Source organism: Wenjunlia vitaminophila DSM 41686 (assembly GCF_000380165.1).
GTDB classification, from domain to species: Bacteria; Actinomycetota; Actinomycetes; order Streptomycetales; family Streptomycetaceae; genus Wenjunlia; species Wenjunlia vitaminophila.
This window is the reverse complement of record NZ_KB904657.1, coordinates 1-57,671: the sequence shown is the minus strand read 5'-3', so window position 1 is coordinate 57,671 and position 57,671 is coordinate 1. Positions and strand designations below refer to the sequence as shown.

The following is a 57,671-nucleotide window of genomic DNA, read 5'->3' as shown; positions in this document are numbered from 1 at the left end:
CGGAGCCGTGGTGTCCATCCTCGGCATCCTGCTGCTGGTCTATCCGCTGACCGAGGGCCGCAACCGCGGCTGGCCGTTGTGGATCTTCCTGCTCATGGGGTCCGCGGTCGTGGTGCTCGGTCTGTTCGTCCTCTACGAGAGCCACCGCACCAGGACGGTGGGCTCACCGTTGGTGGCCCTCAGCCTGTTCCGCAACCGCGCCTTCTCCGCCGGTATGACGGTGTGGATGCTGTTCTGGTTGGCGGCCGGTGGCTTCTTCCTGGTCTGGACGCTGTACATGCAGATGGGCCTCGGCTGGTCGGCCCTGCGTGCCGGTCTGACCAGCACCGCGTTCGCGGTGGGCGGGGCCACCGGTTCCGGCCTCGCGGTGCAGGTGTTCACCCCGAGGTTCGGCCGCAAGGTGCTGATGGGGGGCGCCGCGCTGAACGGCGCCGGGTTCGCCGCGTACCTGTGGGCCGCCGACCACTACGGCCCCGACATCAGTTCCTGGCAGATGGCGCTGCCGCTGGTGGTCACCGGGTTCGGCTTCGGCCTGGTCGTGGCCCCGATGATCGACGCCATCCTCACCGGGGTTCCCGGCCGTGACGCCGGCTCCGCCTCCGGCACCCTCGGGATGGTCCAGCAGGTGGGCATGGCGCTCGGCGTCGCTCTGGTCGGCGTCTTCTTCTTCAACCAGATCGACCACGACTCCGACCGGGGGGTGGACAAGGTCGTCCCGGCCCTCCAGCAGCAGCTCACCGCCGCCGGCGTCCCGGATGACCAGCGGGGCGACATCCTCGCGGGCTTCCGTACCTGCGTGCGGGAACGTTCGGCCTCCCACGACCCCACCGAGGTACCGGAGAGCTGCCTGGCCAGCGCCGAGGGCGGCCCGGCGCGGCTCGGCGAGCTCCTGGAGAAGGCCGGGGAGGAGGCCAACGCCCACAACTTCTCCCGGAGCTTCAGCCTCACTCTGTGGTGGGGCGTGGGTATCCAGGTCTTGGTGTTCCTCGGCATGTTCGCTCTGCCCCGCCACGTCAGGACCGGCCTTGAGGCCGTGCCCGCCGAAGCGGAGGAGGAGCACTCCCCCCAGCTCACCCCGTAGGGCCTGTCCGACGGGCAGCGACCCCAGGACACGGCAGGGCACCGGCCCCGGTGGCGCCCCAGCGGCGCGGGACCGGTGCCCTGCCTCGTGGCCGGGTCACGGGTCGAGCAGGACGAGGTCGATCCGGTTCAGCCGGCTGGGGGAGGCGATGACGTCGATCTCGCTGATCCTTTCACCACGGAGCACGAAGTCCATGGCCAGCAGGAGCCGCCCGTCGCGGACCAGCGCCAGACCGACGGAGCCGTTGATCAGGGCGGGCCTGGCGTAACGGGCCCGCTGGGAGTAGAGGCTGGCCTGCTTGGCGACCGCCATCGCGCCCCGCACCTCGCGGGCGCTGTCGGTGTGCGCCGCGTTGCGGTCGGAGCGCAGGACCACGTCCGGGTCCAGGACGGCGACCAGGCCGTCGAAGTCCCCGTCCCGCGTCGCGCTGAGGAAGGCGTCCACGATCCGGCGTTGCTGGGTGGGCCCGGACTCGGACGCGGTGGACGCCCCCTGCACCCGGCGCCGGGCACGGCTGGCGAGCTGCCGGGCCGCGGTCGGGGTGCGCCCCACGATGGGGGCGATCTCGTCGAACGGGACCGCGAACATGTCGTGCAGCACGAAGGCGAGGCGCTCCGGCGGCGCCAGCGTCTCCAACACCACGAGCAGGGCGAGGCCCACCGAGTCGGCGAGCAGCGCCTCATGCTCGGGCCCGGTGGGTTCCTCGGTGCCGAGGATCGGGTCCTGCACCCCCACCACCAGTGACTCTTCCCGTCGTGACCTGCGGGAACGCAGCATGTCCAGGGACACCCTGGCCACCACCGTGGTCAACCAGCCGCTCAGGTTCTCGATCGTGTCAGGGTGGGAGCGGCTGAGCCGGAGCCAGGACTCCTGGACGGCGTCGTCCGCCTCGCTCAGCGAACCGAGCATCCGGTAGGCCACCGCTCGCAGATGGGGCCGGTTCTCCTCGAACCGGTCTGCCAGCCACTCGACTTCGTCCACGGTCACATCCCTGTTCTCGCATGTGGTCGTAGCAATGACGTACGAGCGCCCTCCCGTGTGACGGGGGCGTCCCGGGTGGCGTGCTCGTCTCGGGGCACTCCGGTGGAGGTTCGTTCGAGCCTCACTCGAACTCAACTCCCCTGTGAACCAATGAGGTTCATGGTGGTCCCAATGGTTGACAGTGAGCACGCGCGTCACCTCTAATGCCGTTACCGGAAGTGGATTCCGCTTCCGATTGCCGGCTAGGAGGTGCGCGTTGACTCTGGCGGAGAAGTCAGTTGACGATCAGTTGCTGAGGTTCCCCATGGTCGACCTGGACGACATCGCCGCGTCCATGGTCTGGCTCGAGTCACACCCGGTGACGAGCGTGCGGATCGACCACCTGGTCCTCACGGACTCGCCGCGGCTCAGCGGCGAGGACGCCGACCACGTCCGGATGCTCGCCGAGGCTCCGGGCACCCTGCCGCCGATCACCGTCCACCGGCCGACCATGCGCGTGATCGACGGGACCCACCGGGTCAGGGCCGCGCTGCTCAACGGGCGGACCGTCATCGAGGCGCGGGTGCTCGACTGCGACGAGGGAGCGGCCTTCGTCCTGGCGGTCAAGGCGAACGTCACCCACGGCCTCCCCCTGTCCCGCACCGACCGGGCCGCGGCGGCGGCGCGGATCATCGCCACCCACCCGCAATGGTCGGACCGCGCCGTGGCCGCCGCCACCGCGCTGTCGGACAAGACCGTCTCGAAGATCCGTGCCCGCTCGGCGACCGAGGCTGACCAGGTGCGGGCCCGCATCGGTCGTGACGGGCGACTGCGTCCGCTGGACACGGGCCACCGCCGGCAGCAGGCCGCGGCGATGTTCCAGGAGCGCCCCGACGCCGGTCTGCGCGAGGTCGCCCGGGCCACCGGGCTGTCCCCGGCGACGGTGCGGGACGTCCGCCAGCGCATCGAGCGCGGCGAGGACCCGGTGCCGGGCAGGTACCGGGTGCCCGGTGCCCACCAGGTTCCCCGGGCCACCGTGGCCGCGCGCTCCGCCGCCACCGCCGGCTGCGCCACGGTGAACCAGGGCGACGTCCTCGTGGACCGGCACAAGCTGCTCGCCAAGCTGAGCGAGGACCCCTCACTGCGGCTCAACGAGGCGGGGCGGCGCACCTTCCGCTGGCTGCACCGCTACGCCGTGGACGACGAGGGCCTGGAGAGCCTCGGCAGAGGGCTTCCCGGCCACTGGGTGCCCGAGGTCGCCGACCTGGCCCGCAGTTGCGCCGCGGCCTGGAACACCCTTGCCGAGCAGCTCCAACAGCGCACGGGCGAGTGAACGCGGCACCTGGGGCGGCGGCCCCTCGGCGCGGAGCCTTCCGTGCCGGGTGCCGACCGGAGCGTTCGACTGCGGGAGCTCCGCGGTTGCACGGCCCCACCGCGGCACCGACCCCGGGGGGCGACGGACGCGTTCCCGCCGTCAGCGGCCCGGTCAACCTATCGTTCGAAAACCAGGGGTTGGCGCTGTTCAACGCGCTCCCCGAACACCAACAGCAGGAAGTTGTTCGCCATTGAGGTGCCGCTCTAGAGTCACCCGGGCGAACCAACACCTGGGGTGAGTTGGTGTTCCCGCCCGACCGCTGAAGTACGCGTGGTGCGCTTTACACGTTGCGGCGGTCGCACGCGCGGAGAAGTCCCTTATCGCTGTGCAACCGCCACGGAGGAAACGCATGTCCGCATCGTCCAGCCCGAAGATGCCGCCCGTTCGTCTCGTCCGCGCCCTGGAAGGCGTACGCGCGCGTCTTCTGAAGCTGCACCGGCGGATGGTGCCGGGCCCGATGGCGCTGCTCGAACTCACCCAGAGCTCCATGATCACACAGGCCATCTACGTCGCCGCCGACCTGAAGGTGGCCGACGCCCTGCACTCCGGGCCGCAGACCGCGGAGGAACTGGCCAAGAAGGTCGACGCCGATCCGGACGCGCTGCACCGCCTGATGCGCCTGCTCGCCAGTTACGACATCTTCGCCGAGCAGAACGACGGGCGTTTCACCATGACGTCCATGGGCGACGCCCTGCGCAGCGACTCGCCCAATTCGATGCGTCCCATAGCACTGCTGATGGGCCACCCCACGCATTGGGAAGAATGGGGCCACTTCGCCTACTCGGTGCGCAGCGGTCAGCCGACCATTCCCAAGACGCGGGGCATGGGCGCGTACGAGTACCTCGAGAAGAACCCGGAGTACGCGGAGATCTTCATGGGCGGCATGGGCAACCTGTCCAACCTGGAGACACTGCCCATCCTCGCCGCCTACGACTTCTCCCGCTACCAGACCGTGGTGGACGTGTACGGGGGACGCGGCGCCCTGCTCGCCGGTGCCCTGCAGCGTTCCCCGCAGTCACGCGGCATCCTCTTCGACGGGCGCGCGGGCGAGCTCGGCGCCAAGGAGTTCCTCCAGGAGTCCGGCGTCGCCGACCGGTGCGAGATCGAGGGTGGGGACCTCTTCGGGCCCTACGTCAAGGGCGGTGACGCCTACATCCTCAAGCACATCGTGCACGACTGGCCCGAGCCGCAGGTCATCGAGATCCTCAAGAACGTCCGCGAGGCGATCAACCCGGACGGCCGACTGCTGCTGATGGAGTTCGTGGCTCCGGAGAAGGGGAACCGGCAGCACCCGGCGAAGCTGATCGACCTGTGGTTGATGCTGCTGGTCGGCGGCAAGGAGCGTTCGGCCTCCCAGTACAGCGAGGTCTTCGCCAAGACCGGGTTCAGGCTTGAGCGCGTGGTGCAGACCGCGTCCCCGGTGTGCATCGTCGAGGCGAGCCCCTGCTGAACCGGCGGCGAGCACCGTCCGCCCGTGCCGCCGCTCCCTGACGGGCGCGGCGGCACGGGCGCGCTCACCGCGTCTCCTTCGAGGATGCCCCGTCCTTTTGGGCGGGGAGGATTAAAACACCAGGTTGCCGTCGGTGCGGACCGTGTCCCCGTCCTGGGGCATCGCGGTGCGCTGGGTGCCGTCCTCGACGCACGAGCTGTACAGGACGTCGGCGCAGGCGTCGGGCTCCAGGTGCAGCCGGCCGCCGGTGAACCGGCTGGAGGTGGCCGCCACGTGGTTGGTGCCGTGGGCGATCCGCAGGTGGGCGGTGGCAGCGTCGGTGTCGCTGGTGACGCCGGAGAGCTGCCAGGTGATCCGGCCGGGGCCGTCCGAGCGGCTCAGCAGCGCTCCCGAGCCGTTGGTCCCGGAGAGCCGGACCCCACCGGTGAGGTGGACCCGCTGGTCCCGCACCGCGGTGAGCTGGATACCGGTGTCCCGCAGCGCGCCCGACTCCACCACCAGGTCGGTCGAGCCCACGGACAGCGGGGCGGCGGAGCCGTTGGCGCCCTCCAGGGTGCAGTCGGTGAACCGCACGGGACCCGAGCCGCGCAGGACCACGCCGTCGAGTCCGGTGAGGACACAGCGCTCGAAGTGGACCGGCGCGGTGACCGGCGTCTGGACCAGGACGGTCCCCGCGGGGAGGGCGAAGGAGCAGTCGCTGATCACGGTCGGCCGGCGGGAGCGCGCGGAGCGCTGGGCCACCGCGAAGAACTTCGCGGTGCAGCCGCGGACCTGCGCCCCGTCGGCGTTGACGGTCAGGGTGCCGGCCTGGTCGAAGGTGGGCCGGGCGATCACCGTGACGTCCTCGAGGGTCAGGTCAGTGATCTTGGTGTTGGCGGTGAACCAGGAGCAGACGTGTCTGCGGACGGTGATCCGCTTGGCCGAGATCCCCCACTGCGCCCCGGAGTTGGCGATGTCCATCAGCCCGGAGTTGCCGTCGAAGAGCAGGTCGTGTTCGTACTGGCCGTGGGTGGTGAAGGGGTTGCCACCGGCGTCGTCGCCGTCGCCGTGACAGTTGACGACGGTGCAGTAGGCCGAGGCCGTCAGGTCGTTGAGGTGACGGACGTTGCTGGTCACGCAGTCCGAGACCCGACCGTACAGGCAGTAGATCTGTTGGGTGAGGTAGCCGGCGCCGCCGTAGAACACGGTCGGGGGGTTCTTCAGCGAGCACCGCTCGGTGCTGAAGCGGGTGCACCAGCGCCGCATGATGACGGGCCAGAAGGTCCCGGTGGCGTGGATGTCCCGCACGTCGCAGTCCACGGCGTACTCGTAGGACACCGGGTGCGATCCGGTGTACTCGTCGTCGCCCGCACCGAGGAAGCGCATGTCGCGCACGTGCGCACGGCGCACCGGCTCCACCCGGGTCCAGGTCAGTGTCCGCCCCTGGGCCAGCTCCCAGCCGTTGAGATAGCCGATCCGGACGTGGGTGCCGTCCACGATCTCGGTGATCTCCACCAGCTTCTGGAGTTCGCGTTCGTCCCTGCCGCCGCCCTTGACCGGGTCCACCTGGACCGTCCACCACTGGCCGACCCGGAACGCGGAGGAGTCCGGCACCGGGAAGGTGTCGGTGAGTTCGATCACCGTGGCGGGCAGGGCGTAGCTGACCGAGGTGTCGGTGACGGTCCCGCGGAAGGCGAGCACCGCCCCGAACGGGTTGTCATGGGTGTTCTTCTCGATGCCCGTGGAGTGGACGGTGTGTCCCCCGAAGTCGAGTTCGATCCCGGACCGGTCGAACACGTGGCGGCGGGTGAAGAGCAGGTCGGTGTGGGCCTCGACGCGGTGCACCGCGGGGTCCTCCACCATCGCGTCGAGGGCGTCGTCCGCCGGCCGCTCCGCGTCGAAGTGTCCGAACCGACGGAAGTCCTGCACCCCGTCGTGCATCTGTATCCAGCGGCCCTGAGCCGTGGCCTGGGCCGGCGCCAGCACGGTTCCCCCGTTGGGGGCGGCGGTGGAGGACGCGTCCCAGCGCACGACCATGCCGCCACCGTCACCGGGCCGGTGGTACCCGTTCACCAGTGCCGTGTCCCCGTCGAGGTTCTGGCGCGGGGACCGGGCGAGCAACTCCTTGACGGTGTCGTACGCCGGGGGGTTCTGGCTGGGCGAGCCAGCCGCCGCGGCGGGGGAGGCGGCGACCACGGCGCCCGCCGCGGTCAGTCCGGCCAGGCCGGAGGCGCGCAGCATCCGGCGCCGGGTGGTCGTGTCGGGGCGGTCCACAGGGCACTCCTGAAGGGCTGAAGGGATGCGAAGCGCCCCTTTTGAGAACGCTGTTCTGTATTGCAGAACGGTGGTGGGATCGTAGGAGTGTGCGAATGGCGTGGTCAACCCCTTGGTGTGGGTGTGCTGGTCCCGTAGTGCGTCAAGGCTGTTCGGCACAGCCGAACAGCCTTGATCTGGCTGACCACCGTGCCCCGGCAGGCATGAACGGAACGAGACGGCCCAGCGCCGCGTCCCCGCGGGCGGGCTGGGGAGCCGGCGGGCCGTTCGCGCGTGGGAACGCGGGCGGTGACTGGCTCCGCCCGGCGGCCACGGCTGGACACCTCACGTGCCCAGTCCGGTGAACGCATCGCTTTGGCGGAGTGGTCGGCGGAGATTGATGTGCGGTGGCCCCGCAGGAGTTCGTGGGTACCGTTCTGAGTGATTAAAAGAACGGAGCTAGCACGTCTGACTGTTCCGTCGAGCGCACTGGTCACCGGATTGCGGATCACCGGAAGGCCCCAGGGGCGCGGGTCCGTGGGCCAGGAGCCCGTGGTGTGCGGCGTACAGGCCCGCCTGGAACCGCGAGGTCGCGTTGAGCTGCTGCATCAGTGTGGCGACCCGACGCCGGTAGGTGCGGGTGGAGCAGCCGAGTTGACGTGCCGCGGTGTCGTCGGTGACCCCGGTGGCCATCAGTTGCAGGATGCGCAGGGTGGCCCGGTCCCGTCGGATGGCGTGCACCCCGGTGGTGTCCAGCGGGTCGGTGACCGCACCAGGTGCCGTGCCGCACCCGTCGGCGCCCGAGACGCCGTCCCCGCCCGGGGGACCGACGCGGGACCCGCTCGCCCCGGACGTGTCGCCAACGGCGTTCCGGTCGTCGTCCGACCCGTCCGGGTGGCCGCACCCCGGGTCCCGTCGGCGGGGCACCGGCACGCAGACGGTGGCCTGGTGCCACAGCGCCGTGAACAGCGCCTGCAGGGTCTGGGTTACCCGGACGTCCTGGATGACCAGCAACCGGGAGACGCCCGCTCCGTTGCGCACGGAGGTCACCGCCACCGTGCCGTCGATGACGGTCAACGGGGGCAGGGGGTGGGGCGACACCCGCAGGCGGGTGCTGCGTCCCGCGAGCTGGCCGATGTCCTGGTGGGCGGGGTCGTCCCCGGCGCCGGCCGGGAGCAGCAGGCACACGGGTCCCGGGTTGGCCAACAGGGCGGTGTGCAGCGCCCGCACACCGGGGTGCTCGTGGGAGGCCAGGGGCCAGGCGGTGAGCTGGGCGGTGAGGGGTCCGGAGCGGGCGTGGTCGATCAGCCGGGCGATCAGCGTCCCCGGGTCCCGGGCCGCGGGTGAGCGCGCCGGGTGCCGCCGCTCACCTTCGGCCGCGGCGGCGGTCAGCCGTCGGGCGCGGTGGAGCAGGGCCTCGACGTCCCCGACGGGATCGGCGGTGCCGGGGAGCTCGGTGAGGGGTGCGCTCCTCAAGACGGTGCTCCTTTGCGGGTGGTGAGCGGCCGGGACCGGTCCCCGACGCGAATGCCCGGGTCTGCCTCCACGCTAGGTGGTGGGCGGCCTCGGCGGGTGCGCGGACGTGCATGGGATCTGGCTGATTCGCGCACGCCTCGCTGTGGCGTTCCCGCAGGTCAGCGCATTGGTATCGGCATATGCGATAGGTATTTCCGATGGCGTCTGACAATCGGGCGTCGGTCTGCTCTAATGAGCGGCTCCCCTGGGCCGACAGCCGGTGGATGCCCTGGTCATGAGGCTCGTGACCCTTGTTGGCATACCAGCCAGTAGGTATATTTCTGGGCGACGTTCGGTGGTATGCGGGGGTTCCGGGTCGGACGTCTCGGGACGGGGTTGACGCCTGGCGGGCGCGGTGGCGCGTCATGGCTTCGCTGGTCCACGGCTGGGTGCGCGGGGAGCGGCGACTGTTCGGGGGCGGTGCGTCGGCGCCGCCGGGGAGGGGGCGTCCGCGGTGTCCGCTTCGGCCGGTGGACAGGAGGCGCGATGGAGATCCAACACCTGGCGGCGTTCCGTGAGGTGGCGAGAGAGCTGAGTTTCACGCGCGCGGCAAAGAACCTGCACTACGCCCAGTCCACCATCACCGCCCAGGTCAAGAGCCTGGAACTGGCCCTGGGGACGCGCCTCTTCCACCGGGAGGGCCGGACCGTGTCGTTGACCGACGCGGGTGTGCGGATGCTGCCGTACGCGGAGGAGATCCTGGGGTTGGTCGAGGCGGCCCGCAGTGACGTCCCCGGCCGCGTGCGGCCCCGTGATCAGGCCGCCGCGTCCGCCCCGCTGGTCCCGGAGGTGCGCAGCAGTGGCGCCAACAGGCTCCAGACCGCGTCCACCCGGCTGGACAGGCCGTCGCAGCCCCCCGAGTCGGTGAGGTAGTACGTCCCGAACGGCACCGCCACCAGCAGGTCGGCGACGCTCTCGCTGGGCAGGTCGGGGTAGAGGTCGCCGTCCCGCTGGGCCTGGCGGACCAGGGTGACCGTGGTGTCCTTCAACCGGCGGAGGAACTCCGGCTGCCGCTCGCCCGACTGGGCCCGTTCCACCACCAGCCGTACCGCGCCGCGAATCCGGATGTCCTGCTCGACCCGTTCGGTGAAGCCGTGCAGCAGTGCGTGCAGGCGGTCGAGCGCGCGCCCCGGCGCTCCGGCGGCGTCCGGCGGGGCCTCCAGGATCTGGTCGAGTTCCGCGATCAGACGGGCCGCGATCTCCTCCTTGGAGGAGAAGTGTCCGTACAACGCCCCCTTGGTCAGACCGAGGCGGTTCGCCACTCCCTGGAGGTTGGTCCTGCCGAACCCGTACCGGGAGAAATCGGTGGCGGCGGCATCGAGTACCAGGTCGTAGGTGCACCGGGCTCTCATCTGTGTGGGCATCCGTTTTCTCTCCATTCGTCGTGGATGTAGCGCATCCTCCGAAGCTAGCCTGGTATCGGGCGGCTGAGGGCGGCTCCGGATGCGATTCAGCCGTGCGGGGGTTGGTACGCGGCCGGTGAACCGGCGCCCATCGGTCGCCCGACGGCTCCTTCGGTGCGGAGGAACTCACCCCACGGGCGCCGGGGTGCGGACGATCGCCACGGCCCCCGGCGAGGTCGCCGTGGCGTGCACGGCGGCACGGCGGAACTCCCCGGGGGTGACGCCGTAGCGCTCGCGGAACAGCCGGGTGAACGTGGAGGCGCCGCGCAGTCCCGAGCGCTCGCCGATCGCGGCGATCGTCAGATGGGCCAGGCGCGGGTCGAGCAGGTCCGTGCGGCAACGGGCCAGCCGCTCGTCCCGGATCCAGCTCGCCGGGCTCAGCCCCTGCTCGTGGAAGACCTTGTGCAGGTAACGCAACGAGACGTGGTGCCGGCGGGCCATCCCGGCCGGTCCGAGGTCCGGATCGGAGAGGTTGAGCCGGGCGTCGGACTGGATCCGCAGCAGCAACGAGCGCCGCAGCTCCGCGGCCTCCGCCGCGGTGTCCCGGCACAGGCGCCTGACGAGCAGCGCGCCCACCAGGTCGGTGATGCCCGAGCCCAACTGCTCGGCGGTGGCGGGTGCCAACTGGGCGATGGACCGGTCGATCCCGGCCAGCAGGTGGAAGAGCGGGGCCGCGGCTGCCTCGGTGCCGGACCAGGTGGCCGCGGTGAGGCCCGTCGTGTCCTCGGGGTTGAGGCCGACGAGCGCGTGCGGCACTAGGAGGGCGACCACGTGCGCCCGGCAGGGCACCACCACGTGGTGCGGCCGGCTGGTGTCCAGCGCGACGAGGGTGCGCGGGGTGACGAGCGCGTTCTGCCCGTCCTGCTCGACCCGGAGGGCTCCACTGACCGGACGGGCGAGGACCAGCGGACCTCCCGGAAGCCGACCGCCCAGTGCGTCCGGCCCTGACTCCGCGACGGCCACCGCCAACCGGCCCAGTTCGGCTCGGAAGAGCACCCCGGGCAGCGGCTCGCGGCGGTCCCGCGGACGGTGTGGCCTGACGCCGGCCGCCGTGCCGCCCGCTCTTCGGATGGTGACCCCGGCTGGTGGGCCGGCCGGGGCGGACCCGGCGCCCGGTCGGGGGGCGACGATGATCCGTGGTGCCCGCAACTGCGCCAACGGCTGCCGGCAGCGCGTACTGTCCATGGCTTCTCCCAGAAGTCAGGGCCTGGCGCGACAGGAGGGCGCGGGACTCGCCAGGCGCTTCACGGTTGCTCACGGAGGGCGACGCCGGCGGGAGCGGGCGCCGCGGGCAGGCGGAGCGGGTGGCGGGTGCTGTCCTGGCCGCGCGAGGAGCTGACCGGATCGGTCGGATCAGTACACCCGGGTGCGACCCGAGGGAGGGTCGGTCCCGTCTCCACGTCCGGTCCTCGGGGTGCCGGTCCCCGGGTCCCGGCCGCCGGGCCCCGGCCCCGAGCGGGGGTACCGGTCCCGACACAGCCGACCCACTGCGGGTCGGGTCTCGCAAGAACATCGTTCTACAACAACATACCTATGGTTATACCTACTTAACCGTACCGTTGGGAAGCGGGGCGACGTCGCCGCGGCCATCGGGTCCGCGCGATCCCCGGCCGGGCCTCCGAGCCGCCGTCGCTGACTCCCCCTCAGCCCGCGCGGGCGGCCGCCAGCTCCTCGGCGGTCGGTGGCACCGCCCCCACCCGGGAGCAGGTGACGGACGCGGCGGTGACACACCGGGAGAGCACGGCGGTGAGCTCGTCCGGCGTCGCCGGGAACGGGCGTCCGCCGCCCCCGCAGCGATCGGCGAGCGCGTCCAACAGGGCGGCCTGGAAGGCGTCGCCGGCGCCGACCGTGTCCACCACCGTGGTCCTCCGGGCCGGTACCCGGACCTCGGTCCCCTCGGTCACCGCCAGGGCCCCGGCGGCACCGAGGGTGACCACGACCAGGCGCGGCCCCGCGGCGAGCAGCGTCCGGGCCGCGACCACCGGGTCGGCGTGCCCGAACAGCCAGGCCAGGTCCTCGTCGCTGGCCTTGACCACGTCCGTCGCCGCGGCGAGCCGCAGGCAGGCGTCCCGGTAGGCGTCCCGGTCCGGCAGCACCGCGGGCCGCACGTTGAGGTCCGCCACCACCGCCACCTCCGGACGGTCCCGCGTCCTTCGGCACAGCCGCAGCACCGCGGACGCGCCCGGCTCCACCACCACCGCGAGCGATCCCGTGTGCAGCACCGCGGTGTCGTCGGGCACGGTGAGCTCCTCGGGTGCCCAGGCGGTGAGGAAGTCGTAGCTCGCCGACCCGTGGCCGTCCAGGTAGGCGAGCGCCAGCATGGAACGCCCCGAGGAGTCCGGGGCCCGTCGCACGTCCACCCCGGTTGACTCCAGGTGGGCGCGGACCAGCTCTCCCGGCGGGTCGTCGGCCCAGGTCGTGACCAGCGTGACCGGCCGCCCCAGCCGGTGCAGCCCCACCGCCACGTTCGCCGGGCTGCCGCCGGGGACCGGGGTGACCCGGTGCCCGGCCGTCTCCCACAGCAGATCCACCAGCGCCTCGCCGACGACGGTCACCCGGTTGCCCACCGTGCCCTCCTCCCGCTCCACGTCGCCACCAGCATCCCACCCACCCACCGGTGCGGGCCGTCCCGGCGGGCGTGCGCGGTGCCGGTGCCGCTCCGGTGCCCACCCCACCAACGCCCCCGACGTCCCGTGGTGGGCAACGACCCGCCGCGGTCCTGACGTCACCCGCCCGCTCGTCCGGTCCCTTTCGGTACTCCTCCGGCGGTCTCGGGAGTTCCGCGGTTCACGCCGTCCAGGACGCGGAACGACCAGTGGCTCTCCTTGACCGGAAAGACCTCGCCCTGACGTGGTCGGCGACATGAGTCAACAGGACCTCACGCGGCGGCGCCACGTCGATCTGGCGCGCGTGTCGAGCGCGTGCTGTCGCTGCCCTGGCTGAACGCCAGGCTGCCGGCCGCAGCTCGTCGTACAACTTCTGACCTGCGTCTTGTGCACCCCGGCATACCCGGTGAGCGCTCCCTGACCGGTATCCGGCAAGGGTGAGCTGATTCCCCGTCAGTGCGGCGCGGGCCACATCACCACAGGTCGGCCGGTTGCTGCGCCGTCCGGGGGCCGGGTGTCCGGCGGAAGCCTCGCGGAATCGCCCGCGGCCGGGTCCCGGAGCACCCGGACGGCCCCACCCCGCGCGAACACCTCCGGGGTCCGGGCACCCCCCCGGGTCCGTGACGACCACCCCGCCGCCCGCCACCACCACGGCGACCGCGCGGTCGCCGTAGCGGGAGGTGGGGCGGGAGGCGGGGCGGCGGGGCGGCGGCCCGGGGGGTGCCCGGCCGGTCAGCCCACGGTGAAGCCGTCGAACGTGGCGATCCCGCGGGTACCGGTCCAGCCGTTGGCCGCCGTCATGAAGGCGCCGACGTCCTGCGCGGTGGCCGCGCCACCGGGGGTGGCCGTGCCCACGGTGGTCCAGGTGGTGCCGTCGGAGCTGCACTCACCGGTGTAGGTCCCGCCGGAACGGGTCAGCCGCAGGTACACCGGGGCGGCGAACGAGCCCTTCATGGCGATGGTGTCGAAGCGGCCGTCGCCGCCCGCGTCCCAGGACAGCACACAGCCGTTGCCCGGGGTCACCGCCAGGTTGACGTACCCCGTCGAGCCGTTGACGGCGAGCTCGTTGCGGACGATCAGCCCGGCCCGCGCCCAGCCGCCGGTGTTGTCCTGGGAGGCCACCCGCACCGTCGCGGTCGAACCGTCGGTGAACGCGCCCGCCCGGTAGACGGTGCCGAACTCGTTGGTGCCCCCCCACAGGTCGGCGCCGGCACCCTCGATGGCCAGCACCGACCCGGACTGGCCGAAGACGGCGCCGTTGAAGGAGGCGGTCAGGTACGGCTCGCCCACCGGCATCCCCGCCATCACCCGGACCGAGGCCACGGCCACCCCGGTGGACGTCCCGGTCCGGTAGGACGCCTTCACGGGGAGTCGCAGCACCACGTCCGGGACGCCCCCGGTGAGGGTCACCCGGAAGGTCGCGGTGAACGTCTCGCCGGAAGCCACCGAGTCGGCCCCCGAGGGACCCACCGGCTCCACCGCCAGGCCCTCGGGCGCCTCCACCGACAACACCAACCCCGTCGCGGGGGAGAAGCCGTTGCGGTTGGTGAACGTCACGGTGACCGTCACCGGACGGCCGTCGCTCACCGCCGCGGTGTCCGTGGACGCCGTCAACGACGTCTGGTGCGGGTCGGCGGCCAGCGTGGCCATCACCCGGCGGGCCAGCCGGTGGATGTCGCCGGTGGGGGTGGTGCGGTACGTGTCGTGCTGGTGCGCCCAGCGGTCGTCCACGGCGAACCAGTCGATCGCGGCCGGGGCGCGCCCCTCGGCCAGGGCCGCGGACAGCTCGTCGAAGTACTTCCTCCACCGGTCCCGGTACAGGCCGCCCACCAGGCCGCACCACTCCCGGTTCGCGTACTCGTGCAGCCCCTCCTCGCTGCTCTGCCGGTCGCCCCAGGTGGTGAGCAGGGAGCGCGCGTCGTACTCCAACAGGTCCTGCTCGGCGGCGGTGGCCCCCCACGACCGCGCCTCGGCGAGCCAACGGCCCAGCAGGTGCTGGTCGTTGGTGGCCAGCACCCTGTCCATCAGCTCCATCCAGCCCAGCCAGACCCCGGTGAGCTCGGTGAAGCGCGCACGGTCGCCCAGCTCGTACGCCGACTTGATCTGCGGCAGCAGCCACCGGCTGCGGTTGGACAGCACCTGGCGGGTGACGTCGAGCAGGTCGTAACGGTAGGCCGAGCTGTCGCGCAGCTCGGGGGCGACGTCCAGCAGGGCCGGCAGCGCCCGGTCGAAGGCCGTGGTGTCGTAACGCTCGCCCGCGGGCCCCCAGGCGGCGGCCTTGTTGGTGGTCAGGCTGGGCCGGGCGCAGAACAGCCCGTCGGGCGCCTCGCTCCAGGAGTCCGAGCGGGTCATGTTGTAGGCGGTGTCGCGGATCACCTTCCAGGCGGCCAGCGCCTTGGCGTCCGGGGCGCCGTAGCGGCTCGTCGCGTACTGCGCGAACCACTCGTCCAGGTCGATGGTGCCGGGTGTCCACGCGAGGTCGGTGAGCAGCGCCATGGCGGCGGGGTTGTTGTCCGCGCCCTCCGGCATCACGGCGATGCCGGACAGCGCGCTGCCGTCCTTGTCCCGCCACCTGGGGTACCACTCCACCCAGTCGGGGGCGTTGGCACCGAGCGCGGTGTGGCCGCCGAAGTTCCAGATGGAGCCGTAGGCGTAGGGGGTGCCCTGCCAGTCGCTCTCCCGGTCGGTCACGCTGGTGTACCGGTCGGAGAGACCGTCCACGACCAGCATGGCGCTGGTGTCGACGGCGTCGAGGATCTGCCGGCTGGGGTTGGACTGCCACCCCAGGATGGCCCAGACGGCGCCGGGGTGGGCGGTGCGCAGCGCGGACTCCACCGCCCTGGCCGCGTCGCCGACCGGGACGTCCCCCGGCCGGCCGCCCTCGTGCAGCAGGTCCATCTTGTACATGGTGCTGCTGCCGTAGCGCTCCTGCTGGTGCCGGTAGAACGACGCGGCGACCGCGGCGAAGGCCGGTGTCCGGGGATCGAGCCAGTCGGGCCGCTTGAAGCCGCCCCACCCGCCCTGCGGCACCACCGCGGCGCCGGGGTTGCGGGCCGGGAAGTCGTCCGGGACCGTGCCGTAGTAGCCGGGCAGCACCGGGGTCATCCCCAGCTCCCGCACCCGGTTGATGATCTTCCGGGCGAGCGCCGCGCGCCGGTCGAGGAGCTGCCTGGAGACCGGACCCGCGAAGCCCGACATGTTCTGCAGCAGCCACCACGGCTGGTGCGCGGGCCCCGGTATCCACGCCCTGAGCTCGGCGTCGGAGTAGCCGAACTCCCGGAACGTGTCGTAGTAGACGGCGTCGGAACCGATGTAGACCAGCACCTCGTTGATGCCGTGCAGGGCGAGGACGTCGAGCTCCCGCTCCCACGCCGGCCAGTCGCGGTAGGGGCCGGTGTAGCCCTCGTTGGTGTCGTTGAAGGCGAAGCGGTGCGGGACGTTGGCCCGGCCGGTGATCTCGGTGCCGACGGCGGGAAGCTGGCGGGGCAGGTCGAGCTGCTCACCGTTCCAGGAGATGTCGGCCCTGGCCACCCGGGTCAGGTAGGTGTTGACACCGGTCAGCAGGACCGCGGGGCTGGTGCCCTCGACGGTGATCCGTCCGGTGCCGCCGGTGACCCGGAACCGCTCGCCGTCGCGCCCGGAGACGGCCCGCAGCGTGAACTGCCGGTGGTGGCCGGGCAGCAGGCGCCGCAACGCGTCAGCGGCCGGGCCGGTGTCGAACCCGTGCCCGCCCTGCTCGGCGGCCCGGGCCGTGCCCGCGCCTCCCACGGGGGACAGCAGCAGCGCACCGCCCAGCGCGGCCGCCGCGGTGAGCGCCTGCCGGCGGCTGAAGCCCTGCTGGTCCCCCGGTGAACGCCGCCGTGCTCCCGACCCGGAGGGTTCCGGGTCCTGGTTGGGCGTTCTGGTCATCATTCCTCCACGGTGAAAAGGTCGATGGGTGCCACGGCGGTGTGCCGGGGCGGCGCCGTTGGCGCACGGGTGACCGGTGCCGTCGGGCGCGTCCCGACGGCACCGGTCGGCTGCGTCATCCGTCCGACGACGTCAGCTCCTTGACGACGGCGGCCCGTGCGGCCTCCAGGTCGGTGACGTTCTTGGTCCGGCCGTCGAGGTCACGGGTCGCGGTGGTCAGGGCCGCGGTGAGCGCCTCGCTGTCGGCACCGCCGTTCCTGGCGCGGAGCTGGGAGACGAGCTCGAAGTCCTCGATGCCCTCCTTGAGCTGCTCCCAGCGGATGCTGGACATCGGCCCGTCCTCACCCGGGTAGACCAGGTACTCGTCGCCCTGCGTGAAGATGTGCACCGGCTGGGCGAAGGGATCACTGGTCCAACTGTTGTAGGACCAGCGCAGGAACCCGTCCAGCTTCCGCTGCGCCGAGATCCAGGGCAGCATCCGCGCTTCGACGGCGGGGGAGTAGGAGAAGGTGTTGGGGTGCGCGGGCAGCCCGTACACGTAGAACGTGGTGGTCTTGCCGGCCCTGCGCCGCTCCTCGACCTTCTCCGGGGTCAGCCGGTCGATGCCGCCCCAGTCCACCGACAGGTTGCCGGCGACCTCCTCGGTGGCGATCGACCCGGCGACGGAGATGCGGTCGTCGAAGGCCGGGGCGACCTCGTGGACGAAGTCCCGGACCACCCTCATCGTGTCGATGGGCCGCTCGTCGAAGGACAGCCAGGTGTTCTCCAGCCAGCCCCGGTCCCGCAGGTGCTGCTCGAAGGCCGGCAGGAACGTCCCCCATGCCTGCCGCCACCGCTCCCCGCCGAGGTCGACGTTCTCGTAGACGACCTTGCCGGTGCGGGTGTCGGTGTAGGTCAGGTGCTCCCGGTCCTGGAACGCGAGCATGGAGAACGCGCCGATGTCCGGTCCGAGCCCGGCGCGCTGCGCGGTCCTGACGTAGGTGTCCCAGCGGGTGAAGTCGAACGCGAACTTCTTCCCGTCCCAGGTCCAGCCGACCATGCTGGAGTACGGCGTGGCGGTCTGCGACTCGCGGGTGCCCAACGACCACTGGTGGTGCCAGGGGTTGTCCACGATGGTGGTGTTGATGACCTTCTGGCCGCGGCTGGCCAGGTCGCGGTCGTAGGTCTCGATGAGCTTCCAGTGCTTGCCGGACCACGGCGCCACCCCGTGGGACTCGGCGATGGTCTCCGGCTGGGCCCACACGTCGAGGAAGAAGTCGTAGTCGGCGGGGTCCGGCACGACCGCGTCGGCGACGGTGATGGTCAGCGGGTAGGTGGTCTGGGTCCTGCCGTCGGCGCGGATCCTGACGTTGCCCGTGTAGGTGCCCGGCTTCGCGTCCCGGGGGATGTGGAAGGTGAACCACAGCGGTTGGGCGGCGTAGGCGGGCACGTTGACGGAGGAGCCCTCCGCGAGGGCGTCGCCGACGACGTCCGGGTTGCGGTCCCCGGAGACCTCCCTCGCGGAGCTGACCTGGTCGATGGTGGCGGACCAGTCGATCTCGCCCTTGGAGCGCTGCACCGGTGTGTACCTGACGAACCGTACCTGGGTGTCGTCACCGGACAGGCGGGCGCCGCCTGGCCCGGTGAGGTCGCCCACGACCGCGTGCACATCGCTCAGGGGCCGCCCGGAGGCGATGGCGATCTGGGCGGAGACCTGCTCGTTCCGGACCGCGGAGAGCGTGAGTTCCCTGGTGTCCCTCCCCTCGATGGCGGTCATGGGGTAGCGGGGCACCCGGACCTCCGCCGAGGAGCCGAAGGAGGCGGTGGGAACCCAGGTGATGGTGTCCCTGGTGCCCATGGCGTCGGCGACCTTGACGGTCAGCCAGGTGGTGGTGGTCTTGGTGTTCGGGTCGGTGCCGCCGGGGCTGGTGCTGGTGTCGCCCGCGAGGGCCACCGTGCTACCGGCCAGGACGACACCGGCCACGAAGCCGGCGATGAGTGAGGAAGTACGTGCCATTGGACTGAGTGTTTCCTCGGGTGGTGGGTCAGGGGGTGACGGAGAAGCCCTTGAAGATGGCCTCGGTGCGCGCGCCCGGGTAGTTGAGGTTGACGGCGCTGGCGACCATGCCCGCGTCGCCGACGCCCGTGGCCGAGGGCACCTGGGCGACCCCGACCTGCTTCCAGGTGCTGCCGTCCTCGCTGGCGTAGGCGGTGTAGGTGGTGCCGTCCCGGGTCAGCTTCAGGTGGGCGGGGTGGTAACTGGCGCCGCCACCGGCCCAGGTGTCTAGCCTGCCGTCGCCGTCACTGTCGGTCAGGAACTCCAGGCCCCAGCTCCGGGACATCACCAGGATCGCGTAGCCGCCCTTCTCCGGCGCGGTCAGGTCGTTCGCGACGGCGATCCCGGCCTTGCTCACCGGGGTGTCACCCTCCTGGGAGACCACCGTGGTGCGGACCGTGGCCTGCTCGCCGGTGACGCCGTCGAGGTAGATGGCGCCCCTCTCGTCCTTCCACCCGGACAGGTCCTGGCCGCCGGCCCAGATGGCGAACTGCTCACCGGACCTGGCGAACTCCGCGTCGGTGGTGGAGGTGGTCAGGTAGGGCGCCGCCACCTCGCCGGGCGTGGCCCGCACCCTGATCCGGGTGGAGTCGGTGACGCCCGCGGGGCCCCCGTCGTAGGAGGCGGTCGCGACCAGGTCGTGGTTGCCCCACGTGGCGTCCCGCGCCGGGGTCACCGACCAGGTGGTGGTCAGGGTGGCGCCGCTGCCGAGCGACGCGGCCTTGGCGCCGGTGGCCGCCTCCGCGGTCCAGCCGGCAGGGACGTCCAGCGCCGCCCTGACGTCGCGCAGCGGCTTCGGGCCCCAGTTGGTGACGGTGGTGGTCACCTCGACCGGAACGCCGGGCTCCGTGGTGACCCCGTCCGGGGCGATCTGCACCCCGGCGGCCGGCACGCCGTCCCGGCTCAGCGCCCGGAGCGCCTTGCCCGCCCCGTCGGCGTCGAGGTTGACGAACGCCGGGGTCACGCCGAGCGGGGCCGAGTACCCGCGCAGGGTGGCCGGACCGTGGATCGTCCTGCCCCGGTTGACGTCGCGCCAGGTGCCCGGCGGCAGGTGGACGTCCCGGGTGGCCCGGTCGGTCAGGTTGGGGGCGGCGAGCACGGCGGGGCCGAGCATCCACTCGTCGTCCACGGTGTAGCTGCGCTCGTCCCGCGGGAAGTCGAAGAACAGCGGACGCATGATCGGGTCACCGGTCCTGAGCGTGGCCTGGACCTGGTCCCAGATGTACGGGGCGAGCCGCTCGTGGGTGTTGATCGCGTCCCGGTAGAGGGCGATGGTCTCCTCGTCGTAGACGACCTTCTTGCCGGTCGTGACGTCGTACGTCTCCACCGGGGAGGTCGAGGAGTACATCAGCGGCATCAGGGAGGCCGACTGGGCCCACCTGACCAGCACCTCCTTGGTGGGCGCCGGGTGGCTGCCGGAGCCCCCGATCATGTCGGACTCCACGAACGGGTAGCCGACCGTGGAGATGGCCAGGTTCTGGCTCACCGAGGCGTTGAGGGACTCCCAGTTGGTGCCCTTGTCCACCTGCCGGGTGACGAAGCCGGCCTGGTGGGCGGTGTCGCTCCAGTGGGTGCGGATGCCCGCGCCCTGCAGGTTGAACTCGTCGGCGAGCTCGGCCCCGAGCTTCTGGTAGTCGGCCTGCTGGAGCCCGTCGCGCGGTGCGCACCGCTCGTCGAAGAAACGGGTGTCGAACTTCAGCCCGTCGATGCGGTAGTCGGCCATGAGCTGCTTGAGCTTGCCCACGTACCAGGCCCTGGCGTCGGGGTTGGCCAGGTCGATGATCCCGGCCTGGCCGTTCCACCAGGTGACCTCGCACGCCGAGTTCGGGTCGTCCGCGTCCTTCAGCAGGTAGCCGTGGGAGGCGGCGTACTCGTGGTTGGCCGAGTCCAGGTTGATCCACAGGGTCACCCACAGACCGAGGTCGAACCCCATGTCGTGGATGCGGTCGGACATGGCCCGGGGGTCGGGGAAGGTCGAGGCGTCGAACGTCAGGTTCCCGTAGTTCGACTCCCACTTGTCGTCGAGCTGGATGGTGTGCCCGCCCAGCCCGTTGTCCTTGAGCTGCTGGGCGTACGTGAGCAGCTTCTGCTGGTCGATGTTGGTGTAGAACTGCGCCCACGAGTTCCACAGCGGCTTGGCGTACTGCTCGTAGGTGGCGTCGCTCTGGCGCGGCTTGCCGACGACTCCGACGTAGTCGCGGTACACCTCGAGCGGCGTCGCCTCGACGAACACCGTCGCCCGGTACTCGTCGGCGGACCTGACGGTGAACCGGCCGAGGCCGTCCCTCCCGCGGTTGATCCCGACGTCCATCGTGTCGCCGGTCTCCACCTGGAGGCCCACCGAGGAGGAGGTGTACCAGAAGGGCTCGACCATGTGGTACGAGGCCGGGCCGAAGGCGCTGTCCGCGACCTCGCCGGTCTCCAACGGCCAGGGCTGGTCGGTGCCAGGTCCGCCGCGCGGGGTGAACGCCTCGCCGTGGCCGTACCAGTGGCCCGCCGACGACAGGTCGTAGGCGAGCCCGAGCTCCTGCGGGTCACCGCCCTCGACGTCCCACTGGAACTGGTACCGGTCGGCCCGGGGGGTCAGCCGCGCGGTGACGGTGGCGTCGGCCAGGGTGCTGTCCGCGGTGAGGACCAGGACGCCGTCCTCCCAGGACCAGTCGGTGACGTCGGTGGCGTGGTGCCAGCGGTCCCCGGCCTTGAACCGCAACCCGCCGGTGTCCCCGGAGGCGGTCTCGAGCACGGTCTCGCCGGCCCTGCGGGTGGTCACCGTCAGCGCGTCGGTGGCGACCTCGACGGTGTAGCCGGGAGAGCTCCCGGCGGCGGGCACGGACACCGTGACGGCGTCCTCGCCCTGGGTCACCCTCGGCCCGGCCGACGCCTGCGCCTGGGCCGGTGAGGTGAGGAGCGTGGTGGTGGTGGGGATGAGCGTCAGGGTCAGTACGGCGGCGAGGGGGGCACCCCGTCTTCGCAGGGGAAAGCGCACTCACGTCCTCCTGAAACCGGTGAGATCACCGAGATGGTGGTTCAAGATGCAAGATCTTGCTCGATTCGGCTCATGGTTCAGCAGTAAAGAGCAGGTGTCAACGCTCCGAACGCCCTTTTCTGGGCCACTCGAGCGCCCCCGCGCCGGGCCCGGACAACACGAAACCCCCGCCGCGGGCCCGAGGGGCGCTCCGCGGCGGGGGCGTTGCCAGGACTGCCTCCGACTACGGCGTCAGGGCAGGATCACCGAGCGGGTGAGGTGCCGGGGGCGGTCCGGGTCGAGCCCCCTGGCGGTGCCGAGGGCGGCGGCCAGTCGCTGCGCCACGACCAGGTCCGCCACCGCGTCACGCCCCCGGGCGACCAACCGGCCCCCGGTACGGGCGATCTCGTCGGGAAGGCCGGCGGGGAGCTGGTCCGGGTCCCCGAACCACCAGACCACGCGGTTCGGTCCGGCGATGCTGATCGGGCCGTGCCGGTACTCCATCGCCGGGTACGCCTCGGTCCAGGCCCCGGCCGCCTCGCGCATCTTCAACGCCGCCTCCTGGGCGATGCCGTAGGTCCAGCCCTGGCCCAGGAAGGTGAACTGCTCGGCGGCGAGCAGCTCGTCCGGCAGCGGCTCGGCGAGCGCCGACGCGCCCTGCGCGGGCAGGGACTCCAGGTCGTGCCCGAGCAGGGCGCGCAGCAGCACCAGCTCCGTGGTGGCGAAGCGGGTCTGCACCACCGACTGCTCGTCGGCGAAGTCGAGGGCGACGACCGCGTCGGCCGCCCGCCCCACCGGGCTGTCCGGCACCGCGGTGACCGCGACCGTGGGGGTCCGCCCGGCCAGGGCGTGCAGCAGCTCCAGCACCTCCGTGGTGGTGCCCGACCTGGTCAGCGCGATCACCCGGTCGTACCGCCGGCCGGTCGGCAGGGCCGAGGCGGGGAAGGCGTCGGTCTCGCCCTGGCCGTCCGCTTCCCGCAGGGCCGCGTACGCCTGGGCCATGAACCAGGACGTGCCGCACCCGACGACCGCGACCCGCTCGCCGCGGCCCGGAACCGCCGCGGACGCCGGGCCGTCCGGGCGCCGGGCCAACGCGATGGCGCGCTGCCAGCAGTCCGGCTGCGTGGCGATCTCGATCTCGGTCTGGCTCGTGGTCATGAACGCGGCTCCCATCTCAGCCTTGACATCTCGCCTCACCAGTTACGTCATCATGGTGTTTGATGCTTGACACTAACAGGAAACGCACATAATCGAGCAGACTCTTACGGATCAATCCTCGGGTGCCCGTCCCCGGCCGGCTCCGCGCAGCCTCAGGCGCCAGCGGCGGCTCGGCCGCCGGTCAGGCGCGGACGACCCGCACACCGGCGGTCGTGAACGGTTCGACGAGCTCGGGGGAGGCGCCGGAGTCGGTCACCAGCACCTGCACGTCCGCGACCGGGCAGATCCGGGCGAAGGCGCGCTTGTCCAGCTTGGTGGAGTCGGCCACGACGACGACCCGCCCGGCACGGCGGGCCAGCTCCTGGTTGATGCTCGCCTCGGCCTCGTGGTGCGCGGTGGCGCCGTGGGCGACGTCGATCCCGTCCACCCCGATGAAGACCTGGTCGAGGGTGATCTCGGCGAGCACCTCGGTGGCCAACGGGCCGACCAGCTCGTACGAGGCGGGGCGGGCCGCACCTCCGGTGACGACGAGCTTGATGTGCCGGGCTCCCACCAACTCGCCGGCGATGTTGAGGGCGTTGGTGACGACCGTTAGGGATGCCCCGGTGCTCCGCGCACGGCCGGCCCGGGTGGCCAGCTCCCGGGCGAGCGCGGTGGTGGTGGTGCCGCCGTTGAGGCCCACCACCGATCCCGCGGTGGCCAGCCCCGCCGCGGCCCGGGCGATCCGCCGCTTCTCCGGGGCGTTGCGCGCCGCCCGGTAGCGCAGCGGCAGGTCGTAGGTGACGGTGCTGACCGTGGCCCCACCGTGGGTGCGGGTGACCACCTGCTGGTGGGCGAGCTCGTCGAGGTCGCGCCGGATGGTGGCGGTCGAGACGCCCAACTCCGCCGCGGCGGCCTCGACCTCGATCCGGCCGTCGTGGGACAGCATCTCCAGCAGCGCGTTCCACCTGACCTGCGGTGCCGCCATCTCGTCTCCCCGGCCCTGTGCCCACTGCCCGCACGGGACATCTCACCGTGCCCGGCCATGTCCTTGCATAGTCATGGCTGTTTCTTGACTCTACCGAACTTGTTCGCGCAATATCGCTCATTCTCTCTCATCCGCGAGGGGCCGCCCGACCATCGACCTCCGGGGAGACGGGCGGCCCGCGGACCGACCGTGTCGAACGGCCGAACCGACCGCACCGTATTCTGCTCAGGAAAGGTGCACAGGCGATCACCTCGCCTACCACCGGCGTCACGCGGCCACGGGCGCGGCGCCCGGGGACACGGGACGCGTCGTGGGGTTCCAGCCCCCCGACGACAGACGTAAGCGAGTGACTCACCGTGCGGACCCTCCTCATCGACAACCACGGCTCCTACACCCGCAACCTGTTCCACCTGCTGGGCCAGGTGAACGGCGAGGAGCCCGTGGTCCTGGCCAACGACGCGGCCCGGATCAGCGAGGTGGACCTGGACCGCTACGACAACGTCGTGCTCACCCCCGGCCCGGGACACCCCGCCAGGCCCCGGGACTTCGGTGTCTGCGCGGACGTGCTGAGAACGGCCAGGCTGCCGGTCCTGGGCGTGTGCCTGGGCCACCAGGGCCTGGTGGTGTCCGCGGGAGGCCAGGTCGTCGCCGCGCCCCGGGCCCGCCACGGCCAGGTGAGCAGGGTCACGCACGACGGCGACGCCCTCTTCGCCGGCATGCCGAGCCCGTTCGCCGCCGTCCGGTACCACTCCCTGTGCGCCGCCGAACCCCTGCCCCAGGACCTCGAGGTCACCGCCCGGGCCGAGGACGGTGTGGTGATGGCACTGCGGCACCGCTACCTGCCACGGTGGGGCGTGCAGTTCCACCCCGAGTCCGTCTCCACGGAACACGGCGCGCGGCTGCTCGCCAACTTCCGCGACCTCACCCGCGCCGCCCACCGCCGCACCCGGGCCCTGCCCCGGCGACGCCCGGTGCCGGCCCCCTCCGTTCCCCCTCCGGACCACCGCCGGCAGGCCGAGGACCACCGCCGGCAGGCCGAGGAGCAGTCCCGCACCGACCCCCCCGTCCGCTACACCGCCCACGTCCAGGTGCTGGACACGCCGGTGGACGCGGAGGCCGCCTTCCAGGCGTGCTACGCCTCGTCCCGGCACGCCTTCTGGCTGGACAGCGCACGCGTGGAGCGGGGGCTGTCCCGCTTCTCGTTCCTCGGCGACGCCTCCGGTCCGCTCGCCGAGGTCCTCACCTACCGGGTGGCCGACCGACGGGTGGTGGCGCACTCGACACCCCCCAGGACCTACCCGGGAACGGTGCTCGACCACCTGAAGGGGGAACTGGCCCGCCGGGAGGTCGACGCGCCGCCGCTGCCGTTCGACTTCGTCGGTGGCTACGTCGGCTACTTCGGCTACGAGCTGAAGGCCGACTGCGGGTCGCCCAACCGACACGCCGCGGAGACACCGGACGCGGTGTGGGTCTTCGCCGACCGCTTCCTGGCCGTCGACCACGCCCACCACCGCACCTACCTCGTGGCACTGAGCACCGACGGGGCCACCGCGGCGGACGCCGCCCGCTGGCTCGCCGACACCGCGAGGACCCTGACCCGCCTCGCCCCGCCCACCCCCGTGGCACCGCCGCCGGCGGCGGCCGGCCCCGAGCCCCGGTGGGCCCAGGGCCGGGACGCCTACCTGCGGTCCGTGGCGGCCTGCAAGGAACAGCTCGTGGCGGGGGAGAGCTACGAGATCTGCCTCACCAACGTCGCCGAGGTGCCCGCCACCGACGGCGGGTGGGACACCTACCGGCGGCTGCGCCGGCTCAACCCGGCGCCCTACGCCGCCTACCTGCGGCTGGACGACGTCCAGGTGGCCTGCTCGTCCCCCGAGCGCTTCCTGCGGGTCACCCGGGACGGGGTGGTGGAGACCAAACCCATCAAGGGCACCGCGCCGCGCGCCGACGACCCGGGTGAGGACGCCGCCGCCCGACGGGAGCTGGCGTCCCAGGCCAAGACCCGCGCCGAGAACCTGATGATCGTGGACCTGCTCCGCGACGACCTGGGCCGGGTCTGCGAGCTCGGTTCCGTCCACGTCCCGGTGCTGATGGAGGTCGAGAGCTACGCCACGGTCCACCAGTTGGTGTCCACCGTGCGGGGCACCCTCAAGCCGGGGAACGACGTGATCGACTGCGTCCGCGCCTGCTTCCCCGGCGGCTCGATGACCGGCGCGCCCAAGCCCCGTACCCTCGAGATCATCGAGTCGCTCGAGGAGCGGGCCCGCGGGATCTACTCCGGCACCATCGGCTACCTCGGCTGCAACGGGACCGCCGACCTCAACATCGTCATCCGGACCATGGTGTTGGCCGGGGGACGGTGGCTGGTCGGTGCCGGCGGTGCCGTGGTGATGGACTCCGACCCCGCCGAGGAGTACGCCGAGATGCTCCTCAAGGCCGATGCCCCGGCCCGCGCCCTGTACCGGTCACGCCGAGGACTTCACCACGCTCCACCCGCCGTCCACCACCAGACTGGAGCCGGTGATGTACGAGGCCTCGGGGGAGGCGAGGAACACGATGGCCGAGGCGACCTCGTCCGGGCTGCCGAAGCGGCGGGCGGCGGTCTCCGCGACGCTCGCCTCCCGTTCCTCCTCGGACACCCTGTCCCACATCCCGGTGAGGATCGGCCCCGGCAGCACGGTGTTGACCCGTACCTCGGGCCCGTACTCGACGGCGAGCTGGCTGCCCAGCGAGAGCAGCCCTCCCTTGGCAGCCGCGTAGGCGGGGTGGCCGGGGATTCCGCGGTGGGCGTGGACGGAGGACACCAGGACCACGGAGCCCCGCTCGGCGCGCAGGTCCTCGAGGAAGGCCCGCACGCCGAGGAAGGCGGCGGTCAGCCCCACGGAGAGCTGCCGGTTCCAGGAGTCAGGGGAGGTCAGGTGCGCCGGGGCGACCTCGACCCGCACCGCGTTGCTGACCAGCACGCCGACCGGTCCGAGCCGGTGGGCGGCCGCCAGGACCTCGGCCCACCCCTCCTCGCACCCCACGTCCGCGGCGACGGGGACGGCCCTGCCGCCGCCCTCGGTGATCTCCCGGGCGACCAGCGAGCCCCGCGGCCCGTCGATGTCGGCGACGACGACCGCGGCGCCCTCCGCGGCGAGGCGGCGCGCGGTGGCGGCACCGATGCCCGCCGCGGCGCCGGTGACGACGGCCGTCCGGCCGGGGAAACGGCCGGCACCCGGGCTCGCTGTCATCGGGGTTCCTCCCATCCGGGGCCCCCCGGGGCCGGAACCCGGGGGACCCCCGTCGATCGTGCCTGAACAAGGGGTGCGTCCGCGGACCGCGCACGGCCGGGTCGGACGAGGTCCCCGGCGGCGCTGGTTCGTGGGGTCACGGGTTCGCCGGCTCCCCACGCGGGTTGACCGCCTCCTGGAAGGCCCGGTAGGCGAGTTTGGTCCGCTGCCCGTCGAAGGTCCGCACGCCCATCACCGAGACGCCGTTGTAGGCCTGGTTGTACCCTGCGCGCTGCTTGTAGTCCTTCAGGACCCAGTAGGTGTAGCCGGCCACGAACGCGGCGCGCTGGGCGGCCTGGGACCAGTGTGACCGCAGCCCGGCCGCCTGCCACTCCTCGGTCCCCTGGGTCGTCCCCGGGCCGTGGGTGCCGGCGATCGACCAGGTCCCGTTCTCGGTGATCAGGATCGGCTTGTCCGGGTACCTGGCGTGGACCGCGTCGAGGGTGGGGCCCAGGTCGGTGTCCCTGCCGTAGAAGTACCCGAAGTACTCGTTGAACCCCACGACGTCCGCGAGGTCGAAGGCCGGATCGTTGCTGGTGTGGGACGCCCAGGTGACCGGTCGGGCGGTCAGGTCCACCGCGCGCACGGCCGCCTTGAGGTCCGCGAGCCAGGCGCGGTAGACGGGAGCGCCGCCGCCGTCGATCTCCGACTCGTTCTGGAGGCACCACAGGATCACCGACGGGTGGTTGTGCTGGGTCCAGGCCATGGTCAGCGCCAGCGCCCGGGCCAGACCGTACCGCTCGGTCTGGAGTTTCTGCTGCGCCGTGTTGAGCCACATGGTGTCGATGTCGTCCATCACCAGCACGCCGTGGCGGTCGGCCCAGTCGTAGGCGTACGGGTGGCGGTTGTACACGCAGTTGCGAACGAAGTTGGCGCCCAGGTCGAGGAGCGGGCCGAGCTCGGCGTCGTAGTCGCGCGGGGTCATCGCGCGGCCCCGCACGGCTGTCTCCTCGTGCCAGTTGACGCCCTTGAGGAACAACGGGGCGCCGTTCAGCCGCAGCTCCGCGTCGCCCACCGACACCTCCCGCACCCCGTACGTCGTCGCCAGGGTGTCCACCCGGTGGTGGGACCCGTCGGTCAGCGTGGCGCGGGCGGTGAGCAGCCGTGGTGACCCGGGGCTCCAGCGCGGTGCGCCGGGCACCGGGAGCGTGACCGGGACGACCCCGACGGAACGCGCCGGGACCCGGACCTCCTCGGTGGTCGGGCGCCCCCCGCTGTCCCGGCCCGGGTCCACCGTGAGGCGCCCCACGAAGTCGGTGTCGCCGTGGTTCTCCAGCACGGCCCTGGCCTGGAACGTCCCACCCCCGGCGGGGGACCCGGCGACCAGCAGTTTGGCGACGGTGACCGCGGGCACCGACTCCAGCCAGGCGGAGCGGGTGATGCCGGCGTAGGGCCAGTAGTCCACCGGCTTGTACGGCAGTTCGTGGTCGTCGGTCACCGGTTGGGGCCGGGCCGCGGTGTAGTCGGTGTAGCTGGCCCGGCGGAAGACCCGGACCGCGACCGTGTGCCGGGTGCCGGGCCGCAGCCCCTCGGACACGGGCAGCGAGAACGGGGAGTTGGCCCCCTCGTGTTTGCCCAGGTGGACGCCGTTGAGCCAGACCTCGGCGCTGTACCCGACGGCGAGGAAGTTGACCCGCACGTGCCGGCCGCGCCAGGAGGCGGGCACCGCGACGGTCGTCCGGTACCAGGCGTAGCCGTCGGTGAACGCGGTGCCCTTGCCGAAGGCGGCCCCGTCGAGCGAGGCGAAGTCCGGGGTGTCCAGCAGGTCCCAGGTCCCGGGCACGGTGACGTGGTCCCAGTCCCGGTCGTCGTGGTCCGGGGACTGCCAGCCGGCGCGGTCCCCGGTGCCCTCCGGGTCGAAGCGGAACCGCCAGCGGCCGTCCAGCGACGCGTAGTCGCGGGTGGGCTCGCGGGTGCGCCAGCCGTCGAAGCTGGGGAGCACGGCACCGTACTGGAAGACCACCCCGGTGCCGCCGACGTCCCGCACATGGGTGCCGGAGGGTTCGGTGGGCGGGTGGGTGTCCAGGACGGGCGCGCCCGCGGTGCCGGTGTCGCGGGCGGCAGCCCGTGCGGCCCCGGGCCACACCGGCAGCGCGACCACGCCGGCGACGCCGGCAGCCGCCACAACGGCGCGGCGCGACAGGCCCCGGGCGGGGTGGGTAGGGGGCTGAGTGGTCATCGGTCCCTCCACTGTGGGTCAGGTGGGCGCGGGCCATCGCCCCCAGAGCCTGGAACGGCACAGCCGCGCTGTCAAGAAGTATTAATAAAAAAGGAGTTCTTGTAGGGTGTCGGCCGCGCAGCCGGCGGCAGGCCCGCGCACCCCCCCGCCCCCCACCGGACAGGTGACCCATGACCACCATGCCCCGCTCCGACGGTTCCGCCCAGCTCACCGGCGACCGCCTCGCCATCACCCTGTGGGACTTCAGTTGGTACACCCAGGCCGGCCCCGGTGAGCCCTTCGCCGACCTGGACCTGGCGTTCGCGCAGGCCGTGGACCGCGGCTTCAACACGGTGCGGATCTGCGCCATGCCCTTCCTGCTGTTCTCCGGACGGGTGACGGACCCGGACGCGGTGACCGTCCGCGGTCTTGGCGGGGACTTCGGGCAGCGCACCCGCTGGTACGACGTGCGCGGCGGCTACCCGCTCGACGGCCTGCGCCGGCTCACCGAGCTCTTCGCGGCCGCGGCCCGCCACGACTGCCGGGTGATCGTGTCCTCCTGGGAGTACCAGCAGTCCGCCTGCTTCGCCCACACCGACCACTGGCACCGCGCCCTGGCCGCCGTTCCCGGTCCGCAGCGGGCCGGGGTGATGGCCGCGTCGCTGGCCGCGCTCCTCGACCACCTCGCCGAGCGGGGACTGGCGGACCGGGTGGCCTACGTCGAGGTCCACAACGAGGTGGACAACTGCGACCTGGTGCCCGGCGACGGTGGCTCCGGGCACTACGCCCGACTCCGCGGCCCGCTCACCGAGGCGGTGGCCCTGCTGCGCGCGCGCCACCCCCGGACCCCGGTCACCTACTCGGTCGGGGAGCCCTGGCCCCTGGAGTTGGCGGACCTGCCCGGCGGGGTCCAGGTGGCGCACTTCCACTTCTACGTCTACGGCGTCCTCGGCGCCCTGTACCGCGCGGTCGGACTCGGCCACGGCACCGAGGCGGCACCGCGGGACGCCGCGTGGCCGACGCCCGAGCTGACGGCGATGCTCCGTCCCGACGCGCCCGACTTCCCCGACCACCAGCCGGACGAGCCGTGGCGCCTCGCCGCCACCGGAATCCCCCGGGAGCTGTTCTACGTGCACGACTGGGTGGACCCCGACCGGTGGGACCTGTGGCTGTACGAGCACTACCTGCCGCACCGGGAGGCGATGCGGCAGACCCTCGACCTGTGGATCGACGCCGTGGCCGGCTTCGCCCGAGACCGGGGCGTCCCGGCGGTGCTCGGTGAGGGCGTCATCGGCTACACGCCCCGCCTCGCGCGCTTCGAGGAGGACGCCGTGGGCAGGGCGCTGGCGGAGTACGTCGTGGACCGCTGCCTGCGGGCCGGCTTCCGGGGCACCGTCCTGACCTCCAACGCCGCACCGCACCACCCGATGTGGCACACCGACCGGGACTGGATGCGCCGGGTCAACGCACGGATCACCGGCCGCTGAGTCCCCGGCCCACACCCCGGCCCCCACCCCGGTCGCGCCCCGGAAGTCGAAGGCGCCGGGGGATTGACCCGGTCCTCGGGGGCGCCTATATTCCGGGGCTTAATTAATAATTAATAAATTCGACCGTCGGTGCGGCGCCACGCCGGCCGACCGCCAGGAGCACCGACACATGAGAGCTGACCAGCGCATCCACTTCGGTGGCGACTACAACCCCGAGCAGTGGCCCGAAGAGGTGTGGGCCGAGGACACCCGGCTGATGAAACAGGCCGGGGTCACCATGGTGACGGCGGGGATCTTCTCCTGGGCCAAGGTCGAACCCCGCCCGGGCGCCTACGACTTCGGGTGGTTCGACCGGGTCATGGACAACCTCTCGACGGCCGGCATCCGGGTCTGCCTGGCCACCATGACCGCGTCCCCGCCGCCCTGGCTGTCCCGGGCACACCCCGAGGTGCTGCCGGTCACCCAGGACGGACACCGCCTGTGGCCCGGAAGCCGCCAGCACTACTGCCCTTCGAGCCCGGTCTACCGCGAGTACGCCACCCGGCTCGTCGAGCAGGTCGCCACCCGCTACGCCACCCATCCGGCGCTGGACACCTGGCACGTCGGCAACGAGTACGGCTGCCACGTCAGCCAGTGCTTCTGCGACGTCTCGGCCGCCGACTTCCGGCGCTGGCTCGAAGAGCGCTACGGCACCGTGGACGCGCTCAACGAGGCCTGGTCCACCGCCTTCTGGTCACAGGCGTACGACTCCTTCGACGAGGTACTGCCGCCCCGGCAGGCCCCCACCTTCGCCAACCCCGCCCAGCAACTCGACTACTGGCGGTTCAGCGACGACGCGTTGCGCCAGTGCTACCTCGCCGAGGTGGAGGTGCTGCGCCGGGTCACCCCCCGGGTCCCCGTCACCACCAACCTCATGCCGCACCACAAGCCCGTGAACGCCTTCGCGTGGGCACCGCACATGGACGTCATGGCGCTGGACTACTACCAGGACCCCCACGACCCCGAGACGCACCTCGGTGCCGCGGTCAACTTCGACGTGATGCGCTCGGCCCGCGGCGGACAGCCCTGGATGCTGCTGGAGCAGGCGCCGAGCGCGGTCAACTGGCGCGACCGCAACGGCCCCAAACGCCCCGGCCAGATGCGCCTGTGGAGCTGGCAGGCCGTCGCCCAGGGCGCCGACGCGGTGCTGTACTTCCAGTGGCGGGCCTCGCCCGGCGGCGCGGAGAAGTACCACTCGGCGATGGTGCCGCACGCCGGGACGGACACCAGGACCTTCCGCGAGGTCGCCGACCTCGGCCGCGAACTGGCCTCCGTTCCCGAGATCGCCGGGACCCGCTCCCGGGCCGACGTCGCGCTGCTCACCGACTGGAACAGCTGGTGGGCGCTGGAACTGGACTCGCACCCGTCCACGGCCCTGGACCAGACGGCGATCAACCGAGCCCACCACCGGGCGCTGTTCGAGGCCGGCGTCCCCTGCGACGTCCTGCCGCCCGACCGTGAGCTCGACGGCTACCGGCTCGTCATCGTCCCCAACCTGTACCTGCTGGGCGAGCGGGACGCCGCCCGCCTGACCGACTACGTGGACCGGGGCGGCCACGTGCTGGTCTCCTTCTTCTCCGGCATCGTGGACGAGTGCGACCGGGTGCGGCTCGGCGGCTACCCGGCGCGGCTGCGCGGGATGCTCGGCCTGCGGGTCGAGGAGTTCTGGCCGTTGGCCGAGGACACCACCGTCCCGGTGCGCGGCGAACTCGACGGCACGGCCGACCTGTGGTCCGAGGCCATCGACCTCGAGGGCGCGGAGGCCGTCGCCGTCTTCGGGGACGGCGAGCTCGCCGGCCGGCCCGCCGTCACCCGGCACGCCTTCGGGGCGGGCACCGCCTGGTACGTCGGCACCCGCCTGGACGCCGCCGCCCTGCGCGCCCTGACCGACCGGGTGCGGGAGGCGGCCGGGGTGCTGCCGGTGCTGCCGGGACTGCCACCGCACGTCCAGGCCACCGTGCGCTCCGACGCCGACCGCAGCTTCACCTTCCTGCTCAACCACGGCGAGGGCCCCGCCGAGATCACCCTGCCGGAGCCGATGCGCGACCTGCTGCGGCCCGGTACGGCCCCGCTGCGCGCGCTGACCCTGCCCGCCCGCGGAGTCGCCGTGCTCCAGCCCGACCCGCACTGACGAGGAGGTCAGATGCCCACCCGAAGAGACGTCCTGGCGTGGGGGGCCGCGGTCGCCGCGGCCCCGGCGCTCGCCGCCTGCGCCGAGTCCCCGGGCGCCGCGCGGCGCACCGAACAGGCCGAACGGCGGCCGGGGCAGAAGGTCAACCTGGTCTTCTGGTCCTGGGTGCCGTTGCAGAAGGCCGTCGCCCTGTGGAACAGGACCCACCCGGACATCCACGTCGAGGTGCAGATCATCCCCGCGAGCACCTCCGGCGGTTACCAGAAGATGCACGCCTCCCTCAAGGCCGGCACCCCACCGGACCTGGCCCAGGTCGAGTTCTACGCACTCCCGGAGTTCATGCTCGTCAACGGCCTGACCGAGCTGACCGCGTACGGCGCGGACAAGCTCGAGGGCGCCTACGTGGACTGGCAGTGGCGGCAGGGCGTGTTCGGCGACGGGGTGTACGCGATCCCCCAGGCGTCGGGGCCGATGGGCTACTACTACCGCCAGGACCTCTTCGAGCGCTGGGACGTGGACGTCCCCCGCACCTGGGACGAGTTCCGGCAGGCGGCCATCAAGATCAGGAAACGCGGCCGGGGCGCCCGGATCTGCACCTTCCCACCCGCGAGCGCCATGTGGTTCGCCGCCTTCCCCTGGCAGCGCGGCGCCCACTGGATCCAGGCCGACCTGGAGACGGACACCTGGGTGGTGGACATCGACGGCAAGGAGTCCCTCGAGGTCGCGGACTTCTGGGACGGACTGGTCCGCGACGACCTCGTCGCGCTGATGCCGGACCTGCAGGGCGGCTGGTACCGGGCGGTGCAGACCGGGGACCTCGTGAGCTGGCCGTCCGCCCAGTGGGGCGACGCGCTGCTGCGCGGCAACGCACCGGGCACCAAGGGCAAGTGGCGGGTCACGCAACTGCCGCAGTGGGAACCGGGCGCCACCGCGAGCAGCAACTACGGCGGCTCCTCCACCGCGATCCTCCAGGGCACCAGGCACCCCGTGGAAGCACTCCAGTTCGCGCACTGGCTCAACACCGACCCCGGGAGCATCGACCTGCTGATCGGCGCCGGCTACGGCTGGCCGGCGGCCCGCATCGAACTGGAGCAGACCGCGTTGGGCAAGCCGGACCCGTTCTTCGGCGGCCAGGTCTACAACCGGGTCTTCCAGGAGTCCGACCGGAACGTCGACACCTCCTGGCAGTGGGCCCCCACCACCACCCAGTCCTTCTCCCACATCCAGGACGCCTTCGGAAAGGCGATCGCCCAGCGCGAGCCCCTGGTGGACGCCCTGAGGGACGCACAGGGCCGGGTCGTGGACGACCTCAAGGCCAAGGGACTCAAGGCGAGAGGCGCGTGATGACCACCACGAGAACCGGCTCCCCCACGCCCGCCGCGACCGGCCGCCGCTCCCCGCGCCCCGACCGGGCCGCCTGGGGCTTCCTCGCCCCCTTCCTGGCGGTCTTCCTGTTCACCTTCGTGGCGCCGATCGGCTACGCCGTCTACCAGAGCCTGTTGACCGTCGAGCGGCACGGGCCGATGGGGCTCGGTGAACCCACCCTCGGCTTCGCCGGCCTCGACAACTACACCCTCGCCCTGCAGCAGACCAGCTTCATCGAGTCCTTCGGCCGGGTGTTCCTCTTCGGCCTCGTCCAGATCCCGGTGATGCTGTTCCTCGCCGTCACCCTGGCACTGCTGCTGGAACACGTCTCCGGCCGATGGGCCGGTGTCCTGCGCGCCACGTACTTCCTGCCCTACGGCGTCCCCGGCGTCATCGCCACCATCCTGTGGGGCTTCCTCTACGTCCCCGGGGTCAGCCCCATCAGCGACCTGCTCGGCGGCGCGGCGCCCGACTTCCTCGCCTACGACAACGTGCTGTGGTCGCTGGCGAACATCGTCATCTGGGAGTTCACCGGGTACAACATGCTGATCGTCGTCGCCCAACTGCGGTCCATACCCCAGGAGCTGTACGAGGCCGCGACCATCGACGGCGCCGGGCCCTGGCAGACGGCGCTGCGCATCAAACTCCCGCTGATCCGACCGGCACTCGTCCTGACCTGCGTCTTCTCCATCATCGGCACGATGCAGCTCTTCGCCGAGCCGCTGATCATCAAGTTGCAGGCCCCCGCCGTCACCGGCGACTACACGCCCAACCTCAGCGCCTACAACGACGGCTTCGCCAACGCCAACGTCTACCTGGCGGCGACCAAGTCGGTGATCCTCGCCGTGGTCGCCTGCGCCCTGTCGTTCGCCTTCCTCAGCCTGGTCACCCGCAAGCAAAGGAGCGAGCGGTGAGCGCCACCACCACGACCACCGACCCCGACGCCGCCCGAAGAGCCCCCGTGCCGGCCCCGCCCAGGCGCCGCCGCCCCCCGCGGCCCGGCCGCATCCTGCTGGTCGCGGTCCTGGCCATCGCCGCGGGCTACTTCCTGCTGCCGGTGTACTGGCTGGTCGTTGCGGCCACCAAGTCCACCGACCGGCTCTACGGCAGCTTCGGACTCTGGTTCGACGACCCGCGGCTGCTGAGCAACCTCGGCGACATCTTCTCCTACGACGACCACGTCTACCTGCGCTGGGTCCTCAACTCCGCCCTCTACGCCGGGCTCGGCGCCACCCTGGCCACCCTGTTCTCCGCGGCTGCCGGGTTCGCCCTGGCCAAGTACCGTTTCCGGGGCCGGGAGGCGGTCTTCAAGACCGTGCTCGCCGGGGTGCTGCTGCCCCAGACGGCGCTCGCCCTCCCGCTGTACCTGATGTTCAGCCAGATCAGCCTGGTCAACACCTACTGGGCGGTCCTGCTGCCGAGTATCGCCTCCCCGTTCGGCGTCTACCTCTGCCGTGTGTACGCCGAGTCCGCGGTCCCGGACTCCCTGCTCGAGGCGGCCCGGGTGGACGGGGCGCACGAGACACGGATCTTCTTCGGACTGGTGCTGCGCATCATGTCGCCCGCCCTGGTCACCGTCTTCCTCTTCCAGTTCGTCGGCATCTGGAACAACTACTTCCTGCCGTTGGTGATGCTCTCCGACGACCGGAAGTACCCGGTTACCCTCGGACTGACCACCTGGAAGGGCGCGGCCGACCGGGTCCCGGAGCTCACGCAGTACACCATCGGGGGCGCGTTCGTCTCCGTCATCCCCTTGGCCCTGGCGATCCTCGTGCTCCAGCGGTACTGGCGCACCGGGCTCACCGAAGGCAGCGTCAAGGAATAACTCCAGGAGCATCACACGTGAAGATCACCAGGGTCGAGACCTTCGCCGTACCGCCGCGCTGGCTGCTGTGCCGGATCGAGACGGACGAGGGCCTCGTCGGGTGGGGCGAGCCCGTCGTCGAGGGCCGTGCCGACACCGTTCGGGCCGCCGTCCACGAGCTGGCCGAACAGTTCCTCGTCGGGGCGGACCCCCTGCGGATCGAGGACCACTGGCAGCTCATGACGAAGGGCTCGTTCTACCGGGGCGGCCCGGTGCTCTCCAGCGCCGTCGCCGGCCTCGACCAGGCGCTGTGGGACATCGCCGGCAAGGCGTTCGGCGCCCCGGTGCACCAACTCCTCGGCGGGCCCGTGCGGGACCGGGCGCGTGCCTACTGCTGGGTGGGCGGCGACGAGCCGGCCCAGATACACGAGGAGGTCACCGCCCAGGTCGAGGCGGGCTTCACCGCGGTCAAGATGAACGCGTCCGGCCGCACCGACCGACTGCCGAGCGTCGCCGACCTGGACCAGGTGGCGGCGCGGGCCCAGGCGGCACGCGAGGCCCTCGGGCCCACCGGGGACTTCGCGGTGGACTTCCACGGGCGCCTCTCGGTGGCGGGGGCGATCAGGGCCGTCGCGGCCCTGGAGCCCTACGCCCCGATGTTCGTCGAGGAGCCGGTGCTCCCCGAGCACACCCACCTGATCGGCAGGGTCACGGAGAGCACGACGCTGCCCATCGCCACCGGGGAGCGCCTCTACTCCCGCGCCGAGGTGCTTCCCGCCCTCAGGTCCGGCGTCGCCGTGCTCCAACCCGACCTCAGCCACGCCGGTGGCATCTCGGAGTCCCGCCGGATCGCCGTGCTCGCCGAGACCTTCGACGTCGCCGTCGCCCCGCACTGCCCGCTGGGTCCGCTGGCGCTCGCGGCGAGCCTGCAACTGGCGTTCTGCACCCCGAACTTCCTCATCCAGGAGCAGTCCATCGGCATCCACTACCACTCCGGTGCCGAGCTGCTCGACTACGTCACCGACCCGGAGGTGTTCCGCTTCCACGAGGGCCACCTGCTGCGGCCCACCGGGCCCGGCCTCGGCGTGGAGATCGACGAGAGGGCGGTGCGCCGGGCCGACGGTGCGGCGGCGAGCTGGCACAACCCGGTGTGGCGGCACCCCGACGGCTCGTTCGCCGAGTGGTGAGGCACCGCCTCCCGGCCGGTACCGAGCCCCGGCCGGGAGGCGAGGAAACGGTTGTCCGCGGCGTCAGGGCTTGCGGGCAATCGCCCCGTACATGGCGATGTCCTCGTCCCTGATGTCCTCGGTGCACGTGCCGTCCGGGCGCCAGTGGTGGACCTGGGTGACCCCGGGCTCGACCAGCTCGAGGCCGTCGAAGAACTGCTCCGCCTCCGGCATGGTGCGCAGCCGCATGGGCATCTTGCGGGCCTCGTACTCCCTGGCGACCCGACCCACCTCCTCCGGCGCGAAGTCGGCCGTGCCGATGGACATCGCCAGGTAGCTGCCCGAGGGCAGCGGCTCGAGCAGCCGGTTGACGATGCCGTAGGCGTCGTCCTCGTCCAGCACGAAGTGGACGATCGCGATGACCGTCAGCCCCACCGGCTTGCTGAGGTCCAGGGTGTCGCGCATCCCCTGGGAACTGAGGATGGCCCCCGGGTCGCGCATGTCGGCCTCGACGTAGGCGGTCTTGCCCTCGGGCGTGCTGGACAACAGCCCCTGGGAGAGGGTGAGGACGATGGGGTCGTTGTCCACGTAGACCACCCGGGAGTCCGGGGCGACGGCCTGGGCGATCTCGTGCAGGTTGGGGGAGGTGGGGATGCCGGTCCCGATGTCCAGGAACTGCCGGACGCCCGCCTCCTCCGTCAGGTACCGCACGGCCCGGTGCATGAAGTCCCGGTTGGCCCGCATGTGGATCGGCAGCGCGGGCCACTCCCTGGACATCGCGTCGCCCGCCTCCTTGTCGGCGGGGTAGTAGTCCTTGCCCCCCAGGATGTAGTCGTAGATGCGGGCCGAGTGCGCGCCCTCGGTGTCGATCCGGTCGGCGGGCCATCCGTCTTCGTGCTGCACTGCCGCCCCCTCCTGTCGCGTGGTCAGATCGGAAACTCCCGTGCTGTCCGACCGGGCGGTCGCACAGGACGGGAAGAAGGTAGTCGTCTCCGGGTCCGACCGTGTCGGCCGGACCCCTAAGACATGCGCCTGTCGTGAGACAGCCGCCCGGCTCGCGGCGCCCGCCCCAAGGGGCGGGCGCCGCCGGTGGATCAGTGGGGCCCCTGGAGCAGGAAGTCGGCGTCTCCGGCCTTCACACCCGCGAGGAAGCTGGTCATCTCCCGAGGACTGAAGATCAGGGCCGGGCCGTCGGGATCGGTGGACTGGCGCAGCGCCACCCGCCCGTCGTCCAGCTTCTTCGCCTCGACGCACGCTCCCCCAACGTCGTCGCTCCACGGCTTGTGCCAGCCCTTCGCGCCGAGCTCACGGGATGACATGCCGTTGCGTATGTGATGGTGCACTTCACAGCTCCTTGCGAATTGCGCCGAGGAGGGCCTCGGTCTTTCTCGCGGGCGTCGACTGGGCGCCCAGCCGGTCCAGTGCCTCGCGATACACCACCACGTCCTCGCGCTTGTCGAGGTAGACCGCCCCGACCAGACCGTTGAGGTAGACGATGTCCGGCAACTCCGAGGCGCTGAACCGGAAGATGTGGAACGCGCCGGCCCGCATGGCCGGGTGGGGGCCATTGCGGAACGGCATGATCTGCAGGGTGACGTGGGGGAGCTGGTTGACCGCGATCAGGTGGTCGATCTGCGCGCGCATCACCGGCGGCCCGCCGACCGGCCACCGCAGCACCGTCTCGTCCATCACCACCCACACCCGGGGCGGGTCCTTGCGGTGCAGCAGTTCCTGACGCTGCATCCGCAGGGCCACCCTGCGCTCGGTCGCCTCCGTGGCAGCGTGCGGGTTGCCCGCGCTGAGCAGGGCACGGGCGTACTGCTCGGTCTGCAGCAGGCCATGCACGAACTGCGCCTCGTACGCCCTGATCTGCGCCGCTGCCTGCTCGAGACTGAGGTAGGCGGTGAACCAGTCGGGCATGACGTCGCGGTAGGTGTGCCACCAGTTCCGCTTGTTGGCCTCCCGCACCGACTTCAGGAAGGTGTCGATCTCCCGCTGGTCGGTGACGCCGTAGACCTGGAGCAGCTTCTCCACGTCGGGGAGGCGGAGCCGGGCGACCTTGGCGGCCTCGAGCCTGCGGATCGTGGAGTGGCTCACGCCGATCGCCGCGCCCGCCTCCGCGTACGTCAGTCCCGCGCGCACGCGGAGGTCCTCCAACTGCCTGCCGAGGATCATGCGCAGGACGGAGGGTGTGCTGCCACCCCACCCGGACTCGGCCGTCATGCCCTACCTCCTCGTACCGGGCCATCTGCGGTGAGTCTTTCACGCCCGCGGTTGGACCCGAGAGAAGCATGCACCTAGCAACTTGCAAATTTCAACTTAGCGCTTGCAACCCGCTCTTGGCTGATGGCACAGTGGGCACAGCGTCACCGCCTGGTGACAAAGCTCCGACAGCACGTCGTGATGACGGTCGCTGTGTGCGGCCGCGGCCCGAGGTCGGAGCCGTCCCGGCTCACGGCGACGTCCGCCCGCCGTCATCGTCCTCCCCCGGCCGGTGACGGCGGGACGCTTGCGCAGCAGACCCGACAGGCACAGGCAGTACGCGTCCGACACCGCCCACGCTGGTCCGGCACGTGACCGAAAGGCCATGACCCATGGAACGACAGCGCCACCTGAGGCCGCGGCCAGCCGTGGACCCCTCAGCGCGATGCGCGTACCGGGGGCGCCTGCCCATCCCGGCCGAACTCCCCACCAGCCTCGGCTACGACGCGGTCGGCATGCCCGAGGAGTACGGCAGGCGCGTGATGGACAGCCTGTCCCGGGTCGGCTGCGTCTACGCCGACGACCAGCGCTGGTGGTGGATCGTGCCGGCCGGCTCCGACATCGACGTCACCTGGCCCCCCTTCACCAGGTACGCCCTGGGCGGCTACCTGCCCGGCACGGCCCAGGCCCGCCCCGCACGCCCCCGTCTGATCCACCACCCCAGGGGCGGCTCGCCCTACACGCCCCCCATCCCGCTGTACGTCATCACCTGCCACATCGCGGGCATCGCGCCCCGCTGGTCGCTGGCCACGGGGTGCTAGCGCCCCCCGCCCCCCGGCGGACGGCGCTACTCATGGCACCAGTGACCCCCGGTCGCAACGGTCCTGCTACGCGGCGAACACCGGCATCACCTGGTCGTGGACCAGCCGCAACTGCTCGCGCATCGTGGCCACACCGGGCAGGTCCAACCCCGTGAACGCCTTGACCAGGGCGGCGTCCGTGATCGCCAGGATCATGTGGTTGACCCCGGCCGAGGCGATCTCGGACCGGATCTTCTCCGCGCACTCGGCGGGGGAGCCGGCGACCGACAGCCGGTCCGCCAGGTCGGGCGGGGTCAGCTCGAAGGCGCGGGCGAGCTGGCCCTCGGCGACCGCGGCGACGATGTCGGTCAGTTCGTCCGGGGAGACGTCGTTGCGCTCCAACTGCTCCGCGGACATCGACGAGGCGTACAGGCCCACCATGGCCCGTGCCGCGTCCTTGGCCGCGGCGGCGTCAGGACCGGTGGCGAACACCACCCAGGCCCCCAGGTCGAGCGCGTCGGCGTCCCGCCCGGCCCGCCGCGCGCCGATCCGGACGTTGTCCACCATGTACGTGTAGGCACGCCTGGTGTAACTGAGCGCGTGGTGCACCCCGTCGGCGATCTCTCCCGCCCGCTGGAACGATTTCGGACCGCGCATCGCCCCCAGCTTGACCGGCACCCGCCGCTGCACCGGCCGGGCGAAGGTGAACAGGCCGTCGTAGGAGTAGAACTCCCCCCTCCGAGTGATCGCCCCCTCGTCGAGCAGGGTGCGCACCACGTCGTGGGCCTCGGTGAGCCGGGACAGCGGCCTGGTCCTCGCCCAGTCGATGCCGTACTGGGCGAGCAGGCCGAAGTTCCCCGAGCCGAGCACGCACTCCGCGCGCCCACCGGTGAGCTCGTCCAGGGTCGCGGTGGCCTGGGCGATCAGTGAGGGCTCGCGCAGGGTCACCGCAGAAAGGCTCGGTCCGAAGCGGATGTTCGTGGTCTTGTCCGCCGCGGCCGCGAACAGCAGCCACAGGTCCTTGTGCCACGTCTCGTCGGCGGCGTAGCAGCCGTGGAAACCGAGCTGGTCGGCGAGCTTGATCGACTCGATGGTGTCGTCGAGTGGGTAGTCGGGCAGTAAGACGAAACTGAACCGCATGTTGTCTGTCCCTCCGGTCCGCGCCAAGGTCCGTTGGTTGGGCGCCGGTCACGGACCGCCTGGTGGCCCGTCCGCGTCGGCACCGGTGATGTCGTCGAGGAGCTCCTGGCCCGAGACCACCGTGTGGGCCCAGTGCCGGTGCATCCAGTCCAGGTGGTCCGCCCGCCCCGCGGCGATGCGCAGCGTGTCCCAGTTGGGGAAGAGCTGCTGGGCCACGTGCACCGTCATCAGCCGCGGATCGACCTCGAAGACGTGCTCGAACCGCTCCACCGCGACGTCGGTGACCCGGCGCGCGGGCGGTGGTGTGTGCTGTTCGCCGTGCCGGTACCCGAGTTCCGTCATCAGACGCCACCCTCCGGTTCCGCGGGCGAGGGACCGTACGCCCGGTCGAGGCCGTACTTGCCCGGGTTCATCACGCCCCGGGGGTCAAGGGCCCGCTTGATGTCGAGCATGACGTCGTAGCCGCCGCCCAGCTCCAGCGGGACCAGGTCCACCTCGCCCTCCCGACACGCCCCGTGGCAGGCGCTGATCGACCCGCCGTGCCGCAGCGCCACCGCGGCGATGTCCCGCTTGGCGGCGACCCAGGCGGCCCACGCCTCGTCGTCCAGCTCCTGCTCCCAGATGCCGACGTCGATCTCCGTCAGGTAGTCCACGCCGGTGTCCGCACTGGTGTAGAAGAACATCCCCCAGTCGTCGAAGACGTCGAACCGGCCGCGCAGCCGGTCAACGATGGCGTGCCACTCCCGACGCACCGCCGGAAGCTCGGTCCAGTTGACGGCGGCGTCCTCACAGTGCCAGCTCATCGGCGCCACCTGCCCCGAGCGGGTGCGGCCGTGCAGCGGGGTGGCGTAACGGTCGTGCCGGGCCGCCCAGTCGCCCTGGGAGATCTCGTCCCCGAGGTAGCGGGCCCCCGCCGCCCGGGCGACCCGCATCAACCGGGTGCCCCCGGCCCGCACCTCGTCCTCGTTGCCGTACGCGACCGCGCACACCAGCGCCCGCACGTCGGCCGGCTGCGGGATGTACGCCTCGTCGTCGCGCCGCAGGTACTCCACCTTCCGCTCGTCGAAGAGCACCGCCCCGGCGAAGGTGGCCACCCCGGCGTGGGCGAGCCGCTGTACGCACCGGTGGGCGCTGTCGAAGTCGGCGAACGCCCAGAACGGGGAGAACTCCGCCTCCGGCTTCGGGTACAGCTTCAACGTCGCCTCGGTCGCGATGCCCAGCGTGCCCTGGTGCCCCATGAACAGGTGCTTGAGCTGGTAGCCGCTGGAGCTCTTGGACACCTTGCGCCCGCCGCCGTCGCCGACCCGGATGACCCGTCCCGTCGGCAGCACCAGCTCGAAGCTGAGCACCAGGTCGCGGGTGTGCCCGTACCGGGCGCCGATCAGCGACCAGCCACTGGTACCGATCCGCCCGCCCACCAGCGAGCACGGGTACGACGCCGGGTTGTCGGGGTAGATCAGCCCGTGCCCGGCGAGGACCTCGTTGAGCTTGAGCATGCTGATGCCGGTGCCCACGGTGCAGGTCCGGTTCTCCAGGTCGATCTCCTTGACCTCGTTCATCCGCTTGACGTCGACGACGATGCCGCCCCGCTCCGGGACCGCGCCGTCGGTCAGCCCGGTCCCGCCGTCCCTGGGCACGATCGGCACGCCGTGCGCGTTGGCGATCCGGACGACCTCGGCGACCTCCTCGGCGGTCCCGGGCAGCACCACCAGGTCCGGCACCCGCTCCCGCCACCGGTGGACGGGGAACGGCGCGGGCACCCGCGCCCGGTTGAACCGGGCCGTCCGCGACGTCAGCACGTGCTCGCCGCCCAGCACGTCCACCAGGGCGCCCAGCACCCCGTCGGGAACCCGCGGCGTGGTGACCGTGGACGTCGTCATCGCCCCGTGCTCCCCCCGACCTCGATGCCCAGTGACTCCGCCAGCAGTTCGTGGATGTCCACCACGTCGATCGACCGCGCCCGGCCGGCCTCCGCCAGGGGCCGCTCCGACCACGGGCAGGCCGACACCAGCGTGTCCACCTCCAGCGCGGCGGCCCTGTCCATCCGGCTCCCACTGATCCGTGCGGTCAGCTCGGGCCGCTCGACCGGCAGGCCGCCACCCGCGCCCGAGCAGTACGACCACTGGGTCACCCGGTCCTCGTCGTGGAAGGTCAGCCCGGGGATCGCGCGCAGCACCCGGCGAGGCTCCTGCCACACCCCCTTGCGCTTGTTGAGCCGGCACGGGTCGTGGTAGGTGATCGTCCGCGGCACCGGCACGGTCGGGGTCAGCGTCCCGTCCTCGATCAGCTTCGCCAACAACTCGACCACCAGCACGATCTCGACGTCGTACGCGTCGCCGAAGTAGGCCGGGTAGTCCTCGGTGAAGGTGACGTAGTCGTGCGGGTCCAGCACCAGCACCCGGCGGACCCCACCGGCCCGCCAGTCCGCGAGGTTGTGCTCGGCGAAGCGGCGGGCCTGGTCCCGGTAGCCCATCTCCGCCGCGGGCCCCCCGCAACACCACTGCTCGCCCATCAGGCCGAACTCCACCCCGGCCAGGCGCAGGATCTGCGCCACGGCCCGCGGCACCGACGTGCGGTGGAACGCGGCCTCGCAGTCCACGAACAGGATCGTTTCACCGCCGACGGGGAGGCCCAGACCGTGCGCCCAGTCCCGAACGTGCTCCTGACTGACCGGTACGTCGCCGAGGACCGGCTCGTGGGCGCGCTGCTCGGTGAGTTCGTTCCAGCGCCGGTGCCCGGGCTGGTGGACACCGCTCTCCACGGCCAGCGCCCGCACCCGCTTGACCAGGTCCACCGTGCGGGTGCGGAACCGGTAGAAGTCCCCGGTGAACAGGGTGTTCGGACAGCGCAGCTCACACGCCCCGCACCCGGTGCAGTTGACGTAGTCCTCCGCGACGTCCTCGACGGTCAGCTCGCCCTGCTCCATCGCCACCACGTTGGCGTGGAACGCCGTCGGCGACCAGGACTCGTTGCGGGTCACCTGCATCACCGGGCAGACCTCGCGGCAGAACTTGTGCCCGGAGGAGAAACAGTTGTACGCCGCGTTGCGCCAGTCGGCGAGGAACTCGGCGGTGGCGGGGGAGCGGCGGTCACCGTCCCCCGCCGGCCCGCCGGCACCGGCGGGGGAACAGGGTTCGCTGTCGGTCATCGTGGTGCCTCCACTCGGTGCGGATGCGCGGACGCGACTACGGCGAGCGAGGTGCATGCGGCGACACAAGGACGGTGCGGGACGCGCGGGTGGAACGGTGCGCGCCCACGCGGCGGCAGGGGCGGAGCCTGTGACCGCCGTCACGATGCGCGTTAACCTAGGTCGTCCTCGTTGCGGTGACAAGAGGGCCTGACCGTCCCCGGCGGACGTACGGGGCGACACCAACGCCCCCACCGGTCACCCCGCGGGCCCCGCGGCGGCCCCCGAGAGCACCCCCGCCCGCTGCAACCCGGAACGCGCGGCGGCGATGGCCCCGGGCGTGGTGGCGAAGACCCGGCCGGCCGCGTCGAGACGCGTGATGACGCCCAACGCCTCCAACGGCCGGTGGTGCCCGTCACGGATCCCCGAGACGTACACCGTCACGCCGTGCCGCTCCAGCTTCTCGATCACGTCCCCCAGCACCAGGGCACCGCTGGCGTCGATGGTGGTCACCCGCGACATGCGCAGGATCACCACCGACACGTCGGCGACCTCGGTCAGCTCCAACAGGAAACGGTGCGCGGCGGCGAAGAACAACGGCCCGTCGATGCGGTACGCCACGATGTGCTCGGCCAACAGCGCGCGCTCCTCCGCGCTGTGCTCGCCGGGCAGGTCGGGCCGGACGTCCACCTGGTCGATCCGGGCCTGCCGGGCCACCGCGCGCAGCGCCAGGGCGCCCGCCACGACCAACCCGATGACGACCGCGTACACCAGGTCGAGGGCGAGCGTGGCGGCCGCGGTCAGCACCAGCACGGCGGCGTCGGAGCGGGTGGCCCGGGCCATGGCCCGCAGCGAACCCACCTCCACCATGCGCACCGCGGTCGCGATCAGCACCCCGGCCAGCGCCGCCAACGGGATCTCGGAGACCAGCGGCGCCGCGGCGAACACGATGACCGCGAGCACCGCCGCGTGGGCCAGGGCGGCCAGTCGGGACGACGCGCCGGTACGGACGTTGACCGCCGTCCGCGCGATCGCCCCGGTCGCCGGCACCCCGCCGAACAGCGGCGCGGCCACGTTCGCCAGGCCCTGCCCGAACAGCTCCCGGTCAGGGTCGTGCTTCTGGTCCACCGTCATGCCGTCCGCCACCTGCGCCGACAGCAGCGACTCCAGCGCCGCGAGCGCGGCCACCGCCACCGCGGGCGCCAGCAGCGAGGGCACCGCGGACACGTCCAGGAACCCCAGCGAGGGAGCGGGCAACCCCGCCGGCAGGGAACCGATGGTGGCCACGGAATCCAGGTGGAACAGGCGCACCACGACGGTGGCGCCGATCACCGCGACGATCGAGAACGGCACCGTGGGCCGCCACCGGGCCCCGACCACCATCGCCCCGGCCACCGAACCCGCGAGCGCCAACGCCGTCCAGTTCGGCGCCGCGGCGAACTCCTCCAGGGCGCGCCAGGTCACCACAAGCACCCTGTCCCCCTCGGGCTTGTCCACCCCGAGCGCGCCCGGCACCTGCTGGAGCCCGATCACGCAGGCGATGCCCAGGGTGAACCCCTCAACCACCGACGCCGGCACGAACGACATCAGCCGCCCGGCCCGCGCCAGCGACAGCCCCACGAGGATCAGCCCGGCCAGCAGCCCCACCGCCAGCACCCCGTCCGGCCCGTGGGCCGCCACGATCGGCACCAGCACCACGGTCATCGCGCCCGTAGGCCCGGACACCTGCAGGTTCGACCCACCGAACACGGCCGCCAGCGCCCCGGCCACCACCGCGGTGGCCAGCCCGGCCTCGGCACCCAGGCCCGAGGACACCCCGAAGCCCAGCGCCAGCGGCAACGCGACGATCGCCACCGTCAACCCGGCCAACAGGTCCCGACGCGGCTGGCGCCCCATCACGGCCAGGTCGGCGCGTGCGGGCAGCACGGAACGGACCCGGGCCCACGCCCGGGCGACGAGCGCGCTCACTTGGCCGGGACCTCGGCCTCCCGCAGCTCCGCCAGCAGCTCGTTCTGCCCCGCCAACATCTCGGTGAGGATGCGCCGCGCGGCCCGCATCAGCTCGGCGACGTCCCCGCCGGCCAGCTCGTAGACCACGGTGGACCCCTCCCGGGTGGACGTCACGATCCCCGACCGCCGCAACACGGCAAGCTGCTGTGACAGGGCGGCCGGCTCGATCTCGATCTCCGTCAGCAGGTCCCGCACCGCCATGGGCCCGCCCTGGAGCAGCTCCAGCACCCTGATGCGCACCGGGTGCCCCAGCATCCGGAAGAACTCCGCCTTCGCCTGGTACAACGGCACCGGCATCCGTACCTCAGCTCCTACTCGTCCAGGCCCTCGTCGGCAACCCCGTCCGCGGACCGCCCGCCCCTTTCGGGGCCGGTCTCGACCCCGTGCTCCCGGGCCACCCACAGCGCCTCGTCCAGCTCACCCCGGGCGACGGCGATCTCGAAGACGTCCCCGCCCCCGACCGCTTCCTCCCAGGCCAGCCGCGCCCTGCGCACCCGCTCCCGCACCGCGGCGCCGAACTCCCCGCCCACGGGCGCCCCCCTTCACTCACGGACGGCGCCTCGGCACGCCCCGCATTGCTCACTATCTCACTATGTAGCTAATTGCAGAAATATGCAACTCGCTACCTCGTGGGTGGGCTGGGGGGAGGAAGGGACGTGGGTCGCCGGCGATCCCCCGGGGGGCGTTCGCCCCGCCTCGATCCCTTTAGGGCTGATGACGACGCGCGGCCCGGTCGCGGACCCGCTCGGTCAGCGTCTGTTGCGAACCCTCCAGGGCTGATGACGACCAGACGCCTGGCCGCGACCAGCTTCGTCACGGTCTTGTTGCGAACCCTCCAGGGCTGATGGCGACCCCTTGTCCGCCGCCCGCGCGGCCCGCCTGATCCCGTTGCGAACCCTCCAGGGCTGATGACGACGGCGTGCAGGGCGACCCGGTGGCAGCCGATCAGCCCGTTGCGAACCCTCCAGGGCTGATGACGACTACTCGGTGACGATCGTTGGTAGGTCGCCCACCATGTTGCGAACCCTCCGGGGCTGATGACGACCGGCCGCCTCGCCGGTCCCGCACCGGTCTGGTGAACGCGTTGCGAACCCTCCAGGGCTGATGACGACCGGCGAGCAGGACGCGGAGATCCTCGCCCGGCTCCTGTTGCGAACCCTCCAGGGCTGATGACGACGAAAGCGGAGCGGAAGAAGTTCAACCGTGCGGAACAGTTGCGAACCCTCCAGGGCTGATGACGACCTCGCCGTACGCGTCCGTGCCCTCTTCTACTTCAGTGTTGCGAACCCTCCAGGGCTGATGACGACCGGTAACGGACCGGGCCAGTACGGCGTGAGGACAACGTTGCGAACCCTCCAGGGCTGATGACGACTCGCGGACCGCCTGACCATCTACCACCGGGGCGCGTTGCGAACCCTCCAGGGCTGATGACGACTGGGGAATCGGCGGATGCCGAACTTGCCTCAGCGAAATGGTTGCGAACCCTCCAGGGCTGATGACGACCGCCACCCGGTCGGGCTCAAGCGCGCGAGCCAGGTTGCGAACCCTCCAGGGCTGATGACGACACGTGCACCCGGACATGCGGGTGTACAGGGACCATTTGTTGCGAACCCTCTAGGGCTGATGACGACCTGGTGGTGCCGGACTCTTCTCGGGCCGGGGCCCGGGTTGCGAACCCTCTAGGGCTGATGACGACCCGAGGACGGGGGAGGGGTCGCGGATCTCCAGCACGGTTGCGAACCCTCTAGGGCTGATGACGACTCATCGTCATGGTCGCGAGCCTAGGGCTGGCCCTGTTGCGAACCCTCTAGGGCTGATGACGACGATCATCGACGCGTGGAAGCGCCGGCACACGGGTGGGTTGCGAACCCTCTAGGGCTGATGACGACCGGTTCAGTTGGAGGTGCGCTGCCGGGGCTGCGCGTTGCGAACCCTCTAGGGCTGATGACGACTTGAAATCATTACGGTTCTCGCCCAGTTGAGCAGGTTGCGAACCCTCTAGGGCTGATGACGACCCGAGGGTAAAGCCGCAGGTCACACCATGGCCAACTGGGCACCTCCAGGCGCATTCTGCGGCGACCCGCCGGTTGTGCAACATCGCAGGTCAAACGCGTACGGCGGGAAGAACGTGATGGGACGCCCGCGCAGAGCCGTCCGGCGGAAGGGAGCCCGTTCACTATCCCCACCCTTCTCTTCAACCCCGTGGCGGCGGTGGCGGTATCCGCCAACATCCCAGGTCTATATCACACGAAGTTCACACTCGATGACTTTCCGTAGAAGTCGCGTAGCCGCAGGCCTCCCCGCGTAGGGTCTGACTCGTTGGTGATCACACTCAAAAGCAACACTGCCGGCGTCGCGCTAGAGCGGTGGTAGGGGGAGTCGTGCGGGTCAGGGTGGATGTGACAGCCGATGTGTCGAGCCTTCCCTGGGAGCAGGTCCACGGCCCGGCTCAGGGTGTGGTGTACGGGCTGCTGGGGAGCCAGAACGCCGAGTTGGCCCGGCGGCTGCACGACTTCGGCTGGGGGGAGTCGCCGCTCAAGCCGTTGGGGCTGACCAGCCCGCTGTTCAGGGGCGCCCCCCGCCGGACCGGCGTCTACACCACGTCGGAGGACGGCTCGCTGTGGTTCGGGTCGCCGGTTCCCGAGATCGCCGGGGCGTTGGTAGCGGGGCTGGCGGCGCGGGACGAGATCCGTTGGGGTGGTGCGCGGTTAGCGGTCCGAGGGATCAGCGTGGATGTCAATCGCACCGACACCACGCGCGAGGTGGAGCTGACTACCGCCACGCCGGTCCTGTTGAAGCATGACAGTCGTTATCTGCTACCCGGTGACGATCACTATGAGGACCGGCTGCTACAGAACCTGTTCCGAAAGGCCGATCTCCTGGGCCTCCCTCAGCCGTGCGGCCTTCGCGTGGTGGAGGCGGGCCCTCGTCGGCAGTTCCTGGTACAAAAGGCCTTCCGCATCGGTGCCGTGGTGCGCGTCCGCATGATGGCGGACCCCCGCTTCGTCGATGCGATCCGCTGCTGGGGACTGGGCCTGTGCACCGTCCAGGGTTTTGGATGGATCAAGTGACAGTGGCGGTTGGGGCCGCGCTGCCGTTAACGCTGACCAGCCACCCCCTGCAACGCTCCGGTGCGTGGGCCGTTACCGTCCTTGCTGGTCGGGACACGCCCGAGGGAGTTTCGGTCGAGGATCTCGAGGATGTGGCCGACCGTCTCGTCGCTGACGTGTGTGCCGCAGCCGCGTCAAGCAGGCAGGCGGTGGAGTACGACTGGTGGAAGGTCCTTTTCGCTCTCTTCCCCAACTCCAAGGCCACGCACAACTCGCGGCCGCGTGACCGAGCTGCCCTCCAGCCCGCGATCAGTCAGTTATTCGCCCCCGATGACACCGATGACACCGATGAGAGCGATGACACCGGGGTGTGGCCGTGCACGTTCTGCGGCGTGCCCTCGAGTGTGGTGTGGACCAAGATGGTTCTTCCGATGTTTGACACGGACAAGGCGATCAACACGCTCCCGCCGGGGGTCCCCGGCTGGCCGGTCTGTCGGGGATGCCGGGTCGCGATGTGGGCCCTGCCGTACGGTGCCTGGGTGACCGCCGGCTCGGCCACAGTCCTGACGTGTGAGGAACCGGCGGTGGAGCGCGCATTCGTAACGCGCAACGTGCGACGTGCACGTCGCATCGCACAGGTTGGGTTCGATGGGTTACCGGCCACGGCCGGCCCCGAGCACGTGGTGGCTGTGGCACTGCGGCAGCTCGCCCCCGAGCTGCCGGCCACGGCTGTGCTGTGGTCGTTCAAGAACGACAACCAGGATCCGTGGCTGCGGGTGAGCCGGACCCGGCGCGCCACCGCCCGGTTCCTGTCAATGGTGGGCGCGCGGGCGCCGCTGCGTGCCGGCTGGTCCCTGTTGGAGCAGGCGCTCACCGCGCGGGACAAGGACGGGCAGGTGGTCGCAGACGGCCGGCAGGGGGCCGCCCGTTCGTTGTTCGAAGCGGAGGACGGCAGCAGCAGGCCGTTCCTCACGCGGATCCACCACCTGCTGGTCGCCCCCGCGCGCCGCTGGTTGCCGTACGAACTCGGAGCACTGGCGACTCTGGGTTCCACTTACGCCGAGGAGGTTCTGGGGATGGAGCCGAGGTTGGCCTCCGTGGCCACCCTGCTGGTCGATTGGATTGAGCACGGCAGCGCAAGTCCGCGCGGCAGGTTCGCCGAGTACCGCGCGGTCGCGCTCAAGCCCTACCAACTCGGGCAGTTGTTGATGCAGGCGCAGTCGAGACTGATGTTGGACGGCCGGGCCGCTCCGGCGGGCCCCGAGGACTGCGCCGCGCTGATCAGCACGGGGCCGCGGAGCTGGGAGCAGCGCATGCTGCTGTTCTTCTCGGTCACTGAGCTGCTTGTTCGGCGTGGGGTCAGCATCGGCGGCGGTGCGGACCCGGACGACGAGGAACGGATCAAGCAGCTCGTCGAACAGCCGATTCTGGAATCGGACGAGGAGGATGCGGCGTAATGGCCTACCTGGCGGGGAAGATGGTGCTCTCGGTGGAGGCTGGTGCACCCAACAACGGCAAGGGAGAGGACACCACAGCACGGGTGAAGACTGCGCGTGTGCGTGGCAAGAGGTATCCGTACGTCTCGGCCCAGGCAGGTCGTCGCTGGATGCGCGAGGGCCTGATTGAGCTCGGTTCGCTCCCCTCGCCGGTCGAGCGCGTGGGGAAGGCCCAGGGGAGGGCTCAGAAGGCCAACACCGCGGCCGACCCGGTGAGGTACGTCGATGACGACCTGTTCGGATACATGCGGGCCGGTGCCAAGAAGGATGACGCCGGCACGACACTCAGGGACAGTCCGTTCATGGTCGGCACCTTCATGTCCGTCGAGCCAGTGGTGCCCACCGAGGACTTCGGTGTCATGGCCCGGGGCATTGGTGAGCCGGTCCTGCACGGGCACGAGTTCTACACCGCGGACCTGGCCTCGCCGTTCCTGCTGGACATGCCCAGGATCGGCACCTTCACCCTTCCCGGTTCCAGCGGAGCTGGCCGTCCCAACTACCTCTCGGCAGAGGAAGCGTTGGCCGTGGCCGAGGCGGTCTCCGCCGGGGCCACGACGACGACGTTCCGTAACCAGCCCGCGGTCCGCCTGCCGATCGAGGAGCGGCGCTTACGGGCGGCACTCCTCCTGGAGTCCCTCGCGCACCTCAGCGGGGGCGCGAAGAAGGCCCTCCACTATGGCGACAGACTGCCCACGCTGCTGCTGATGGTGCCGTTCAAGGGCGGCGTCAACCCGCTCGCCTACTGCATTGACGGCGCGGAAGACGGTTCCGGTCTCCGGGTGCGGGGCGAGGTCCTGCGCGCCGAGCTGGCTGCCTGGGACGGCGAGTGGGAGGCGCCGGTGCGCGTGGGTTGGCGCCCAGGGTTCCGTGACGATCTGCGGGAGCAGTTCCTGACCACCTGCCGCAAGGAGATCGAGGAGGGAACCCTGGTCATCGACCACCCCCGCGCCGTTCTGCGCACGCTCGCGGCCCAGGTACGGGCCGGAGAACTGGATTCCTGGTTCGACGATCCCGAGCGGTAGGTGGCCATGTCCGACGCCGACGAGCTGCTTCCGGCCTGGCGTATGGAGTTCTTCGCGCCCGTGGCGTCCTTCCGAGACCCGCTGTTCCCCGGGCTGTGCAGGGGATTGCCGGTTCCACCGCCCTCGACGGTGCGGGGTCTGTTGTCCGCCGCCACCGGCCGGGACGGAGAGCCGGGTCCCTTCGGCATGGCTGCCTGGTCGGAGGGGGGCGGAGTGGATGCGGAGACCTACCACCCCATCGCTGCCAACGGCACCAACCCAGCCGTCGCGGGGCGAGTTCGGGCGGTGAAGGGAGGGACAACGGTTCGGGACCGTGCCTTCCTCACGGGTGTCCACCTGACCGTGTGGCTGCCGGACGCCGACGGGGAGCGCATCCAGCGGTCGCTGTGCCGACCCGTGTACCCATTGAGGCTGGGGCGCTCCCAGGACATCGTTCACCCGATCAGCCGGCGCCTCACGACCCTGCGGACGTGCAGGGCCGCACGTGTCGGTCACGCCCTGGCCCCGCCGCACGGTCATGACGCCCCCATGGCGTCGGCCTTCCGTCTGGCCGCCAGCGTCTCCTCTGATCGCCTGCACACCGTGTGGCGGGACTACCTGTGGTGCGACGTGTTCGCTGGTGAGTACCCCGTTCGGGACGCGTACCGGGACGACGAAGGGCAGGCGGTGTGGTTGCTGACCGGGTGACCTCTGGCCGGCGCACCCTGGCTGAGGTCCGGGCCAAGTCCACACCCACCCACGACCCGGAACGCCTGACGGAGCACAGCCGGACGGTACGGGACGCCGTTGGGCAGATCCGGGACCGGATCGGTTCGTCCGGCATCCTCGCCGACGTTCCGTCGTTCTGGTCCTGGGTGTCCCGTGCCGGCCTGCTCCACGACTCCGGGAAGGTGGCCGAGGGGTTCCAGCAGCAACTCCTGCCCGGGGGCGAGCCCTGGGGCGAACGCCACGAGGTGCTCTCCCTCGCTTACGTGGATCTGCTCGCCTCCGCCTGCGGCTGGACCCAACAGGACCGCTTGCTGACGGCGGTCCTGGTGGCCACCCATCACCGCCCGCTGTTCCCCGACGGGGGGCAGGGACGCGGCAGCAAGCGCTCGCTCGTTCAGCAATACAACGAGCACACCCTCTGGGAAGATGCCTTCACCCGACGCCCCCGCCTGGACACCCACCAGGTGCAGGTGCGTCCGGACCTCCACCGGGAGCTCCTGGCCTGGTTCTGTGGTGCCCTCGAAGCTGATCCACCGCCGACCATCGCCGGCTCGAAGCTCGCCCACCGGGCCCGTGATCTCCTCGCCGAGCTCGTCCAGGAGTGGAAGGACCCCGTCGATCCTCACAGGGGTCTCGTCGCGGTACTTGCCCAAGGGGCACTGACGCTGGCCGACCACACGGGCTCCGCCCACGTTGCACCACAGTCCCACCTGCCGCTTCCTGACGACTACCTGGCACGATTGGAACGTCCCTACCCCCACCAGCGGCTGGCGGCGGAGACCGACGGGCACTTGGTCCTCATCGCTCCGACCGGCAGCGGGAAGACGGAAGCCGGTCTGGCCTGGGCCGGCCGGCAGGTTCGCAGGATGCCCGGCCAGCCCCGCATGGTGTGGGTCCTGCCCTACCGCGCCTCCATTGATGCCGCGGCCCAACGCTTCAGGAACGACCTCGACCCGCCCCCGGGAGGCAAGGAACCGGACATCGGGGTTCTACACGGCACCGTTGCACAGACCCTGCTGGCCCAGGCCATCGAGGACGAGTGTCCCTGCACGGACAACAGCGCGGACGAGCCGCGCGGGCCCGCACAGCGCGTCGGCCCACCGGCCCCCGCCGAGGTGCTGGCCCGACAGGCTCAAGCGCGTGCGAACGTGATGCGGCTGTTTGCGCAGCGCGTGCGCGTCTCCACCCCTCACCAGCTTCTACGGGGAGCCATCGCCGGGCCCAGCCACTCCTCTGCCCTGTTGGAACAGGCCAACTGCACGTTCGTCCTGGACGAACTCCACGCCTACGACCCGGTCACTTTCGGCCGTTTGTGCTCCGCGATGGGGCTGTGGGAACGCATGGGCAGCCGCGTAGCCGTGCTGTCTGCCACTCTCGCACCGCCCATGACGCAGCTCATCGAGGAGAGCCTCAACCAACCGATCACCGTGCACCGCGCCGCGCCGGACACCAGTCCCGAACGGCATCGACTCGTCCTCGATCACACCACGCTCACCGACCCGACCTCCCTGGCACGCTTGGTCGGATGGCTTCAAGCCGGACACAGCGTCCTGGTCGTGGCCAACACCGTCGCCACTGCGCAACACGTCTACGAAACACTGGCCCCAGCGGCCCGAGAGGCGTGCCCAGGTGACGCCGGCGCCGCGCTCCTCCTGCACTCCCGGTTCAAAAACCGCGACCGTGCGGCCATCGAACGGCGTCTCAGCCTCCGCCACGGCGAACGCCGCTCCGGGGAAACCGCAAGGCGTGGTGGCGTCGTGGTGGCCACCCAGACAGTGGAGGTGTCCCTGTGCCTGGACTTCGATCGTGGCGCGGTCGAGGCGGCCCCGGTCGAAGCCGTGGCCCAACGCGCAGGGCGAGTGAACCGCCGGGGACGCCACCCCGAGGGTGTGGTTGAGTTCAGGGTCCACCGCCCCCGATCGACCCTTCCCTATCCGGCACCGGCGGTGGACGCGGCCTGGCATGCACTGACCACCCTCACCAGCCACGGCACCAGCACACTGTCCGAACAGGACATCGACCAGCTCTTGGCCATGGCCTACGACACCGAGTGGGGGGAGAGGTGGGCGAAGGAGGCGCGCGAGGCCCGGGACCATCACACCACCGAATTCCTGACGTTCGACGAACCCTTCCGGGACCGCGGTGAGTTCGCCCGACGGCTCGACGAGGAACTTGACAGCACCCAAGTGCTGCACGCGGACGACATCGACGAGTTCAGGCAACTGAGCAGGGACCGCCAGGGCCACCCGCTGTTAGCCGCCGGCTTGCTCATCCCCGTCCGGTACGGATATTTGCGTCAGCTTGACGCCATGTTCGACAAAAGCCTCAATGTCTTCGTCACCACAGCCCCGTACACATCGGAGAGAGGCCTGTGTGTCCCCAGCGCGACCACTCCGCCACCGCCTCCACGGGAGACAGTCCTGTGACCGAACCACGGTGTCACGCCACTGATGACGCCACGCTCGGCGGCGTCCACATTAAGTACCTTCTGCATTGCCCCCGCCAGTTGTGGCTTTACAGCCGCGGGTACCGCCCCGAGCAGGGCAACGAACTCGTCGCGTTCGGCGAAGTCGTCGATGCCACGACGCACTCCCGCCGACGGGATGTCGATCTGGGTGAAGCCAAGATCGACTGGGTGACGACCGGCGCCGTCGTTCACGAGACCAAGTCGTCCCGCACGCCCTCACCAGCCCACGCTGCCCAGGTCCGGCACTACTGCCTGCTCCTCGAACGGCGAGGCGTCACCGTGCGCGGCGGCGTCATCCACTACCCACTGATCCGCCGTACCACCGATGTTCCCTGGGACGCCGAGGCCCGAGCCGAAGCCCAGACCACCCTGTCGCGCGCCCACCAGGTCATCAACAGCGGTAGCCCGCCTCCGCGCCTACCCCGCGGGGGCTGCCGAGGTTGCTCGTACAACGACTACTGCTGGGGAGGAGACTGATGGCCGCTGTCGGCCGAACCTACTGGCTCACTGAGCCCTGTCGAATCCGACGCGAGGACAACAGCATCCGCATCGAACGCGCGGACACCACCCCCGTCCGCATCCCCATCACCGATATCCGTGACCTGATCGCGTTCGACCACATCGACATCAACACGTCGGCGATCTCTCTGCTCGGCCGCAGTCACGTCACCATCCACGTTCTCGACCACTACGGCAACTACGCGGGCAGCATCAGCCCAGCCGACTCGATGTCGTCGGCCACTGTGCTCCGCCGCCAGGTGGGAGTGACCGAGGACCCGGACAGCCGCCTTCCCGTTGCACGGGCCATTGTGCAGGCCGCAGCCGAGAACGTCCGCTGGTCTCTGGAAACCCACTTACTGGATCCGGCACTGAACACCCTGAGGGAAGCCCTGCCACGCTGCCGAACGAGTGACGAGATCATGGGTCAGGAAGGCAACTTCCGTCGCACCGCCTGGGCGGTGCTGGACACCTTCCTGCCGCCCTGGCTCCGTCTGGACGGTCGCACACGCCGCCCTCCAACCAATGCGGGCAACGCCTTCATTAGCTACACCAACGCCATCACGTATGCCCGGCTGCTGTCCGTGCTGCGCACCACCCCACTCCATCCGGCGATCGGCTTCCTGCACTCCGACACCGACCGCCGTCGCAACACGCTCGCTCTCGACCTCGCTGAGCTGTTCAGGCCACTGTTCGCCGAACGCCTCCTTCGACGAGCCGCCAGCCAAAAATCGCTCAAATCCAGCGACTTCGAGACCGACATCGGAAAGGCGTCCCTGAGTAGGAGCGGACGAAAGAAGGTATCCGCCCTCATCAGGGATGAACTGGCGGTGACAGTCCACCACCGAGCACTCAAGCGCAAGGTCAGCTATGACGAGCTTCTGCACCTGGAGGCCTTGAAAATGGTTCGGTTGTGCCTGGAAGGAAGTCCCTACAAGCCGTTCCGCCCCTGGTGGTGACCCGACCTGTTTGCCATCCTCGTCTATGACACCGCCGTTGAGCGCAACCCGCGAGTGCTGCGCACCTGCCGCAAGTACCTGCACTGGGTACAGCGCAGTGTTTTCCAGGGGGAGCTCTCCGCTGCGCAGTACCGAGCCCTGTTGGCCGAGCTCAACAGCGTCATCGACCGCGACCAGGACAGCATCATGGCCTACGCCACAAGGTCTCCGGACATGGTCAACACTGCCTGCCTGGGCATCGTACTGGGCAACTCCAGCGATATCCTTTGACCCCGAGCCAAACCGTGCTGACCTGCGCTGATGCACAACCGGCGGATCGCCGCAAAATCGGCCGTGATCTCGAGCCACGAGATGGACGTGACCTGCGGCTTTACCATCGGGTCCTCATCAGCCCTGGAGGGTTCGCAACTGGCACGTCAGCACGCACCGGCGTGGCGGACGGCGTGTCCTCATCAGCCCTGGAGGGTTCGCAACCGGTACTCGGCGTCGGCCGGGTCGCCGACGCGGACGTCCTCATCAGCCCTGGAGGGTTCGCAACTCAGCCATTGGGGGTCCTCTCGTCTCGGGCCGGGGTCCTCATCAGCCCTGGAGGGTTCGCAACAGCATCGGCATCTGCACAACCCGCAGTGTCTCCTCCGGTCCTCATCAGCCCTGGAGGGTTCGCAACGAGGGCCGCGGTGGCGCGCAGCGCCCCAGCGTCCTCGGTCCTCATCAGCCCTGGAGGGTTCGCAACGGGTCCGCGCGGAACAGGCCGCGCGGATGCTCAGCAGGTCCTCATCAGCCCTGGAGGGTTCGCAACGACGGCGACGCGGGATGCGGGTGCTCGTGCCCCACCGTCCTCATCAGCCCTGGAGGGTTCGCAACGCTGTCACCGACACCTGGATGGGCGGCTGGGCCAGTCCTCATCAGCCCTGGAGGGTTCGCAACCCGGTCTCAGACCGGTACGGCCTCGCCGCCGCCGCCGTCCTCATCAGCCCTGGAGGGTTCGCAAGAGTCAGGCATTGCTCCTCCGGGTGCCACAAGTCCTCATCAGCCCTGGAGGGTTCGCAACAGCTCCGCGCCGCTCGCCCAGGTGGTGAGCTGCTGTGTTCTCATCAGCCCTGGAGGGTTCGCAA

Annotated in this window: 43 protein-coding genes, 1 pseudogene and 2 CRISPR repeat arrays (1 of these 46 running past the window's edge); of the genes and pseudogenes, 21 read left to right on the top strand and 23 right to left on the bottom strand. The window is 71.1% G+C overall.

Features of this window, described 5'->3' with window-relative positions:
• On the top strand, positions 1 to 1,081 hold the 3' portion of the coding sequence (locus A3IG_RS28985; RefSeq protein WP_018383102.1) for an MFS transporter. It extends 677 nt beyond the left edge of the window; the window shows 1,081 of its 1,758 coding nt (coding positions 678-1,758); its start codon lies beyond the left edge, outside the window; its stop codon occupies positions 1,079 to 1,081.
• 96 nt (positions 1,082 to 1,177) lie between these two features.
• Here the strand turns inward: A3IG_RS28985 and A3IG_RS0108355 are convergent, their stop codons facing one another.
• On the bottom strand, positions 1,178 to 2,062 hold the full coding sequence (locus A3IG_RS0108355) for a sigma-70 family RNA polymerase sigma factor (RefSeq protein ID WP_026220025.1): 885 nt from the start codon (positions 2,060 to 2,062) through the stop codon (positions 1,178 to 1,180).
• A gap of 256 nt (positions 2,063 to 2,318) precedes the next feature.
• Here A3IG_RS0108355 and A3IG_RS35675 point away from each other — a divergent pair, with 256 nt between their 5' ends.
• Positions 2,319 to 3,374 carry a ParB/RepB/Spo0J family partition protein gene (locus A3IG_RS35675; RefSeq protein WP_157862263.1) on the top strand — a complete coding sequence of 352 codons (1,056 nt, stop codon included), beginning with the start codon at positions 2,319 to 2,321 and terminating at the stop codon, positions 3,372 to 3,374.
• A gap of 391 nt (positions 3,375 to 3,765) precedes the next feature.
• Entirely contained in the window at positions 3,766 to 4,866 is a 1,101-nt protein-coding gene (locus tag A3IG_RS0108345; RefSeq protein ID WP_018383099.1) for a methyltransferase, read from the top strand.
• Positions 4,867 to 4,977: 111 nt separating this feature from the next.
• Here the strand turns inward: A3IG_RS0108345 and A3IG_RS0108340 are convergent, their stop codons facing one another.
• On the bottom strand, positions 4,978 to 7,119 hold the full coding sequence (locus A3IG_RS0108340; RefSeq protein WP_018383098.1) for a hypothetical protein: 2,142 nt from the start codon (positions 7,117 to 7,119) through the stop codon (positions 4,978 to 4,980).
• Between the two features lie 438 nt (positions 7,120 to 7,557).
• Positions 7,558 to 8,574, bottom strand: coding sequence for a helix-turn-helix transcriptional regulator (locus tag A3IG_RS35060; protein ID WP_018383097.1), 1,017 nt, complete (start codon positions 8,572 to 8,574; stop codon positions 7,558 to 7,560).
• Positions 8,575 to 9,099: 525 nt separating this feature from the next.
• Between A3IG_RS35060 and A3IG_RS32420 the strand changes: the two genes are divergently transcribed.
• Positions 9,100 to 9,486: a LysR family transcriptional regulator gene (locus tag A3IG_RS32420; RefSeq protein ID WP_078500193.1), complete on the top strand. Its 387-nt coding sequence runs from the start codon at positions 9,100 to 9,102 to the stop codon at positions 9,484 to 9,486.
• Here the strand turns inward: A3IG_RS32420 and A3IG_RS28975 are convergent.
• The 3 genes from A3IG_RS28975 to A3IG_RS0108320 form a co-directional block, all read right to left on the bottom strand.
• Complete coding sequence (locus A3IG_RS28975; protein ID WP_051087424.1) at positions 9,369 to 9,977, bottom strand: TetR/AcrR family transcriptional regulator; 609 nt, start codon at positions 9,975 to 9,977, stop codon at positions 9,369 to 9,371. The genes A3IG_RS32420 and A3IG_RS28975 overlap by 118 nt on opposite strands.
• 165 nt (positions 9,978 to 10,142) lie before the next feature.
• Positions 10,143 to 11,201, bottom strand: a complete 1,059-nt coding sequence (locus A3IG_RS0108325) for an AraC family transcriptional regulator (RefSeq protein WP_078500189.1) — start codon at positions 11,199 to 11,201, stop codon at positions 10,143 to 10,145.
• Between the two features lie 458 nt (positions 11,202 to 11,659).
• On the bottom strand, positions 11,660 to 12,604 hold the full coding sequence (locus tag A3IG_RS0108320) for a carbohydrate kinase family protein (protein WP_018383094.1): 945 nt from the start codon (positions 12,602 to 12,604) through the stop codon (positions 11,660 to 11,662).
• Positions 12,605 to 12,878: 274 nt separating this feature from the next.
• On the opposite strand from A3IG_RS0108320, the gene A3IG_RS35945 reads away from it, so the two are divergent.
• Entirely contained in the window at positions 12,879 to 12,959 is an 81-nt protein-coding gene (locus A3IG_RS35945; RefSeq protein WP_407701018.1) for a putative leader peptide, read from the top strand.
• A gap of 395 nt (positions 12,960 to 13,354) precedes the next feature.
• On the opposite strand, the gene A3IG_RS0108315 is transcribed toward A3IG_RS35945, so the two are convergent.
• The 5 genes from A3IG_RS0108315 to A3IG_RS0108290 form a co-directional block, all read right to left on the bottom strand.
• Complete coding sequence (locus tag A3IG_RS0108315) at positions 13,355 to 16,531, bottom strand: alpha-N-acetylglucosaminidase (RefSeq protein WP_018383093.1); 3,177 nt, start codon at positions 16,529 to 16,531, stop codon at positions 13,355 to 13,357.
• A 115-nt stretch (positions 16,532 to 16,646) separates the two neighbouring features.
• Positions 16,647 to 18,527, bottom strand: coding sequence for a DUF4091 domain-containing protein (locus A3IG_RS0108305; protein ID WP_018383091.1), 1,881 nt, complete (start codon positions 18,525 to 18,527; stop codon positions 16,647 to 16,649).
• A 28-nt stretch (positions 18,528 to 18,555) separates the two neighbouring features.
• Entirely contained in the window at positions 18,556 to 21,552 is a 2,997-nt protein-coding gene (locus A3IG_RS0108300) for a TIM-barrel domain-containing protein (protein WP_018383090.1), read from the bottom strand.
• Between the two features lie 231 nt (positions 21,553 to 21,783).
• Positions 21,784 to 22,689, bottom strand: a complete 906-nt coding sequence (locus A3IG_RS0108295; protein WP_040911043.1) for an SIS domain-containing protein — start codon at positions 22,687 to 22,689, stop codon at positions 21,784 to 21,786.
• Between the two features lie 181 nt (positions 22,690 to 22,870).
• Entirely contained in the window at positions 22,871 to 23,656 is a 786-nt protein-coding gene (locus A3IG_RS0108290; RefSeq protein ID WP_018383088.1) for a DeoR/GlpR family DNA-binding transcription regulator, read from the bottom strand.
• 356 nt (positions 23,657 to 24,012) lie between these two features.
• On the opposite strand from A3IG_RS0108290, the pseudogene pabB reads away from it, so the two are divergent.
• A pseudogene (gene pabB, locus A3IG_RS28970) lies at positions 24,013 to 26,157 on the top strand (aminodeoxychorismate synthase component I); the annotation flags it as partial.
• On the opposite strand, the gene A3IG_RS32415 reads toward pabB, so the two are convergent.
• Entirely contained in the window at positions 26,122 to 26,889 is a 768-nt protein-coding gene (locus A3IG_RS32415) for an SDR family NAD(P)-dependent oxidoreductase (RefSeq protein WP_078500199.1), read from the bottom strand. The pseudogene pabB and the gene A3IG_RS32415 sit on opposite strands and share 36 nt — an antisense overlap.
• 136 nt (positions 26,890 to 27,025) lie before the next feature.
• Positions 27,026 to 29,107 (bottom strand): glycoside hydrolase family 2 protein, encoded by a 2,082-nt coding sequence (locus A3IG_RS35670; protein ID WP_018383086.1) that lies wholly within the window; start codon positions 29,105 to 29,107, stop codon positions 27,026 to 27,028.
• Positions 29,108 to 29,277: 170 nt separating this feature from the next.
• On the opposite strand from A3IG_RS35670, the gene A3IG_RS0108275 reads away from it, so the two are divergent.
• The 6 genes from A3IG_RS0108275 (at position 29,278) to dgoD (ending at position 37,099) form a co-directional block, all read left to right on the top strand.
• Positions 29,278 to 30,573 carry a cellulase-like family protein gene (locus A3IG_RS0108275; RefSeq protein ID WP_018383085.1) on the top strand — a complete coding sequence of 432 codons (1,296 nt, stop codon included), beginning with the start codon at positions 29,278 to 29,280 and terminating at the stop codon, positions 30,571 to 30,573.
• A 169-nt stretch (positions 30,574 to 30,742) separates the two neighbouring features.
• Positions 30,743 to 32,743 (top strand): beta-galactosidase, encoded by a 2,001-nt coding sequence (locus A3IG_RS0108270; RefSeq protein WP_018383084.1) that lies wholly within the window; start codon positions 30,743 to 30,745, stop codon positions 32,741 to 32,743.
• A 12-nt stretch (positions 32,744 to 32,755) separates the two neighbouring features.
• On the top strand, positions 32,756 to 34,087 hold the full coding sequence (locus A3IG_RS0108265) for an ABC transporter substrate-binding protein (protein ID WP_018383083.1): 1,332 nt from the start codon (positions 32,756 to 32,758) through the stop codon (positions 34,085 to 34,087).
• Positions 34,087 to 35,022, top strand: coding sequence for a carbohydrate ABC transporter permease (locus A3IG_RS35040; protein ID WP_018383082.1), 936 nt, complete (start codon positions 34,087 to 34,089; stop codon positions 35,020 to 35,022). The genes A3IG_RS0108265 and A3IG_RS35040 overlap by 1 nt, the downstream gene beginning before the upstream one ends.
• On the top strand, positions 35,019 to 35,933 hold the full coding sequence (locus A3IG_RS35035) for a carbohydrate ABC transporter permease (RefSeq protein ID WP_018383081.1): 915 nt from the start codon (positions 35,019 to 35,021) through the stop codon (positions 35,931 to 35,933). The genes A3IG_RS35040 and A3IG_RS35035 overlap by 4 nt, the downstream gene beginning before the upstream one ends.
• Before the next feature lie 17 nt (positions 35,934 to 35,950).
• Positions 35,951 to 37,099, top strand: coding sequence for a galactonate dehydratase (dgoD, locus tag A3IG_RS0108250; RefSeq protein ID WP_018383080.1), 1,149 nt, complete (start codon positions 35,951 to 35,953; stop codon positions 37,097 to 37,099).
• Positions 37,100 to 37,162: 63 nt separating this feature from the next.
• Here dgoD and A3IG_RS0108245 read toward each other — a convergent pair whose 3' ends face one another.
• The 3 genes from A3IG_RS0108245 to A3IG_RS0108235 form a co-directional block, all read right to left on the bottom strand.
• Positions 37,163 to 37,981, bottom strand: a complete 819-nt coding sequence (locus A3IG_RS0108245) for an SAM-dependent methyltransferase (protein WP_018383079.1) — start codon at positions 37,979 to 37,981, stop codon at positions 37,163 to 37,165.
• Positions 37,982 to 38,172: 191 nt separating this feature from the next.
• Positions 38,173 to 38,397 carry a DUF397 domain-containing protein gene (locus tag A3IG_RS0108240; protein WP_018383078.1) on the bottom strand — a complete coding sequence of 75 codons (225 nt, stop codon included), beginning with the start codon at positions 38,395 to 38,397 and terminating at the stop codon, positions 38,173 to 38,175.
• Positions 38,398 to 38,422: 25 nt separating this feature from the next.
• Positions 38,423 to 39,301 carry a helix-turn-helix domain-containing protein gene (locus A3IG_RS0108235; protein ID WP_018383077.1) on the bottom strand — a complete coding sequence of 293 codons (879 nt, stop codon included), beginning with the start codon at positions 39,299 to 39,301 and terminating at the stop codon, positions 38,423 to 38,425.
• A 371-nt stretch (positions 39,302 to 39,672) separates the two neighbouring features.
• Between A3IG_RS0108235 and A3IG_RS0108230 the strand changes: the two genes are divergently transcribed.
• Positions 39,673 to 40,101: a hypothetical protein gene (locus A3IG_RS0108230; RefSeq protein WP_026220021.1), complete on the top strand. Its 429-nt coding sequence runs from the start codon at positions 39,673 to 39,675 to the stop codon at positions 40,099 to 40,101.
• Positions 40,102 to 40,167: 66 nt separating this feature from the next.
• Here A3IG_RS0108230 and A3IG_RS0108225 read toward each other — a convergent pair whose 3' ends face one another.
• The 7 genes from A3IG_RS0108225 to A3IG_RS28965 form a co-directional block, all read right to left on the bottom strand.
• Positions 40,168 to 41,220, bottom strand: a complete 1,053-nt coding sequence (locus tag A3IG_RS0108225; protein WP_018383075.1) for an LLM class flavin-dependent oxidoreductase — start codon at positions 41,218 to 41,220, stop codon at positions 40,168 to 40,170.
• A 48-nt stretch (positions 41,221 to 41,268) separates the two neighbouring features.
• Complete coding sequence (locus A3IG_RS0108220) at positions 41,269 to 41,562, bottom strand: hypothetical protein (RefSeq protein ID WP_018383074.1); 294 nt, start codon at positions 41,560 to 41,562, stop codon at positions 41,269 to 41,271.
• A complete protein-coding gene (locus A3IG_RS0108215; RefSeq protein ID WP_018383073.1) occupies positions 41,562 to 43,100 on the bottom strand; it encodes an FAD-binding oxidoreductase in 1,539 nt (512 codons plus the stop codon). Before A3IG_RS0108215 ends, A3IG_RS0108220 begins: the two co-directional genes overlap by 1 nt.
• Positions 43,097 to 44,368 (bottom strand): (Fe-S)-binding protein, encoded by a 1,272-nt coding sequence (locus tag A3IG_RS0108210; RefSeq protein ID WP_018383072.1) that lies wholly within the window; start codon positions 44,366 to 44,368, stop codon positions 43,097 to 43,099. Before A3IG_RS0108210 ends, A3IG_RS0108215 begins: the two co-directional genes overlap by 4 nt.
• Positions 44,369 to 44,605: 237 nt before the next feature.
• Positions 44,606 to 46,315 carry a SulP family inorganic anion transporter gene (locus A3IG_RS0108205; protein ID WP_018383071.1) on the bottom strand — a complete coding sequence of 570 codons (1,710 nt, stop codon included), beginning with the start codon at positions 46,313 to 46,315 and terminating at the stop codon, positions 44,606 to 44,608.
• The gene (locus A3IG_RS0108200) at positions 46,312 to 46,653 is read right to left on the bottom strand and encodes an ArsR/SmtB family transcription factor (RefSeq protein WP_018383070.1); all 342 of its coding nucleotides are present in this window, start codon (positions 46,651 to 46,653) and stop codon (positions 46,312 to 46,314) included. Before A3IG_RS0108200 ends, A3IG_RS0108205 begins: the two co-directional genes overlap by 4 nt.
• A 14-nt stretch (positions 46,654 to 46,667) precedes the next feature.
• A complete protein-coding gene (locus A3IG_RS28965; RefSeq protein ID WP_018383069.1) occupies positions 46,668 to 46,886 on the bottom strand; it encodes a hypothetical protein in 219 nt (72 codons plus the stop codon).
• 228 nt (positions 46,887 to 47,114) lie between these two features.
• A CRISPR array of direct repeats spans positions 47,115 to 48,371; the repeat unit is 29 nt; unit sequence GTTGCGAACCCTCCAGGGCTGATGACGAC.
• A gap of 378 nt (positions 48,372 to 48,749) precedes the next feature.
• Between A3IG_RS28965 and cas6 the strand changes: the two genes are divergently transcribed.
• The 8 genes from cas6 to cas2 are packed head-to-tail and all read left to right on the top strand — an operon-like array spanning position 48,750 to position 56,826.
• A complete protein-coding gene (gene cas6, locus A3IG_RS0108190) occupies positions 48,750 to 49,427 on the top strand; it encodes a CRISPR-associated endoribonuclease Cas6 (protein WP_236719115.1) in 678 nt (225 codons plus the stop codon).
• Entirely contained in the window at positions 49,415 to 50,863 is a 1,449-nt protein-coding gene (locus A3IG_RS0108185; protein ID WP_051087423.1) for a hypothetical protein, read from the top strand. Before cas6 ends, A3IG_RS0108185 begins: the two co-directional genes overlap by 13 nt.
• Positions 50,863 to 51,924, top strand: coding sequence for a type I-B CRISPR-associated protein Cas7/Cst2/DevR (gene cas7i, locus A3IG_RS0108180; protein ID WP_018383066.1), 1,062 nt, complete (start codon positions 50,863 to 50,865; stop codon positions 51,922 to 51,924). The genes A3IG_RS0108185 and cas7i overlap by 1 nt, the downstream gene beginning before the upstream one ends.
• Before the next feature lie 6 nt (positions 51,925 to 51,930).
• A complete protein-coding gene (gene cas5 / locus A3IG_RS0108175; protein WP_051087426.1) occupies positions 51,931 to 52,611 on the top strand; it encodes a CRISPR-associated protein Cas5 in 681 nt (226 codons plus the stop codon).
• Positions 52,608 to 55,058 carry a CRISPR-associated helicase/endonuclease Cas3 gene (locus A3IG_RS0108170; RefSeq protein WP_018383064.1) on the top strand — a complete coding sequence of 817 codons (2,451 nt, stop codon included), beginning with the start codon at positions 52,608 to 52,610 and terminating at the stop codon, positions 55,056 to 55,058. The genes cas5 and A3IG_RS0108170 overlap by 4 nt, the downstream gene beginning before the upstream one ends.
• Positions 55,055 to 55,576, top strand: coding sequence for a CRISPR-associated protein Cas4 (locus A3IG_RS0108165; protein ID WP_018383063.1), 522 nt, complete (start codon positions 55,055 to 55,057; stop codon positions 55,574 to 55,576). Before A3IG_RS0108170 ends, A3IG_RS0108165 begins: the two co-directional genes overlap by 4 nt.
• Positions 55,576 to 56,556 carry a type I-B CRISPR-associated endonuclease Cas1b gene (gene cas1b / locus A3IG_RS0108160; RefSeq protein WP_018383062.1) on the top strand — a complete coding sequence of 327 codons (981 nt, stop codon included), beginning with the start codon at positions 55,576 to 55,578 and terminating at the stop codon, positions 56,554 to 56,556. The genes A3IG_RS0108165 and cas1b overlap by 1 nt, the downstream gene beginning before the upstream one ends.
• Positions 56,557 to 56,562: 6 nt before the next feature.
• Entirely contained in the window at positions 56,563 to 56,826 is a 264-nt protein-coding gene (gene cas2 / locus A3IG_RS0108155) for a CRISPR-associated endonuclease Cas2 (protein WP_026220020.1), read from the top strand.
• 110 nt (positions 56,827 to 56,936) lie between these two features.
• Positions 56,937 to 57,607: a CRISPR direct-repeat array (repeat unit 29 nt; unit sequence GTCCTCATCAGCCCTGGAGGGTTCGCAAC).
• Positions 57,608 to 57,671: the final 64 nt, after the last annotated feature.

What these genes read in the sequence shown, in the direction of transcription:
- A3IG_RS0108345 (WP_018383099.1), top strand. Translation starts at nt 3,766, where the DNA reads ATGTCCGCATCGTCCAGCCCGAAGATGCCGCCCGTTCGTCTCGTCCGC.
- A3IG_RS32420 (WP_078500193.1), top strand. Translation starts at nt 9,100, where the DNA reads ATGGAGATCCAACACCTGGCGGCGTTCCGTGAGGTGGCGAGAGAGCTG.
- A3IG_RS28975 (WP_051087424.1), bottom strand. Translation starts at nt 9,977, where the DNA reads ATGCCCACACAGATGAGAGCCCGGTGCACCTACGACCTGGTACTCGAT.
- A3IG_RS0108325 (WP_078500189.1), bottom strand. Translation starts at nt 11,201, where the DNA reads ATGGACAGTACGCGCTGCCGGCAGCCGTTGGCGCAGTTGCGGGCACCA.
- A3IG_RS35945 (WP_407701018.1), top strand. Translation starts at nt 12,879, where the DNA reads ATGAGTCAACAGGACCTCACGCGGCGGCGCCACGTCGATCTGGCGCGC.
- A3IG_RS0108315 (WP_018383093.1), bottom strand. Translation starts at nt 16,531, where the DNA reads ATGACCAGAACGCCCAACCAGGACCCGGAACCCTCCGGGTCGGGAGCA.
- A3IG_RS0108305 (WP_018383091.1), bottom strand. Translation starts at nt 18,527, where the DNA reads ATGGCACGTACTTCCTCACTCATCGCCGGCTTCGTGGCCGGTGTCGTC.
- A3IG_RS0108295 (WP_040911043.1), bottom strand. Translation starts at nt 22,689, where the DNA reads ATGACCACGAGCCAGACCGAGATCGAGATCGCCACGCAGCCGGACTGC.
- A3IG_RS0108290 (WP_018383088.1), bottom strand. Translation starts at nt 23,656, where the DNA reads ATGGCGGCACCGCAGGTCAGGTGGAACGCGCTGCTGGAGATGCTGTCC.
- A3IG_RS32415 (WP_078500199.1), bottom strand. Translation starts at nt 26,889, where the DNA reads ATGACAGCGAGCCCGGGTGCCGGCCGTTTCCCCGGCCGGACGGCCGTC.
- A3IG_RS35670 (WP_018383086.1), bottom strand. Translation starts at nt 29,107, where the DNA reads ATGACCACTCAGCCCCCTACCCACCCCGCCCGGGGCCTGTCGCGCCGC.
- A3IG_RS0108275 (WP_018383085.1), top strand. Translation starts at nt 29,278, where the DNA reads ATGACCACCATGCCCCGCTCCGACGGTTCCGCCCAGCTCACCGGCGAC.
- A3IG_RS0108270 (WP_018383084.1), top strand. Translation starts at nt 30,743, where the DNA reads ATGAGAGCTGACCAGCGCATCCACTTCGGTGGCGACTACAACCCCGAG.
- A3IG_RS0108265 (WP_018383083.1), top strand. Translation starts at nt 32,756, where the DNA reads ATGCCCACCCGAAGAGACGTCCTGGCGTGGGGGGCCGCGGTCGCCGCG.
- A3IG_RS35040 (WP_018383082.1), top strand. Translation starts at nt 34,087, where the DNA reads ATGACCACCACGAGAACCGGCTCCCCCACGCCCGCCGCGACCGGCCGC.
- A3IG_RS0108240 (WP_018383078.1), bottom strand. Translation starts at nt 38,397, where the DNA reads ATGTCATCCCGTGAGCTCGGCGCGAAGGGCTGGCACAAGCCGTGGAGC.
- A3IG_RS0108235 (WP_018383077.1), bottom strand. Translation starts at nt 39,301, where the DNA reads ATGACGGCCGAGTCCGGGTGGGGTGGCAGCACACCCTCCGTCCTGCGC.
- A3IG_RS0108230 (WP_026220021.1), top strand. Translation starts at nt 39,673, where the DNA reads ATGGAACGACAGCGCCACCTGAGGCCGCGGCCAGCCGTGGACCCCTCA.
- A3IG_RS0108225 (WP_018383075.1), bottom strand. Translation starts at nt 41,220, where the DNA reads ATGCGGTTCAGTTTCGTCTTACTGCCCGACTACCCACTCGACGACACC.
- A3IG_RS0108220 (WP_018383074.1), bottom strand. Translation starts at nt 41,562, where the DNA reads ATGACGGAACTCGGGTACCGGCACGGCGAACAGCACACACCACCGCCC.
- A3IG_RS0108215 (WP_018383073.1), bottom strand. Translation starts at nt 43,100, where the DNA reads ATGACGACGTCCACGGTCACCACGCCGCGGGTTCCCGACGGGGTGCTG.
- A3IG_RS0108210 (WP_018383072.1), bottom strand. Translation starts at nt 44,368, where the DNA reads ATGACCGACAGCGAACCCTGTTCCCCCGCCGGTGCCGGCGGGCCGGCG.
- A3IG_RS0108200 (WP_018383070.1), bottom strand. Translation starts at nt 46,653, where the DNA reads ATGCCGGTGCCGTTGTACCAGGCGAAGGCGGAGTTCTTCCGGATGCTG.
- A3IG_RS0108185 (WP_051087423.1), top strand. Translation starts at nt 49,415, where the DNA reads ATGGATCAAGTGACAGTGGCGGTTGGGGCCGCGCTGCCGTTAACGCTG.
- cas7i (WP_018383066.1), top strand. Translation starts at nt 50,863, where the DNA reads ATGGCCTACCTGGCGGGGAAGATGGTGCTCTCGGTGGAGGCTGGTGCA.
- cas5 (WP_051087426.1), top strand. Translation starts at nt 51,931, where the DNA reads ATGTCCGACGCCGACGAGCTGCTTCCGGCCTGGCGTATGGAGTTCTTC.
- cas1b (WP_018383062.1), top strand. Translation starts at nt 55,576, where the DNA reads ATGGCCGCTGTCGGCCGAACCTACTGGCTCACTGAGCCCTGTCGAATC.